We start from the raw sequence: 57671 nt of genomic DNA on the forward strand, positions 1-57671 counted from the left end.
ATGAACACATCGGAACAGGATCGCTGGTCACGCGTGAAGAGCCGGCTGCGCTCGAACGTAGGCGAAGACGTCTATACGAGCTGGTTCGCCCGCATGGATCTGGAAGGCGTGCAGGAGGAGAGCGTGCGGCTCTCGGTTCCGACGCGCTTCCTGAAGAGCTGGATTCAGGCGCATTATGCCGAGCGCGTGCTGTCGTGCTGGCAGGCCGAGGCGCCGGAAGTGCATCGCATCGATCTCACCGTTCGCTCCGCGGTGCGCCCGGTCGTGCAGCAGAAGGAAGCGCCTGCGCCGGTCGAAACACGCCGCGCGCCCGCGCCGGAACTGCGCTCGACGGCGACTGCGCCGGTCTCCGCAAATCATGACGCGCTCGGCGGCTCGCCGCTCGATCCGCGCCTGACCTTTGCAAGCTTCGTCGTCGGCCGTTCCAACACGCTGGCGCATGCGGCGGCTCGTCAGGTCGCCGAAGGGCGTCGCGGCGATCCCGTCATGTTCAACCCGCTTTACATCCATGCGGGCGTTGGCCTCGGCAAGACGCATCTGCTCCAGGCCGTGACCTGGGCCGGCAATTCCGGCAACGAGCGCAAGGTGCTGTATCTCACGGCCGAAAAATTCATGTACGGCTTCGTCGCCGCGCTGAAGACGCAGACGGCGCTCGCCTTCAAGGAAGCGCTGCGCGGCATCGACGTGCTCGTGATCGACGATCTCCAGTTTCTGCAGGGCAAGTCGACCCAGGCCGAGTTCTGTCACACGCTGAACGCGCTGATCGATGCCGGCCGCCAGGTCGTGATCGCGGCCGACCGTCCGCCGTCCGACCTCGAAAGCCTCGACGATCGCGTGCGCTCGCGTCTGGCCGGCGGTCTCGTGGTCGAGATGGGCTCGCTCGGCGAAGAGCTGCGGCATGGCATCCTGAAGTCGCGCGTCGCGGCGGCCCGCGCCCATCACGCCACCTTCGACGTGCCGGAGGAGGTGCTGCTCTATCTGGCGCGCACCATCACCCATAACGGCCGCGACCTCGAAGGCGCGATCAACCGGCTTCTCGCGCACTCGAAGCTGAACAACCAGCCGGTGACGCTGGAGATGGCCGAGCGCGAAGTACGCGATCTGGTCCGGCCGCAGGAGCCGAAGCGGATCAAGATCGAGGACATCCAGCGCGTGGTAGCGCGGCAGTACAACGTCAGCCGTTCCGACCTCCTGTCCTCGCGCCGCACCGCCAACGTGGTCCGTCCGCGCCAGGTGGCGATGTATCTCGCCAAGACGCTGACCCTGCGCTCGCTGCCCGAGATCGGCCGCCGCTTCGGCGGGCGCGACCACACCACGGTGCTGCACGCCGTGCGCAAGATCGAGGCGCTGGTCAACAAGGACACGGCACTGTCCGAGGAAGTCGAGTCGCTGAAGCGCCAGCTTCAGGAATAAACGCCTAGGGCTCCTGTCATTCTCCCGCCGCCCCGGCCATGCCTGGGCGGCGGTGTTCGTTTGCCGGGACGGCCGCCCTCCTTTTGGGCTGTAAATCGTGGGGAACCACCCCCCAATCCCTTGAAACGGATGGCTTTCCGCGCCACCTTGCGCGACCCTGACGGCTTTGGTCATATCGGCTGGATGATCCGGCTTTTCGGGGTCTTCGGTGCCGTGGCGCGCGTCCCGCCGCCCGGCTTTTCCAACGTTGTGTTTCCTTGGGGATCGGGCGAGTAGTGCAATGAAGGTTACGGTCGAACGCGCGCAACTCCTGAAATCGCTGGGTCATGTCCACCGCGTGGTCGAGCGCCGCAACACCATTCCGATCCTCGGCAACGTGCTGGTCCGTGCCGAGAACGCGAAATTGTCGCTGAAGGCGACCGACCTTGACCTCGAGGTGACGGAGACGCTCGCGGCCGAAACCGCGACCGCGGGCTCCACCACCGTGCCGGCGCACATGTTCTACGACATCGTGCGCAAGCTGCCTGATGGCTCGCAGATCGTGCTGGAGGCCGACGGCGACCGCGCCGTGCTGGCGATCCGCGCTGGCCGCTCGCGCTTCACGCTGCAGACCCTGCCGGAGAATGATTTCCCGGATCTCGCGGCCGGCGACATGTCGCACTCGTTCTCGCTCGCCGCCAAGGACGTCAAGCGGCTGATCGACCGCACCCAGTTCGCGATCTCGACCGAAGAGACGCGCTATTACCTCAACGGCATCTATCTGCACGCCGCGGGCACGGCCACGGCCGCCACCCTGCGCGGCGTTGCCACCGATGGCCACCGCCTCGCCCAGCTCGACCTGGTCCAGCCCAAGGGCGCCGACGGCATGCCCGGCGTGATCGTGCCGCGGAAAACCGTCGGCGAGGTGCAGCGCCTGATCGAGGACAACGAGGCAGAAGTCACGATCGAGCTGTCGCAGGCCAAGATCCGCTTCACCATCGGCAATGTGGTGCTGACCTCGAAGCTGATCGACGGCACCTTCCCCGACTATGGCCGCGTGATCCCGCAGGGCAACGACAAGGAACTCGTCGTCGACAAGAAGGATTTCGAGAACGCGGTCGACCGCGTCTCCACCATCTCCAGCGAGCGCGGCCGCGCCGTGAAGCTCTCGCTGTCACCGGGCAAGCTGGTGCTGTCGGTCACCAACCCGGATTCCGGCAGCGCGACCGAAGAGCTCGAAGTCGAATACGCCTCCGACGCCCTCGATATCGGCTTCAACTCGCGCTACCTCCTCGACATCGCCGCCCAGATCGAAGGCGACGTCGCCACGCTGAAGCTCGCCGACCCCGGCTCGCCGACGCTGGTGCAGGACAAGGACGACAAGAGCGCGCTTTACGTGCTGATGCCGATGCGGGTTTGAGGGACGTGTTCCCTCACCAGCGCACACTGCCTTTAGAGCCAGCGCGATGCACGTTACTGCGCCCTCTCCCCTTGTGGGAGAGGGCTGCACCGGTGTTTGACGCAAACTCACTTGGGTGAGGGGTTGGTGCCACGAGACCCGTCCCATCGACCGACCTCCCCGCCTCTCCGCCAATTTGCACGGAAGATGCGGCACGAGCCGACTGACGCCGAAAGGGCAATGTGGCGCTTGCTGAGGGATCGTCGGCTCTCCACATTCAAGTTTCGCCGACAGAAGCCGTTCAAGAACTACATTCTGTTTCGAGAAAAGACTCGTGATCGAGATTGACGGAAGCCAACATGCAGAATCAGAAAGCGACGCAGCTCGTGACGCGGCCTTGTCCGCCGAAGGTTTCGCCATAGCGCGTTACTGGAACAATGACGTGCTGCAGCAACCCACTTCGGTGTTGGAAGACATCCTTGCAAAGCTTGCCGGGCGGTAAGATACCCCTCACCCGTCGCCTCACTTCGTGAGGCGCCACCCTCTCCCACAAGGGGAGAGGGGAAGAATCGCGTCCATGACGAAGAACTGATGACCCCCTCCCGCATTCAACGCCTGACGCTGACGCATTTTCGCAATTACCGGGCGGCGGGGCTCGAGACGGCGGCTGACATGGTGGCGCTGGTCGGACCGAACGGGGCCGGCAAGACCAATTGCATCGAGGCGATCTCGTTCCTGTCGCCGGGCCGCGGCTTGCGGCGCGCGACGCTGGAAGATGTCGCCGACAACCAGGGCGACGGCTCCTGGGCGGTGTCCGCGCAGGTCGAGGGCGCGCTGGGGCTCGCCACGCTCGGCACCGGCATCGACGCGCCGCGCCCCGACAGCACGGTCAGCCGGCGCTGCCGCATCGACCGCGAGCCAGTGAATTCGGCGACCGCCTTCGGCGACCATATCCGCATGGTGTGGCTGACGCCGGCGATGGACGGGCTGTTCATGGGCGCGGCCTCCGAGCGGCGGCGCTTCTTCGACCGCCTGGTGCTGGCCATCGACAGCGAGCATTCGAGCCGCATCTCCGCGCTCGAACGCTCCCTGCGGTCGCGCAACCGCCTGCTCGAGACACGCAATTACGACGACCATTGGTGTGACGCAATCGAGCGCGAGACCGCAGAGCTTGCGGTCGCGGTCGCCGCAACGCGTGGCCAGACCGCAGCGCGCCTCACGGGCATGCTCAACGCCCGCGCGCAGGAATCCGCGTTTCCGTCCGCTCAAATCGCGCTCGACGGCTGGATGGAGAACGCGCTGCTCAACGAGACCGCGACGTCGGTCGAGGACCGCTACCGCCAGATCCTGCGCGACAACCGCCCGCGCGACGCCATCGCCGGCCGCACCACCGACGGCCCGCACCTCACCGATCTCCAGGTGATCTATGCGCCGAAAAGCATGCCGGCGCGCGATGCCTCGACCGGCGAGCAGAAGGCGCTGCTGATTGGCCTCGTGCTGGCGCATGCGAGCCTGGTCGCCGAGATGACCGGCATCGTGCCGCTGCTGCTGCTCGACGAGGTCGTCGCGCATCTCGATCCGAACCGGCGCGCGGCGCTGTTCGAGGAGCTACGCAAGCTCGGCGCGCAGGTGTGGCTGACCGGCGCCGACCCCGCCGCCTTTGCCGAGATCGGCGCCGGGGGCGAAGTCTTTGACGTCGAGAGCGGACGAGTCTCGGCCCGCCGATAGGCCTCGCCGTTGAACCCGGGCGTTTCCCTTCGCGACTAGCCTTTTGAGGCCGCGGCGATGCCTGTCACGGCCTTCGCCAGCGCGCAGCACGCGCGAACACCCTGGAGAATGAGATGCGGACGGTAAGGACCGGGGCGCGAGTCCCGGCTCAATGGCTGGCGTTTGCGTGCGGCCTCCTCTTGCTCGCGGTCTGCATGCTCGCGGCGAGCGCCAGCGCTTGGGTGCCGCATCTGTCGCCGCTGTTCGCGTCGGCACTCACGCCGGACCCCGCTGCCAAGCTGCCCGCGCCGACCCGTTACAGCTACCGAGGAACTCACACCACCGTCGTCAAGGGCGTTGAAACGCCGCTCCGCACAAGGCTGGAGGCCACCGTGCCCGCCGAGCTCCGCGACGTGCTCGCCTTCTACCGCACCGAGCTCAGCAAGCTCGGCTGGCAGGAGCAGCGCGATGGCGCGGTGGTCTCCGCCGATCACGTCCAGCTCGCCTTCGCCTCCCCGCTCGGACCTGGCATGCTGGCGCTCGACCGCAAAGACGCCAGCACCGCCGTCAATCTCGTGCAGAAGAATGCATCTGTCGCGGCCAATGCGAACGTCATGCCCGAGCCCGGCCAGGCGAAGCTGGTGTTCTCCAATATCAGCGAAACGGAAGCCACGCTCACGATCAACGACCGGACCATCAAGCACGCCGCCGGCGCCTACGCGGTTTCGCTGGATTTGCAGCCCGGCAAATATTCCTACGAGGTGAGCGTGCCGGGCCATCCAGCCACTACGAGCATCCTCAACTTCGCCGCCGGCGATACCTGGGAGCTTACGGTCGGGCGCAACGGAGAGGCATGGTCGCCGCTCCTATTGTATTGAACCTCCCGGGTTTCTGCCGCGACTTCTGGTCTGAGGCCGCGCCGACGGTGTCGCAGCCTGCACACGCGCGAGGGATGAATACCCGCGCGAAATCCAGGAGTTTTGACGATGTCGATGACCCCGCGCGGGATGCAAGTCCCGGCACGCTGGCGGCTGCTTGCCTGCGGCCTTGTCCTGATGGCGAGTTGCTCGATCGCGGCCGCCGCCGACGGAGGCATCGTCGACGTCCATGCGCTGCCGCAGCTCGAGGGCGCGGTGGAGGACACCTCGCGTCCCGATCCCTACCGCGTCGAATACCGCATGCCGACGCCGGAAGCCGTGACATCGCCGGCCGTGAAAAAACTCCTCAGCACTGACGGCTGGGTGCCCTATGTGAGGCCGCTGGAGGAGAAGAGCGCCACGCTGAACTTCAAGAAGGGACGGCAAGGCCTTTCGGTTCACTTCACGCAAGCCCTCGGCCGGCCCGATCAATCCGTGGTCTACTACACGACCGACCGGATCTACGGGAACGTGCCGTTTCCGGACGGCGCGAGCGACATCATGTTCGATGGGACCCGGCCCTATCTCGGCTGCATCGCGCCCAGCGCGCTCGATGCGACGTCGGATTTCTACGCCAGCCAGATGGCCGCGATCGGCTGGCAGAAGCTCACGCCGGAAACCGCCGCGCGCTGGACGACCAGCCTGGATGAGACCGTTCCCAATGGCTTTCGCGCGTTCTATGCGCACGCTGATAGCAAGGAAGGCGGCTTCTACCAGCAGAAGCCGGTCATGCTGACGCTGACGCGCCGCGACGACGGCCGCACCAATGTCGATATCCGCGTCGCGCCCTTCGCCCTGCCCAGCGAGCTCAAAGCCGATGGCGATCTGGCCGGCCTGCCGCGGCCGAACCCGACCAAGACGGCCAGGGGCCTCGGCAGCACAAGCTCCAATAAGCGCGAGATGTCGGCCGCCGCGATGGCCGAGCTGCCCGCCGTGCTGGCCTTCTATCACCGCGAGCTCGCCGCGCGCGGCTGGCAGGAGGACGGCAGCGCGCCGCTCGCGCCCGGCGACGAGGTCGCGATCAAGATCTCCACGGCCGAGGAAACCGGTGTGCTGCGGCTCGGCCGCAAATATGATTTCACCATGATCAGCCTGAACGTGCAGGTGAAAGAATCCGCGCTGGCCGCCCGCGCCAAGGCGAAGAAGGAAGCCGACGAGAAGTTCCTTGTGGATGCGCTGGGTACGGCCAAGCAACTCATCGCCGCCGATGAAGCAAGGCGCAAGACGCAGGCGGCCGCGCTGTCGGATGCGCCGCTCAATACGCTTGCCGACAGCAAGACGCCGGTACCGCTGCCCGAAAACGCCGAAGACGTTAAGTTCGAAGGCAGCGACGGGCGGCTCCAGTTCTCCTCCACATCCAGCGTCACAGCGCTCGGCACCTTCTACCGCGCATCGCTGAAGAACGCGGGCTGGAAGGAGCAGCCCTCCGTCATCAACCAACCCAACATGGCGGTGATGGAATTCTCCAAGGCCGGCAAGTCGATCTCGATGACCGTGATGCAGATGGGCCCGAAGGTGAATGTCAGCGCCAACGGCACCGGCCTGGTCGTGGCTGCGGCGAAGCCGGTTGAGTCCAAATCGGCAGAAGCAAAGCCGATCCAAGCCAAATCGACCGAGCCGCTCAAGCCCGATCCCGACGCGGCCCTGCCGGTACCGACGCAGCGTAGCTCGAGTGGCGTCAGCTCCACGAAATTCCCCGGCAGCGACCAGTCGTTCCGCAAGGAGCTCGAGGCCAGCATTCCAGCTGAGCTCTCGGATGTCCTCGCCTTCTATCGCGCGGAGCTCACCAAGCGCGGCTGGCAGGAAAAGACTGACGGCGCGACGGTCACCGCCGAGCGGGCGGAGCTAACGTTCACCTCGCCGGAGGGACCGGCTGTGCTGAAGCTCGGCCGCGCCAGGGACGAGACCACCGTCAGCCTGGTGCAGCGGAATCCGCAGGCCGCAGCCAAGGCCGACATCATGCCGAAGGCCGGACAAGCCAGGGTGATGCTCGGCAATATCGGGCCGAAGGAAGCCTCGCTGACGATCAACAAGCAGACCATCAAGATCGCGGCCGGCGCCGGCGGCCCGCAATCGCCGAAGGGCCCGATGCTCGATCTGCCGCCCGGCAAGTATCAGTACGCGCTGCGCATGCCCGGACAGCCCGCCCGCACCGAAACCCTGACCGTTGCCGCCGGCGACGCCTGGGGCCTCCTGGTGGGGCCGACCGGCGAGGTGCTTCCGCTCCAGATGTATTGATCCCGCCGCCTGTGCCCGTAAGGGCCACGTTGAACCTGTCCGGTTCGTGGGGCGACTAGTCGCTAACATCCCTGGAGAGTGGGCATGACGACGGTAAGGCGCGGGACGAAGGTCCCGGCACGATGGCGGCTGTTCGTGTGCGGCCTCGCTCTTCTCGCGGGCGGCCTGGTCGCCGCAAGCGCCGGCGGATGGATGCCGCACCCATCACTGCAAACTTCGGCCGTACTCACACCGGCGGATCCCAACGCCGACATGCCGGTGCCGAAGCAACACAGCTTCTCCAGCTCCAACACCACCCATGCGACCGGCATCGAAGTCCCGCTGCGGGTCGGACTCGAAACCCATGTGCAGGCCCAGCTCAGCGATGTGCTCGCCTTCTACCGCACGGAGCTCGCAAAGCGCGGCTGGGAGGAAAAGCCGGATGGCGCTGTGGTTGCCGCCGATCATGTGCAGCTCGCCTTCGCCTCACCCAAGGGGCCGGCTACACTGAAGCTTGGCCGCGCGAAGGACGAGACCATTGTCAGCCTGGTGCAGCGGAATACGGAGGCCGCGGCCAAGGCCAATTTCCTGCCGATAGCAGGACAGGCGCGGCTGATATTCGGCTATCTCGTAGCGGACGTGGCTTCGCTCATGATCAACGATCAGACCGTCAAGATCGCGGGCGGCGTCAATCACCCGCAAGCGCTGGATCTGCCGCCCGGCACGTATTCCTACAAGCTGGTCTTGTCGGGCTATCCGGTGCGGACCGATAGCATCACCGTGGCCTCAGGCGAGACCTGGTCCCTCACGCTGGACGACGATAAGAAGCCGGACCAGATCTACTGAACCCAGCGGCCTGTTCCGGGGCGCCACGGCGCCTGGGAACGCGCTTCTCCGCCCCGCAAAATCCACGCCTTCAAGAGCTAAAAACAGGGCCTCGAATCGCCCTTTTCGCAAGCCCCAGAATCGGCCTCCAGGAGCCTTGAAAACCGGCTAAAAATCCCTATTTCATCAAAGGGTTGCCGGAGGATACTTTGCGCTAGGCGCAAGCGGTCTTTCATGGCACAAATAGCCTGCAAATCAGCGCCTTTTGCGCGGCTGATTCGGGCGACATCTCGAAGGCCTCTCATGACAGAACCTGCTCGGCAGACGCCTGCCGAAAACGAGCCCTCAAATCCGAGCGATTACGGGGCGGAATCGATCCGCGTGCTCAAGGGTCTCGACGCCGTCCGCAAGCGCCCGGGCATGTATATCGGCGACACCGACGACGGCTCGGGCCTGCACCACATGGTCTACGAGGTCGTCGACAACGCGATCGACGAGGCGCTGGCGGGCCATGCCACGCGCGTCGATGTCGTGCTCAATGCCGACAATTCCGTCACGGTGCGCGACGACGGCCGCGGCATTCCCGTCGACATCCACAAGGGCGAAGGCATCTCCGCGGCCGAGGTCATCATGACCCAGCTCCATGCCGGCGGAAAGTTCGACCAGAATTCCTACAAGGTCTCCGGCGGTCTGCACGGCGTCGGCGTCTCCGTCGTCAACGCGCTGTCGAGCAAGCTCGGCTTGCGCATCTGGCGCGACGACAAGGAGCACTACATCGAGTTCGCCCATGGCGATGCGGTTGCGCCGCTGAAGGTGGTCGGCGACGCACCGGGCCGGCGCGGCACCGAGGTGACGTTCCTCGCCTCGAACGAGACCTTCAAGAACATCGAATATGATTTCGCGACGCTGGAGCACCGGCTGCGCGAGCTCGCCTTCCTCAATTCCGGCGTCAACATCGCCCTCTCCGACATGCGTCACGCGGTCGAGAAGCGCGAGGAGATGCACTATTCCGGCGGCGTCGAGGAATTCGTCAAATATCTCGACCGCAACAAGAAGGCGATCGTGCCGGCGCCGATCATGGTGCGCGCGGATGCCAACGGCATCGGCGTCGAGGCCGCACTGTGGTGGAACGACAGCTACCACGAGAACGTGCTGTGCTTCACCAACAACATCCCGCAGCGTGACGGCGGCACCCATCTGGCCGGTTTCCGCGGCGCGCTGACGCGCCAGGTCAACGGCTATGCCGAGGCCAATGCGAAGAAGGAAAAGATCGCGCTGACCGGCGACGACTGCCGTGAAGGCCTCACCGCCGTTCTCTCGGTGAAGGTGCCCGATCCGAAATTCTCGTCGCAGACCAAGGACAAGCTGGTGTCCTCGGAAGTGCGTCCCGTGGTCGAGAACGTCCTCAACGAGGCGCTCCAGGCCTGGTTCGAGGAGCATCCCTCGGAAGCCAAGATGATCGTCGGCAAGGTGATCCAGGCCGCTGCCGCGCGTGAAGCCGCGCGAAAAGCGCGCGAGCTGACGCGCAAGAGCCCGCTCTCGGTCTCCTCGCTGCCCGGCAAGCTCGCCGACTGCCAGGAAAAGGACCCGGCGAAATCCGAACTCTTCATCGTCGAGGGCGACTCGGCAGGCGGCAGCGCCAAGCAGGGCCGCAACCGCGAATTCCAGGCGGTGCTGCCGCTGCGCGGCAAGATCCTCAACGTCGAGCGCGTCCGCCCCGACAAGATGCTGGGGAGCGAGCAGATCGGCACGCTGATCACCGCGCTCGGCACCGGCATCAGCGACGAGTTCTCGATCGAGAAGCTGCGCTATCACAAGATCATCGTGATGACGGACGCCGACGTCGACGGCGCCCACATCCGCACGCTGCTGCTGACCTTCTTCTACCGGCAGATGCGCGACATCATCGACGGCGGCTACCTCTACATCGCCCAGCCGCCGCTCTATAAGGTCAGCCGCGGCAAGTCCGAGCAATATCTGAAGGACGAGCGGGCGCTCGAGGATTATCTGATCGACACAGGCCTCGACGACTGCGTCTTCATTCCCGGCGTCGGCGGCGATCGCACCGGCCGCGACTTGCGTTCGCTGGTCGATGATGCGCGCGTCGTTCGCAGCATCCTTCGCAATTTGCACAGCCGCTACAATCGCAAGGTGATCGAGCAGGCCGCGATCACCGGCGTGCTGAACAAGGCGATCTACGGCGATCCCGAGAAGGCTGCCGCGGCCGCGCAGTACATCGCCGGCCGCCTGGACAATCAGTCCGAGGAGGTCGAGCGCGGCTGGCTCGGCCAGTACGTGGAAGGTCAGGGTTTCCAGTTCGAGCGCACCGTGCGCGGCGTCAAGGAAGCCGCCGTCATTGACGCCGCCTTCCTGGGCTCGGTCGAGGCCCGCAAGCTCGACGAATACACCGTGAAGCTCCAGGACGTTTATGCCCGCCCTGGCAAGCTGCGGCGAAAGGACGTCGAGCACATGGTCTACGGCCCGGTCGACCTGTTCGAAGCGGTCACCGACGCCGGCCGCAAGGGTGTCACGCTGCAGCGCTACAAAGGTCTGGGCGAAATGAACCCGGAGCAGCTCTGGGAAACGACGCTGGACATCGATGCGCGCTCGCTGCTGCAGGTGAAGGTCAAGGAGGTCGACGAGGCCGACGACATCTTCACCAAGCTGATGGGCGACGTGGTCGAGCCGCGCCGCGATTTTATTCAGGAACATTCGCTCAGCGCGACGATCGATATTTGAGGGCTGGTTGACCTTCGGCGGTCGTCATGCCCGCGCTTGTCCCGCCTGCGCGGCCGAAGCCGCTTCGGCGAGGCGAAGGCCCGGGCATCCACGTTCGTCTGTACATGCGGCTAAGACGAGGATGGCCGGGACAAGCCCGGCCATGACGATGTGGATGCACACGGGCTGAACCTCGCCAGCCACCATCGCGACGAAGCATCATGACGAGCTCTGCGACCACCAGCCCTGCTCTCCCCTCCCGCCGTCTCGGCGTGATCGGCAGCATCATTGGCGTGCTGGCGCTGATTGCGGCCGTTCTGCCGCACTGGGTCATACCCGTGATCTATCCGCCGCCGCCGGCGGACAAGGTGATTGTCGACACCGGCCATCGCCTGAAAGATCGCCTGATCGCACGGGTCAAGGGCGTCGAATACCACGCACCGCCACGGGAGAAGTCGACGGGAAGCCAGCTCAGGGAGGCATCCTCGATTGGGGCGATCTCGCTCGGCCTGCTCGCCATCCTGTTCTCCGTCCTCGCGCTCGTGTTTCGCGAGGAGCGGCTCCTCGCCGGTGTCGCGGCCGCACTCGGGAGCGGCGCCATCGCCATCGAGATCTCCTTCCTGGCCATGGGCGTGCTGATGCTGATCGTCATCCTATATGTGGCGGCGAACATCATCGGTCTGTTCTGACCGGCGCACGCTACGAGCTCCCATCCTCATCCTGAGGAGCCCGCGATAGCGGGCGTCTCGAAGGATGGCGGCGGGCGAGCGCTGGGCCTCTATGCTTCGAGACGCGCGTTCCGCGCTCCTCGCCATGAGGGATTGGCAGCCTCTCCGAGGCTAACGGATCGGCAACGGCCGGTGGCCGCCGCAATTGCTCCCGCGCTCAATTCTCTGTAGTTTCCGCCCGAAACAGCCCCACCCAACAGGACAGCGAGAACCCCGTGGCGCCCATCCAGTACATTGTCGAGGGCGGTCACCGGCTCTCGGGCTCGATCGAGCCGTCCGGCAACAAGAATTCGGCGCTGCCGATCATCGCCGCCGCCCTGCTCACCGAGCATCCCGTGACGCTGGAGAACGTACCGCGGATCCGCGACACCGAGACGCTGGTCGAGCTGATCCGCTCGGTCGGCGCGGCGGCGGAATGGACCGCCGGCAACACGCTGCACATCCACGCCAAGAGCATCCGCGCCGCCGACCTCGACCCCGAGCTCTGCGTCCGCATCCGCGCCTCGATCCTGCTCGCAGGCCCCCTGCTCGCCCGCTGCGGCGAAGTGATGCTGCCGCCGCCCGGCGGCGACGTCATCGGCCGCCGCCGCCTGGACACCCATGTGCTCGCGCTCGAACAACTGGGCGCCAAGGTCACGGCGACCGATCGGCTCGAATTCCGCGCGGCAAAGCTCGCCGGTGCTGACGTGTTCCTGGACGAGCCGAGCGTCACCGCAACCGAGAACGCGCTGGTCGCGGCGGTCGCCGCCGACGGCGTCACCCATTTGCGCAACGCGGCCTCCGAGCCGCATGTGCAGGACCTCGCCAACTTCCTGGTCGCGCTCGGCGCGCGAATCGAGGGCATCGGCACCAACACCATGATCGTGCATGGACCGGCGACGCTGGGCGCTACGACCTACCGGATCCAGCCCGACCATATCGAGGTCGGCTCGCTGATCGGGCTTGCGGCCGTCACGCGCTCCCCGCTTCGCATCGTCCGCGCCGGCGTCGAGCATCTGCGTTCGATCCGCATGGGATTCGAGCGGCTCGGCATTGTCTGCCGCATCGAGGGTGACGATCTCATCGTGCCCTCGAACCAGACGCTGAAGATCCAGGACGATTTCGGCGGCCACGTGCCGAAGCTGGAAGACCAGCCCTGGCCGGCTTTCCCAGCCGATCTGATGTCGATCGCGATCGTCACCGCCACGCAATGCGACGGCGTGATCCTGATGTTCGAGAAGATGTTCGAATCGCGGATGTTCTTCGTCGACAAGCTGATCGCGATGGGCGCGCGAATTGTTCTCTGTGATCCTCATCGCGCCATCATCGCCGGCCCCAGCCGTCTGCGCGGGGCATCGATGATCTCGCCCGACATCCGCGCCGGCATGGCGATGCTGCTGGCCGCGGTCTGCGCCGAGGGCACCTCCACGATCAACAACGCCGACCAGATCGAGCGCGGCTACGAGCGCATCGACGAACGCCTGAACGCGCTCGGCGCGAAGATCAGGCGCGTGCCTGAAAGGAAGGGCTGAGGCGGTTTTCTTCCCTTCTCCCCTTGTGGGAGAAGGTGGCGCGAAGCGCCGGATGAGGAGTATTTCTCCGCGACCACAGTAACGTAGGGTGGGCAAAGCGAAGCGTGCCCACCGCTTCTGTTGCAGTGTTGGATCGATGGTGGGCACGGCGCAAGTGCGCCTTTGCCCACCCTACGATTCCGAGCTAGCGGAGAGAACCCCTTGTAAGTCGAAACGCCGCTGGTCTGCTATTGTAGACGTTGCGGTGACGGACGGGAGCCCGCAACCCCCCAGGTCGTTGCAGGCCGTGGGTGAGAGAGGTGCCCCGTCCGTTAGTCCATTGAACCCGAACAGTCGCCTGGGCCGCAAAGTGCGAAGCCCGATTAGGCAAGGAAGGGTGACCATGGATATCATCGCGGTTGGTATCGACGTATCGAAGGACCGTCTTGACGTTGCAGTTCATCCCGGTGGTGAGGCGTTCGTCGTAGAACGCAACGGTGCGGGGTTGGAGCAGCTGACCGCGCGGCTGAAACAGCTTGCGCCCAGTATTGTGGCGCTCGAGGCGACGGGCGGCTTCGAGACCATTGCGGCAGCGGCAGTTGGCGGCGCCGGCCTTCCTATCGTCGTTGTCAATCCGGCGCAGGTCCGTGCCTTTGCCAAGGCACTCGGACAACGCGCCAAGACCGATCCGATCGATGCTTCTGTAATCGCTCACTTTGCCGCAGCGACACGGCCCGAACCCCGGCCTTTGCCGGATGAGGCGACACGGTTTTTCTCGGATTTGGTGACGCGCCGGCGTCAAATCGTGGACATGATAGGTGCCGAGCGGCAACGGGAAAAGCGCGCAACCTCGCAGCATTTAAGAAAGAGCATCACACGGCTGATCAAGGCGCTGGAGAAGGAGCTCGTCAGCGTCGATACGGACATCGACGATGCAGTGCGATCTTCGCCGGCCTGGCGCGAAGCAGAGGATTTGCTGGCCTCCGTTCCCGGCGTTGGGCCCATCATTGCCCGGACCTTGATGGCCGAACTGCCAGAGCTCGGCCGCCTGAACCGCAAGCAGATTGCGGCACTGGCCGGCTTGGCGCCCTACACGCGCCAATCCGGCCAATGGCGCGGAAAAAGCTTCATTGGTGGCGGGCGACAAGCGGTGCGAACGGTATTGTTCATGGGAGCAATGACCGCCAGACGTCACAACCCCGTCCTCAAGGCCTTCTTTGAGCGCCTCGTGGCCAATGGAAAGCCGAAGCTCGTTGCCCTGATCGCCGTCGCCCGCAAGCTGCTCACCATCCTCAACGTCATGATCAGGACGAAAACACCATGGCGACCCGCTTGACAGCGAACACAGTCGCTCATCCGGCTCGCCGCTTCGCGGCGATCCACCCTCTCCACAAGGGGAGAGGGTAAAGAGACACGAGCCATGTTTTCGACGTGCGGCTGTGCTATTGCAACCGCCATGCTCGACACCGTCCAGCCTCGTCCGCAGCCGCAAGCCGGCGTGCCGCAAAACCATCTCGCCGAAGAGTTCGTCGAGACGCTGCGGCTGGCCGTGCCGATGATGCTGACGCAGCTCGGGCAGATCGCGATGATCACGACAGATCTCGCGCTGATTGGGCGGCTCGGCGAGGATGCGGTCGCGGCCGCCGCGCTGGCGCATACGGTTTATTTCGTCAGCTTCACCTTCGGGCTCGGATTGATGGCCGCGGTGTCGCCGCTGGCCGCGCAGGCGTTCGGCGCCGGCGACGTCAAGCGCATACGCCGCTCGCTGCGTGCCGGCCTGTGGGTCGCACTCCTGATCTCGCTGCCGATGATGGCCTCGCCGCTCTATGGCGAGCGCATCCTGCTGGCGCTCGGACAGGCGCCGCAATCGGCCGCGCTCGCGCAGCGCTATCTGAACGGGCTGGCCTGGGGCATCGCGCCGGCGCTCGGCTTCATCGCGTTGCGCAGCATGATGAGCGCGGTGAACCGGCCGCAGCCGCCACTGTGGATCACCATTGCAGCGATCCCCGCCAACGCGGCGCTGGTCTATTGCCTGATCCACGGCCTGTTCGGCCTGCCGGAGCTCGGCCTGTTCGGCGCGGGGCTTGCGACCACGCTCGTCAATCTCGGCACCTTCCTCGCCGTGCTCGCCATCGCCGCATGGCGAAAGCCGTTCGCGGACTACCGCCCGCTCGCCCATCTGTGGCGGATCGACTGGCCGCTGATGCGCCAGCTCATCGCGATCGGCGCGCCGATCTCGTTCTCGCTGCTGATGGAATATGGCCTGTTCTCCTCAGCCGCGCTGCTGATGGGGCTGATCTCGACCACGGCGATCGCCGCGCACCAGATCGCGCTCCAGGTCGCGGCCGTGCTGTTCATGGTCCCGCTTGGCATCGGCATGGCGGCGACGGTCCGCGTCGGCCATGCTTTCGGCCGCGACGACCCGGCCGCGGTGAGGCGCGCTGGCCTCGTCGCGGCGGTGCTTGGCGTAACGTTGGTCTCGGCCCTGACCGTTGCCATCATCCTCGGCCGCTACGAGCTCGGACGGCTGTTCTTCGGGAGCAGCGAGGCCAGCGCGGCCACTGTCGAGCTGACGGCGACCCTGCTGCTGGTCGGCGCGACCTTCTTCATCGCCGATGGCCTCCAGACCATCATGGGCGGCGCACTGCGCGGCATCAACGATACCAGGATGACGTTGCTGTTCGCGGCGATCGGCTATTGGTGCGTCGCCTTTCCCATCGCCTGGGTGCTGGCCTTCAATGCCGGGCTCGGCGCGGTCGGCGTCTGGATCGGGTTCTCGGTCGGGACATTCGTCTATGCCGGCCCCCTGATCTTGCGCTTCCGCATGCTGACGCGCAGACTGGCGGGATGATCGGGATCATGGAGCCGGTGCGATGACCCTGTCCGTGGACCTCTTCTACTCCTACCGCAGTCCCTTCAGCTATCTGGCGCTGCCGAAGACGCTCAAGCTCGTCGAAGAGTACGATCTCGCAGTGAATTTGCGGCCGGTCTATCCGCTCGCCGTCCGCGTGCCCGGCTTCTTCAAGAAGGCCAGTCCGAACTTCATTCGCTATGTGGTGCTCGACAGCACGCGCGTGGCGCAGCACGAGGGCATCCCGTTCCGCTTTCCGAGGCCCGATCCGATCGTTCAGGACAAGACGACGTTCGATGTTGCGGCCGAGCAGCCCTACATCCACCGCCTGACCCGGCTGGGTGCCATGGCCCAGCTCGAAGGCCGTTCGCTCGCATTCACTGACGCGATCGCGCGCGTGCTGTGGGACGGCTCGGTGGCGGGATGGAACGAAGGCGATCATCTCGCCCGCGCCGCCGAGAAGGCCGGGTTCGATCTCGCCGCGATGGATGAAGCGATCAGCGCCGACCCCGATCGCTACGAGCGGGTGATCACCGAGAACGAGAAGGACCATGCCGCCTCCGGTCATTGGGGCGTGCCGACCTTCGTGTTCGAGAATGAGCCGTTCTTCGGCCAGGACCGCATCGACCTGCTGCTCTGGCGCATGAAGGACAGGGGCCTGAAAAAGCGTTGATCGTTGCTTTAGGCGCGTTTTCTTCACGCGAACCGCTATCCGCTTCGCTTGAAAACGCTCTTGCCTGACGGCATGAACCGGTTTCCCTGAAACCGCGACTGAGACGTGGCGCCCCGATACCGGCGGCGCGCTCGGAGGTCGCATGTATCTGGCAAAGTTCTTCCACCGCGCGCCCGGCGACGACGATCGCGAATTGATGCTGGTCCCGGGCAGCGATCCCATGGTGATCGGCGTTCATATGAACTGGAAGGGCGCCCCCGACGCGAACGAATTTCTGCGCAAGGAATTTCCTGATATCGCCGGCGCCGCCGCGGCCTTCCGTCGCCATGTCGCCAAGCTGGTCGCGGCCGGCTATGTCGAGACGGATCACACCAACTACACGCTGCGCGACCTCGGGCCCAATCCGCAAGCCAAGCCGGACTGGCAGAAGGGCCTCGATGAGCTGATGATCCTGGCGCTCAGCGCGCCGATGGCCGAGCAGGCCGCGCAGCTCGACGCGCTCAAGGGCACGCGGGCCGAACATGAGCCGCTGTATCTCTGGCACGCCGCTCGCCGCGGCAAGGTCGCCGGTGAAGATCTCGCACAGGCGGTGCGTTCCGCCGAACAGGCGCGCGATACGCTCGTTGCGCGGCGCGCTGCCGGGCAGCCGCATTATGCGTGGTCGCTCTACGAGAACGATCTCGAAGGACGCATTCTCGAGTTGCTGAGCGACGTCTATCTTCAGGCCGACGATCCGGATGCCTCGCTGAAGACGATCGAACATCTTTGCAAGACCGCCCCGAACCACGCGCGCATCCTCAAGCGCGCCGAGCTGCTCTGCGGCTATTTTCCCGAGCGGCGCGAAGAAGCCTTTGACGACGCCTTTCAATGGTCGCGGTTCGGCGGCTATGAGGACATCATGTCGTTTCCCGGCTATGAGGACTACGCGGCCCAGCGCAAGGCGGGAACGTCCGCAAAAGGCTGGCGCTGGAAACCCGGTACGCTGGCGAGCGAAGCGGACGTGAGCAAAGCGGAGCAGGTGCTCGGCGTCCGGCTGCCCGATGACTATCGCAAGTTCCTGCTGACGCGCGGCGAGACCGAATTGCTGGTGCGGCTGCCTGAATCATCGTCCGAGCTTCGCTTCTATGCGCCTGATGAACTCGCCACGCAGCTTCGCAATGTCCTGGACTTCATTGCCCATTCCGAGGACGAGCTCGAAGAGGCCTGCGCCTATTTCCGGAAGGAATACGGCGTGTCACTCAAGCATTTGGTGCCGGTTGCCGAGCCGTCGCAGCTCAGCCGCTGCCTGCTGCTCCATGTCGAGCCCGGCGAGCGCTATGGCCAGTGCTTTCAGTGGGACCATGACGGCGCGTGGGAGCTGGAGCAGCCGCAGCCGGGTTTTGACGTTGCGCTGAAGGCGCTGACCGATGGCATCGAGAAGCGCGACACGACGCAGCTGGCGTTCTTCGATCTGTAACCCGACTCACTCCGCCACGCGCGCGGACTTGTCGGTCGAGGCTTCCGACCATTCGCCGACGACGCGATCGAGATCGCAGAGGTTCTGGTGCATCTGCTCCAGCGAGAAGCCGATCGCGAAGAAGCGCTCGGCGGTGTCGCCGGGCTGGCCGCGGATCAGGCCGTCATGACGGACGGCGGCAACGGCCTCGGCATAATGCTGGAGCGCGACGTGGACCGGATGGATCGCCGGCGCGCCGGCGCCCTCGCGCAAGGCCGCAGCGGCGGAGCGAAGGAATCGCGCGATCACGGTCGAGACTTCCGTCAGCGGAGCCGCAAGCCGCATCTGTACCTCGGCAGGCAGCGGCACCACCGTGGCACGGCCGATCATCACGACGTCATGGCGCAGCCGCAGCACGGTGCGCAGCAGCGGGCCGGTGTCGGGCCCGCTCGACAGTCGCGCGGAGCGCTCACGCTCGGCTTCGGCGCCGATGGCATTCATGCCCACCATTGCCGTGCCGATGCCGTCCTGGATCCGGTGCAGCGCATCGTTGTCGCGGCCGCGCGTGAGCCCCGCGAGCAGTTCGGTGAAGGCATCCGCGATCAGTTCGAGCAGCGTGGCCGCGCTGGCGCGGATCTGCCGCACGGCGCGCGACGGCAGCACCAGGAATGAGACCAGCAGGCCAGTGATGGCGCCGACCCCGACCTCGCTGACGCGGTCGATCGCAGACGCCAAGGGATCGGAATGATGCATGGTCGGAACCAGCAGCACGATGATGGCGGTCACCGTCGCGGCGTTGAGGCTTGGGTTGATCGCCGCCACGAAGGCGAGTGGCGCGACCGCCAGCACCAGCAGCCCCAACAGGCCCGCCTCGGTGGAATAAGGGATCAGGATCGCGATGGCGCCGCCATAGAGGGCGCCGCCGATGGTGCCGAGCACGTAGTCCCGCGTCGCCTTCAACGAGCGGCCGACGCTCATCTGGGTCACGATCAGCGAGGTCAGCACGGCCCAGAGCGGCAATAGCAGATGCAGCGCGGTGGCGATCGCATAGGCCGCCACTGCGGCCACCGTGACCCGGATCGCCAAACCGAGTTGCGTCCGCCGTGATCGGATCCGGTCGAACAACTGTTTTGCAAATGCCATCGTCAGACGTCCCGATCCCTTTGAAGCCAGGCAAAAGCATGGCTGATGCCCGCGGCCCCAAGGCCGCTTGAAAGGCCAAATCAGCCCGCCTAACTTGCGCGCCAAAACGAGGAAACACGATGGCTCACGAAACCGCAACGCTCGCCGCCTATGTCGTCAATCTGAAATACCAGGATATTCCGGCGGAGGTGCTGGATCGCGCCAAAGTGCTGACGCTGGACTTCCTCGGCAGCGCCATCCGGGCCCGCAGCGAGTCGGAATCCACCCCCTCGATCCTGAAGATGCTCGAAGCGCTTGCGCTCGACACCAAAGGCGAGTCCACCGTGTTCGGCGACAGCAAGACCTGGACGCCGGCGGTCGCCGCCCTCCTCAATGGTGCGCTCGGCCACTCCCTCGACTTCGACGACACCCACGCCGATTCCTCGCTGCATCCGAGTGCGCCGGTGGTTCCGGCCGCGTTCGCCGTCGGCGAGATGGTCGGCGCCTCCGGGCGCGACGTGCTGACCGCGATCGTCGCGGGCTATGAGGTCTGCTGCCGGCTCGGCAACGCGCTCGACCCGACCTCGCATTATGCGCGCGGCTTCCATCCGACCGCGACCGCCGGCACCTATGGCGCGGCAGCCGCGGCCGGCAAATTGTTCGGCCTGTCCGAGCAGCAGATCATCGCCGCGTTCGGCGTCTCCGGCAGCCAGGCCGCGGGCTCGCTGCAATTCCTGGTCAACGGCGCCTGGAACAAGCGCTACCAGGTCGGCGCCGCCGCGATGAATGGCGTGATCGCCGCGACGCTGGCGCGCAACGATTTCGTCGGCGCGACGGAATCGGTCGAGGGCAAGCACGGCCTGCTCGCCGGCTACACCGACGATGCGCATCCCGACAAGGCGGTGGCCGAGCTCGGCAAGACCTACGAGACGATGAAGATCGGCGTAAAACCGTATCCGAGCTGCCGTTACACCCATGCCGCGATCGACGCGCTGATCGCGATGCGGCGCGAGCACAATCTGACGCCCGACCAGGTCAAGCGCGTCGAGATCGGTTTGCATCGGAACGGCATCACCCTGACCGGCGATGCCGCGACCAAGCGGCATCCGACCTCGATCGTCGGCGGCCAGTTCTCGATGTTCTTCACCGGCGCGCTCGCTCTCGACCAGGGTTCCTTCGGCTGGGACGACTATAACCGCCTTGGCGATGCCGCCATCGACGCGCTCGCCGACAAGTTCGACGTGGTGCAGGACGACCGGCTTGAGGTCGGCCGCACCCATCCCTTTGGCGCGCGCGTCAGCATCACCACCGATGACGGCGTGCACGAGCGGCTCTACGCCGATCCCTCCGGCGAGCCGAATTCTTTCCCCGATGCGCAGGCGATGCAGCAGAAGTTTCTGACGCTGGCGCGCCCGGTGCTGAACGCGCGCGCGGAGAAGTTTGCGGACGCGATCATGACACTGGAGCGGTTCGACCGCGTGGCGAAGGCCACGGAGCTGGGGAGGTAGTGGGCGTGAGCTAACGCCACGCAGACGGTGCACCCTCGCCCCTTGTGGGAGAGGGTGGATCGCCGCGAAGCGGCGAGCCGGGTGAGGGGTTCTCTCCGCGAGTCCCACTCCCTTTGAATGCGCGGATGGAGACCCCTCATCCGGCGCTTCGCGCCACCTTCTCCCACAAGGGGAGAAGGGAAGAGGAGCTCGCAGCTCAATCCACCCCCGCCATTTTCCCCTTCTCGCGCGTGGCTGCCACCACATCCCGCACTAGGTCGAACACGCCATCCGCTTCCGGCGGCCAGTTCGGCGAGCGGCCGAGCCGCACGATCACAAGCCGCTCCGAGGGAATGACGATCGTGTACTGCCCGATCGTGCCCTTGGCGAAGAAGGCATCGCGCGGCCAGCCGTGCTCGACGCGAAAATTCGCGCCAAAACTGTCGCCCCGGTTGGTCCAGAAGCCGGCGCCGATGCCGACCCAGGCATTCGGCGTGGCCGTGGCGGAGTAGCTCACCCAGCCTTCCGGCAAGATACGCTTGCCGCCGGCGACGCCGTCATTGAGATAGAGCTGGCCGAAGCGCGCCCAGTCGCGCGCGGAGGCCAGCATCTCGCTCGATCCCTCGATCGTGCCGGCGCCGTCGAGCTGGAGCGTGACGTGGCGCATGCCGAGCGGCGCGAACAGTTCACGACGCGCGAAGCACAGCGCGTCCGCGGGGTTGCCGCCGGCAGCGTTGCGGATCAGGTGCGCGAGCATGATGGTGTTGCCGTCGTGATAATTCCACACCGTGCCCGGCGCGGTCGCAGGCGGCATGCTCGCGGCATAGGCGGCCATATCGTCCTCGATGAATTTCATGCGATTGACCGGTTCGAAGGCGGAGCCGAGCGAAGCCTGCAGCGAGCCGCCGAGCGCGAGGCCCGCGGTGTGCCGCAGCAGCTGGTCGACGGTGATGGCGTGGCGGGGATCGTCCGGGTTCTTCCAGGCGGCGACCGGCGCGGGCCCGTCGAGCTTGAGCTTGCCCTGGCGCACGAGAATGCCTGTTAGCGCCGAGATCACCGACTTCGTCATGGAGAAGCCGAGCAGCGGCGTCTCCGGTCCGACGCCATCCGCATAACGCTCGGCGATGACGCGGCCTGACTTCATGACGACGATGGCGCGGGTGCGGCGGGTGGGCGGCTGCGGAGGTTCGGTGAAGGCGCGATCGAGTGCGGCTGATAGCCCCTCGCTTTGCGGCGGCACGATCGAAGGTCCCGCGGTCTCGGGGAGCAATGCGGGTTGCTTATCATCCGCCGGCGGCGCGACGTCGGCGATATCAGCGCCGTGCTCGAGCGTACAGCCCAGCCCCTCGCGATAGACGGCATGGCTGCGGCCGAGGCCGAACAGGGTCACGGTGACATCCTTGCGCACCCGGTCGATCTGGTAGTCCATCGCCCAGGTGATCAGGCCCGTGCCGGGCATCGCGTCCGTGGTCTCGGTGAAGGTGCGCTGCGGATCGAGGCCGGAGACGAATGTCTCGGCGCAGAGGATGTCGGCGAGGAAGCCGGTGGCGACCTGCGGCGCGTTGCGCGCGCGAGCCGCGCCGAATGCGAGGCCGATACAGGCGACGGCGGTGGTAAGGAGGATGATCTTGCGGCGGCGGGTCACGGGCTTTCTCCGGCTTCGGGGAACGTGCCGGGAGAAAGCCGGAGCGGTCGGAGGAGTGCTCGCCGGATTTGGAAAATGGACTGGCTGAAACTGAACCGGACTGGTCGATTCTGGAATTTCGGCGCGATTATAAAGGCTTAGAACTTACGCCGCGCTCACCTTCAGCCGCCGGTATTCCGTCGGCGTCACGCCCGTGACCGCCTTGAAGGCCCGGTTGAAGGGGCCGAGCGACTGAAAGCCGGCGTCCATCGCGATGGTGATGACGGGGACCTCGGCCTGCGCGGGATCGGCGAGCGCGGCCTTGGCTTCCTCGATCCGGTGGTTGTTCAGGAACACATTGAAATTGCGGTAGCCGAGCCGCTGGTTGATCAGCCGGCGCAGCCTGTATTCGGGAATTTTCAGCCGGCCCGCCAGCACGCCGATGGTGATGTTCTCCTGGCGATAGATCCGCTCGTCCGCCATCAGCCGCATCAGGGCATCGATCAGCTTCTGGTCGGCGGATTCATCGGTGGCTGCCGGATGGCTCAGAATGACCGCCGGCGTGATTCCAGCCGTCGCCGGAAACAGGTCGGCACCATCGACGCGCATCATCGCGTAGGCGATGGCCGCGACGACGCAGGCCAGCACGCCGGCATTGATGGTGTTGGCGGCATCGCCGACGTCGCTGCCGGCGACGGCAATCTGGAGCAGCGCGTTCAGTCCGCCATAGAGCGCGGCGGCGCAGACGATGAAGACGCGGGCACGCCGCCGGCGCTCGACCAGGTCGGCCGGCCACGAGGCGATCGTCTGCCCCACCGCGAGCGCGATGAAGCCGAGCACGATCAGGTTCACCACGGTGACGGAGAACCGCACGTGGCCGCCCGGCGCAATCCAGACGCAGCCAGCGAAGCTGAAGGCCGTCACCAGTCCCCAGGCAAGCCCGTGCCACCAGCGCAGGCGAAAATCGTCGTCGAACAGCGCGCGCGTGAACAGCCAGAACACCACGATATTGCCGGTCGACAGTGCGATCAGCGGCGCATGCCAGGCCGGCACCAGCGACGTCACGCCGACCGAATAGCTCACCGCATGCGCGGCCGAGCCGAGCGCGAAGGCTGCGCCGAGGCGAGCCGCCAGCACGTTGCGGAAGTCCGAGAACAACGATGCCGCCAACACCAACAGCAGCGCTACGGCGCCGGCGCGAAAGGCAAGTTCGAGACTGGCAAGCAGCATCCGGTCGACCCGATCGCGCACGCACGCGCGTGACGCGAACCTAGTTCAGATCAAAGACCGATTCAATTTCGCCGGGTCCACGCGGCGCGCGACGTGATCCAGGCGTCGGCCGGCTTGCCGAACAGATCGATCTCGCGCTCCTTCCGGGCTCCCAGGCTGCGCGCGACGCCCTGCGACGGCGTATTCGTGCTCTCGATACAGTGCATGATCTCGTCGATCTCAAAGCTGTCGAACACCCAGTCGATCGACGCGCTGGCCGCTTCCACCGCATAACCTTTGCCGCGGAATTCGCTGGCGATGCCCCAACCGACCTCGAAGCCGGGCCAGCCCGGCGGGCACCACGGACCAACCCGCCCGATGTAGCTGCCGCTCGATTTCTCCTCGACAGCAAACATGCCGAAGCCGTGGAGCGCCCAATGCCCGGAGATCACGGCTGCGTTACGCCAGCCGGCAATCGCGGTCGTGACCGGCTTGCCGTCGGCGGCGATGAAGCGGGCGGTGCCGGGATCGGACAGCATCGCGGCGTTCGGCGCAATGTCGCTGGCGCGCCATGGCCGCAGGATCAAATGTTCCGTCTCGATTTGGGGGCCTGTGACCTCGAGCAGCCTGGCGCCTGGCTTGAGCGGTGGGATCATCGGTCTTCTCCCGTTCCCGACATTGTTCTGTTACGATCATACCAGCAAGAAACAGGAGACCAAGATGAGCTGGCAACCCTCGAACGATCCCGTGCTCGGCGATCCCATGTCCTGCGACGCGCTCGATCTCGTCATCGTGCCGCGCACCCGCGACCTCGGCGACGGATTCGTGGTGCGGCGCGCGCTGCCGCATGGCAGGCGGCAGATGGTCGGGCCCTTCATCTTCTTCGATCATTTCGGCCCGGTGCAGTTCGTCTCCGGCAAGGGCATGGACGTGCGGCCGCATCCGCATATCGGGCTTGCCACCGTCACCTATCTGTTCGACGGCTCGATCATGCATCGCGACAGCGAGGGCAACGTCCAGGAGATCGCGCCCGGCGCGATGAATCTGATGACCGCCGGCCGCGGCATCGCCCATTCCGAGCGCACCCCGGACGCGCAGCGCGCCTCGGGCCAGCAGATGCTGGGCCTGCAAAGCTGGATCGCGCTGCCGGCCGGATCCGAAGAGATCGCGCCGTCGTTCCAGCATTACGGCGCGGGCGATCTGCCGATGATTTCCGAGCGCGATTTTACCGCGCGGGTGATCGCGGGCTCCGCCTTCGGCATCACCTCGCCGGTTACGATGGTGTCGCCCTGGTTCTACACCGAGGTCACGGCGGTCGCGGGCGCCAGCGTGCCGCTCGACCCCGACCACGAGGAGCGCGCGATCTATGTCGTCGACGGCGAGGTCGAGATCGCGAACGAGCGTTATGAGGGGCCGCGGCTGCTGATCTTCCGGCCCGGCGACCGCATCACCGTGAAGGCGCTGAAGGCAACGCGCATGATGTTTCTCGGTGGCGATGCATTGGAAGGCCCGCGCCACATCTGGTGGAATTTCGTCTCCTCCAGCAAGGAGCGGATCGAGCAGGCCAAGCAGGACTGGAAAACCGGCCGCTTCGCCGGGGTTCCGCAGGAACATGAGTTCATTCCGCTGCCGGAATAGGCTATCCCGATTTAGGCCGTACCATCCAGTGCGGCCTGAATCTCCTGTCCGAAGGCCAAGTCTACGAAAGCTTTGCGATGACCACCATGCTCTCCAGCGACCTGCCCCTGACCAAGATCGGACGCGGCAAGGTGCGCGATATCTACGCCGTCGACGACGACCGCCTGCTGCTTGTCACCACCGACCGCATCAGCGCCTTCGACGTCGTGATGGGCGAGACCATCCCGATGAAGGGCGCGGTGCTGACCCAGATCAGCGCATTCTGGTTCAACGAGCTCGAAGGCGTGGTGCCGCATCACATGATCAGCGCCGACGCCGACGAGATCATTGCCGCCGTGCCGGCCTTGAAGCCGCATCGCGCCGAGATCCTCGGCCGTGCCATGCTGTCGCGCCGCACCACCGTCTTCCCGATCGAATGCGTGATCCGCGGTTATCTCTCGGGATCGGCCTGGAAGGAATATGCCGCCAGCGGCACGCTGGCCGGCGAGAAGCTGAAGGCGGGCCTCGTCGAGAGCGAGAAGCTCGCGCCGTCGATCTTCAGCCCGGCGACCAAGGCCGAGACCGGCCATGACGAGAACATCACCATCGCGAAGATGCGCGAAGTCGTCGGCGACGAGGTGGCCTACACGCTCGAGAGCATGACGCGCGCGGTCTATACGCTCGGCGAGGAGCTCGCCCGCGAGCAGGGCATCATCATCGCCGACACCAAGTTCGAGTTCGGCCGCGACAAGGACGGCCGCATCATCCTGATCGACGAAGTCATGACGCCGGATTCTTCGCGCTTCTGGGCCGTCGATGCCTACAAGCCCGGCCAGCCGCAGGCGAGCTTCGACAAGCAGCCTTTGCGCGATTATCTCGACGTCGAGCGCCACGCGGGGCGCTGGAACGGCGACGCGCCGCCGCCCCCGCTGCCCGCCAGCGTCGTCGATGCGACCAGCAAGCGCTATCTCGAAGCTTACAGGCGCGTGACGGGGAAAGAGCTGAAGATCTAGCTTCGTCGCCACCTCTCGCTCCGTCATTGCGAGGAGCCCTTGCGACGAAGCAATCCAGACTGCTTCTGCGGAAAGATCCTGGATTGCTTCGCTGCGCTTGCAATGACGTGGTCGGGGAGGCTGTCCGCTACACCCCTCAACTGTCATCGCCCGGCTTGACCGGGCGATCCAGTATTCCAGAGACGGCGATGGGATACGGAGAGGCTGCGGCGTACTGGATTCCCCGCTTTCGCGGGGAATGACAGCGGTGGGTGCGCAGGCTTCGTTTTTTCTGTCCACCATATGGTTGACCATTCACACGTCGTGAATGGAGATCCTCACCCCAAAGACTGTCGGATATTTCACAGTTACAAGAATCCAGTTGCGCTAAACCCGTACTCGTCTACGTCTCGGGACGGGACTTTTCAGGGCGAGCGCAACGGCGTGACCGATCCAGCAATCATTTTCAGCCCGGCTTCGCGATTCAATCCGGCCCTCAAGCGTGCGTTGAATGATATATTGGGCGGCACGGCGGCCAGCGTCCTGACCGTCACCTTCGGGCTGTCCTATTCGCTGCTGATCTTCGCCGGGCCGCTCTCGCCTTACCTGTCCTACGGAATCACGGCGACGTTCGTCAGTTCCGCGGTGCTTGCGGTCGTCATCGGGCTCGGCAGCTCCCTGCCCTTCGCAATTGGCGCTCCCGACAGCTCGACCGCGGCGGTGACGGGAATCCTGGCGGCCTCGGTGGTCGAACGCCTCGAGACGGCGAACCTGTCGGGACCGCTGCTCTCGCCGGTTCTGATCACGCTCGGCCTGTCGACGGTGCTGACAGGATTGGTGCTGTGCGGATTGGGCCTGACGCGGCTGGGCCGCGCCATCCGATACGTGCCCTATCCCGTCGTCGGCGGATTCCTCGGCGCCACCGGACTTCTCATCGCCCTGGGCGCGGTGCGGGTGATCACCAACCACCCGCTTCAGTTCACGACGCTGCCGCAGTTCACCAACGGCACCACATTGCTGGAACTGGGCGCCGCCTGCGCGATGGCGCTGGTGCTGTACCTGACCTGGCATCGCTCGCGCAGCCCGTTCGGACTGCCGATCATCCTGGTCGGCGGCGTGCTCACGGCGCATCTGGCGTTCTGGATCACCGGTGTTTCATTCGATCACGCCCGCGCCCTGGGCTGGACGTTTCAGCCGCCGCCTCAGGCGGTCTTCGTGCTGCCCTGGCACACCGACGATCTCGCCCGCTATCCCTGGTTTGCCGTGCCGGACCTGCTCGGCAACGTGGTTGCCGTCATCTTCGTCACGGCCTCCAGCACGCTGTTCAACACCACCGGCATCGAGGTTGCCGTGCATCGCGAGGCCAATCTGGAGCGCGAGCTGAACGTCACCGGCGCCGCCAATATCCTGACCGGCATGCTGGGCGGCTACGCCGGCTGCAGCTCGATCAGCCGCTCGATCCTCAATTTCTCCAGCGGCGGCCGCGGGCGCTTGTCAGGCCTTACGGTCGCGGCGCTGTCCCTGCTGATGCTTGCCATCGCGCCCGATCTGCTCGGCTTCATCCCGAAATTCGTCATCGGTGGCCTCCTGCTCTATCTCGGCGCCGACCAGCTCCACAAATGGATCATCGAGTCGCGCAAGCGGCTGTCGAAGCTCGAATATCTCTCGCTGATCGCCATCATCGCGATCATCGTCACCTGGGGCTTCGTGCCGGGCATCCTGATCGGCGTGATCATCGGCTGCGCGACGTTTGCGTTCAGCGCCGCGCGGGTGGAGTCGATCAAGTACAGTTTCGACGGCTCGGAATATCGTTCCTCGCTCGACCGCTCGCGCGACGACCAGGACGTGCTGCTGGCCCATGGCGGCAACATCCAGGGCCTGAACTTGCAGAGCTATCTGTTCTTCGGCTCCGCCAACCGGCTCTACCAGCACGTCAAGCAGCTTCTCCAAGAGCGCCCGGAGTGCCGCTATCTGCTGTTCGACTTCAAGCTCGTCACCGGCGTCGACTCCTCGGCCGCCTACAGCTTCGCCCAGATCAAGCGCAGCGCGCATGACCTCGGCGTCGTGTTGATCCTGGTGCATCTGTCGGCGGCGGCCGAGAAGGTGCTGCGCGCCAGCGACTTCGTCGGCGAGGGCGTCACCATCATCGGCGAGCTCGATCATGCGCTGGAATGGTGCGAGAACGAGATCATCGCGCAGCATCAGGGGCGGGTGCAGGAAGAAGCCAGCCTGCGCGACTGGTTCACAGGGATACTCGACAGCGAGGCCGACGCCGACGCGCTGATCCACCGCTGCCAGCGCCTCGAGGTCGAGGCCGGCGACATCATCGTGCAGGCCGGCGACCCCGCCGATTCCATGCATTTCATCCTCGACGGCCGCGTCGGCATCATGGTCCCCGCGGACGACCGCACCACGCGCGTGCGCAGCCTGGGGCGCTACACCACGATCGGCGAGATGGGACTGGTGTCGAACACGCCGCGTAGCGCGACGATCCAGGCCGAGGTCGCCAGCGTGCTCTACGTGCTCAACTCGCTCCAGTTCGACGCCATCAGGAACGAAGATCCCGCGCTCAGCCACAAGCTGCTGACCTATTTCGTGTCGGTCATGGCCGAGCGGCTGACGTTTGCAAACCGGACGATCGCGGTGCTGCGGCGGTGAGAGCTGCGTAGCCCGCATGAGCGAAGCGATATGCGGGAGTTGAGGCCCCGAATGTCGCTGCGCTCATCCGGGCTACGAAGCTAGCATCGTCATTGCGAGGAGCTCTTGCGACGAAGCAATCCAGGCTGTCTCCGTGGAGAAATTCTGGATTGCTTCGCTGCGCTCGCAATGACGTGGAGGGGCTGATGTGAGCCTCACACCCCCGCCATCATCACGTATTTGATCTCGACATATTCTTCCATGCCGTGACGCGAGCCTTCGCGGCCCAGGCCGCTTTCCTTGACGCCGCCGAAGGGCGCGACTTCGGTCGTGATCAGGCCGGTGTTGACGCCGACCATGCCGGACTCAAGCGCTTCGGCGACGCGCCAGACGCGGCCGAGATCGCGGGAGTAGAAGTACGAAGCCAGGCCAAACGGCGAGGCGTTGCACATCGCAATGACATCGGCCTCGTCCTTGAAGCGGATCACCGGCGCGAGCGGGCCAAAGGTTTCTTCCTGCGCCACCAGCGAGTCCGGCTTGACGTCGGCGAGCACCGTCGGCTCGAAGAAGGAGCGGCCGAGCTCGCTGCGCTTGCCGCCGGTCACGACCTTGGCGCCGCGCTTGACGGCGTCGGCGATGTGGCGCTCGACCTTGTCGACCGCTTTCAAATTGATCAGCGGGCCCTGCGTGACCCCGCTCTCGGTGCCATCGCCGATCTTCATCGCCGCGACCTTCTTCGAGAGCTTCTGCACGAACTCGTCGTAGATCTTGTCCTGGGCGTAGATGCGGTTGGCGCAGACGCAGGTCTGACCCATGTTGCGGTATTTCGAGACGATCGCGCCTTCGACAGCGGCATCGATATCGGCATCGTCGAACACCACGAACGGCGCATTGCCGCCGAGCTCGAGGCCGAGCCGCTTCACGCCGACGGAGGCCTGCTGGTAGAGGATCTTGCCGACCGCGGTCGAGCCGGTGAAGCCGACGAAGCGCACCGCCGGATGCTCGCACAGCACCTTGCCGATCGGCGGCGCGTCACCGGTGATGATGTTGAGCACGCCCCTGGGCACGCCGGCCTTCTCGGCGAGCACGGCCAGCGCCAGCGCCGACAGCGGCGTCTCGTTGGCGGGCTTCAGCACCACGGTGCAGCCGGCCGCCAGCGCCGGCGAAACCTTGCGGGTAATCATCGAGTTCGGGAAATTCCACGGCGTGATCGCGCCGCAGACGCCGATCGGCTGCTTGATCGCGAGCAGGCGCGCATCGGGCCGCTGCGTCGGGATGGTCTCGCCATAGACGCGACGGGCTTCCTCGGCGAAGAACTCGATATAGGCGGCACCGATATCGACCTCGCCGAGCGCCTCGGAGAGCGGCTTGCCCTGCTCGGAGGTGAGGATCAGCGCGAGATCCTCGCGGTTGGCGATGATCAGCTCGAACCATTTGCGCAGGATGTTGGAGCGCTGCTTGGCGGTGTGCTTGGCCCAGGCCGGAAAGGCGCGCTCGGCGGCTTCGACCGCCTTGGTCGTATCGTCCGCACCGAGCTGCGGAACTTTCGCGAGCTCGATGCCGGTCGCGGGATTGTTCACCGCGAAGACCGGCGAGCCGACCCAGGCGCCGTCGATGTAGCACGCCTCCTTCAGCAACGACGGATCCTTCAACCGGTCGCGCAGATTGGACGTGGCTTGCGGGGCGCGTGCGGCGGCAGTCGGGGTCATGGCGTTACTCCTCGGGGCGCGATCGGATCGGCCCTGAATATAGGGACAGACGGCGCGCAATGCACCGTCCCGCAACGCACATCTGCTGGGAGTTAAAGTGGCAACGGCGCGGTTATGCCGCGCCACTCATATAGGTCTCGCGCCGGCCGATCATGCGCTCGGCGGCTGCCTTGGCGTCGGCCTTCGATGACGTCGCGCACGTCCGGTATTCGAGATCGGGAACGTCGGAGGTGTCGCGGCGGCCGAACCAGGATTTCGAGCCCACCGGCAGCAGCGCCAGCGCCTGTGCCAGATTGTCGACGGCGCCGAACGAATAGAGCGCGCCGGTGCCGGCGATCCGGACCTCGTAGATGCCGGGCGAAATCGGCGCCTCGAGATTGTCGCCCCGTCCGGGACGGGGATAGCGCTTCCATTCGCTCCAGGTCGAAATCATCTGAGGTCCCCCGCGGTCATGACCGACCGCCAATATTTGCATCAAGTCTTATCGTTGGCCGTCGATTGGCCGCGTGCGGAAACGCCGCAACGCACAAAATGTTTCAAGTGCTTCAAACACGTGAAACATATCGCCAGAGCCGATCCACGGTCACGCTGAGTTGCGGCCATCCACCGCAGATTGTGACGGAGTGTTGCAGTTCAGTCCTCTGTCGTCCTGCGCACACCGCGGACCGTCAAGTCACGACATCGCGACCAGTGCGGGCATCTGGACGCGCTTGCCGCGCGGACCGTGCCGGAGGACAATCATTCGCTTCCAACAATAATCAAACCGGAGGAAAACGCGTATGCAAAGCAAAGCCCAGATCGACGAGATCCTGCGCCAGAAGAGCGACGCCAAGGAGATTCCCGGCGTCGTCGCGATCGCCGCCAGCGGCAACGACGTGATCTATCAAGGTGCGTTCGGCAAGCGCGACCTGTCCAAGTCCGATGCGATGACTGACGACAGCGTGTTCTGGATCGCCTCGATGACGAAGGCGGTGACTTCAGCGGGCGCGATGCAGCTCGTCGAGCAGGGCAAGCTGTCGCTGGATGCGCCGATCGGTTCGGTGCTGCCCGACCTCGCCAAGCCGCAGGTGCTCGAAGGTTTTGATGCCAAGGGCGAACCAAAACTGCGACCGGCGAAGGGCGCGATCACGCTACGCCAGCTCATGACCCACACCGCCGGCTTTTGCTACGACATGTGGAATGCCGATTTCGGCACCTACATGGAGAAAACCGGAACGCCCGGGATTATCACCTGCCAGAACGCCGCACTGAAGACGCCGATCATGACCGATCCCGGCACACGCTGGGAATACGGCACCAACATCGATTTCGTCGGCAAGGCCGTGGAAGCGGTCAGCGGCAAGCGGCTTGACACATATCTGCGCGACAATCTGTTCGCCCCGCTCGGCATGAGCAACACCGGCTTCAAGATCACCGACGACATGCGCAAGCGGCTGGTCGGCATGCATGCGCGCGGCGAGGACGGCCAGCTTGCCGCGATTCCGTTCGAGCTCGAACAGACCCCCGAATTCCACATGGGTGGCGGCGGCCTCTATTCGACCGCGGCGGACTACATCAAGTTCACCCAGATGATCTTGAACAAGGGCCGCGGCAACGGCAACCAGGTGCTGAAGGCCGAGACGATCGCCATGATGGGCCAGAACCAGATGGGCGATCTCAACATGACCAAGCTGGCAACGGCGGCGCCGATCTACACCAACGACGTCGATCTATACCCGGAGCAGGCGAAGAAATGGGGCCTCAGCTTCATGATCAACACCGCCAGGACGGCGGAAGGCCGCAGCGCAGGCAGCCTCGCCTGGGCGGGCCTCGCCAACACCTATTACTGGATCGATCCGGCGCGCGACGTCACCGGCGTGATCCTGATGCAGCTGTTGCCGTTCGCGGATGGAAAGTGCCTGGAGACGTTCGCGGGCTTCGAGCGTGGCGTCTATGCCGGGCTCGATGCGGGCAGCGGGAAGAGGGCGGCCTGAGGACGAGCCGAGTTCTCCCCACACGTCATGGCCGGGCTTGTCCCGGCCATGACGACCGAAAAAGATCGCACTGACTATCTCTGACGAGAGGATTTCGAATTGTCAGACAAAGCCGACAGCTATGTTTGCGGCATCTCGGACATGCCGTTGCTCGGCGAAACCATCGGTCGCAGCCTCGACCGTGCTGTGCGGCGCTGGGGCCATCGCGAGGCGCTGGTCTCGCCAAGCCACGGCGTCAGGTGGACCTGGACGGAATTCGCCGAACGGGTCGACGCGCTCGCCGCCGGCTTTCTCGCGCTCGGCCTCGAGCGGGGGCAGCGGGTCGGCATCTGGTCGCTGAACCGGCCGGAATGGACGCTGACCCAGTTCGCCGCCGCCAAGGCCGGCCTGATCCTGGTGACGATCAATCCCGCCTACCGCTTGAGCGAGCTGGAGTTCGCGCTGCGCAAGGTCGGCTGCAAGGCGATCGTCACGGCGACCGTGTTCAAGACCAGTCATTACATTGAGATGCTCAACACGCTGCTGCCGGAACTGGCCGGCGCCAAGCCGGGAAAACTAAACGCAGCGCGACTGCCGGACTTGCGGATGGTGATCCAGATCGGTGGCCCCGCGGCACCAGGCACGATCCCGTTCGAAGAGGTCGCCCGCATGGGCGGAGCGCAGCATCGCGAGCAGCTCATTGCACTCGGCGCTGCCTTGCAATTCGACGATCCCGTCAACATCCAGTTCACCAGCGGCACCACGGGATCGCCCAAGGGCGTGACGCTGACGCACCACAATATCCTCAACAACGGCTATTTCACCGGACGTGCGATGCACCTGACCGAGCAGGATCGCATCTGCATTCCGGTGCCGCTCTATCACTGCTTCGGCATGGTGATGGGCAACCTCGCCTCCGTCACGCTCGGCACGACGATGGTTTATCCCGGCGAGGGTTTCGATCCGCTCGCGACGCTGCGCGCGGTCGAACAGGAAAAGTGCACGGCGCTGTACGGCGTGCCGACGATGTTCATCGCGGAGCTCGATCACCCCGAATTCCCAAAGTTCGACCTGACATCGTTGCGCACCGGCATCATGGCGGGCGCGCCCTGCCCGATCGAGGTGATGAAGCGCGTCAACACCGAGATGAACATGCGCGAGGTCACCATCGCCTACGGCATGACCGAGACCAGTCCGGTCAGCTTCCAGAGCGCGACGAACGACCCGCTCGAACGGCGCGTCTCGACCGTCGGGCGGATTCATCCGCATGTCGAGGTCAAGGTCGTCGATCTCGAGGGCAGGATCGTCAAGCGCGGCGAACGCGGCGAGCTCTGCACCCGCGGCTACAGCATCATGCTGGGCTATTGGGAGGAGAAGGAAAAGACGGCGGACGTGCTTGATGCCAATGGCTGGATGCACACTGGCGATCTCGCCACCATCGACGACGAGGGCTATTGCAATATCGTCGGCCGCATCAAGGATCTGGTGATCCGCGGCGGCGAGAACCTCTATCCGCGCGAGATCGAGGAATTCCTGTATCGCCACCCCAAGATTCAGGACGTGCAGATTTTTGGCGTGGCAGACACCCGCTATGGCGAGGAGCTCTGCGCCTGGATCCGCGTCAGGCCGGGCGAGACGCTGACGGCCGAAGAGGTTCGCGCGTTCTGCGACGGCCAGATCGCCCACAACAAGATCCCGCGCTATGTGGAGTTCGTCGACGAGTTTCCGATGACCGTGACCGGCAAGATCCAGAAATTCGTGATGCGCGATGCGGTGGAGCAGCGACTGGGATTGAAGGCGGCGAAGACGGCATGAGCCTCTTCATCCTCCCCTGGAGGGGGAGGATCGGTTCGCATGCAGCGAAGCGGAATGCGAACCGAGGTGGGGTGAAGCCACGTGAGAGGTCTCACAGAGAGACCCTTCACCGCCGCCCAACGTTAAAGCAGAAGCAGAGAAGACGCGGAGGGACTGTCACCTCACCCCGCTCGCGCTTTGCGCGAGCGACCCTCCCCCTCCAGGGGAGGGTCGGAGTTAAACCGTCAGCCCGCGCTGCTGGGCGAGCTCCTTCAGCGACACCTGCGGACGCGCGCCGATGTGCTGGATCACTTCGGCAGCCGCGAGCGCGCCGAGCTCGCCGCACTGCTTGTGCGCAAGGTTACGCGCGAGACCGTACAGGAAGCCGGCGGCGAAGAGATCACCGGCGCCGGTGGTGTCCACCAGCTTCGCGATCGGCGAAGCCGGCGCTGCGACGGCCTCGGTCGGCGTCACCACCACGCAGCCCTTCTCGCTGCGGGTGACCACGCCGAGACTGACGTCGTTGCGCAGCTGCTTCAGCGCGGTGTCGAAGTCCGAGGTCGTGTAGAGCGAATGCAGCTCGGACTCGTTGGCGAACACGATGTCGACGGTGCCGTTGCGCATCAGCCCGAGGAACTCGTCACGATAGCGGTCGACGCAGAACGAATCCGACAGCGTCAGCGCCACCTTGCGCTTGGCATCATGGGCAATCTGCGCCGCCTTGACGAAGGCGTCCTTGGCGTTCTTGGGGTCCCAGAGATAGCCCTCGAGATAAACGATGCCGGCGGCAGCGATCTGGACCGGGTCGATGTCGGCGGGCGACAAATCCTGCGCGGCACCGAGATAGGTGTTCATGGTGCGCTCGCCGTCATCGGTGACCAGGATGTAGGAGCAGCCGGTGGCCGGGCCAGCCTTCGCGGCGGGCGTGTTGAAGGCGACGCCGGCGGCGCGGATGTCGTGGACATAGAGTTTGCCGATCTGGTCGTCCTTGACCTTGCCGACATAGGCCGCGCGTGCGCCGAGGCTGCCGATGCCGACGATGGTGTTGGCGGCAGATCCCCCCGAGACTTCGGTCGCCGGGCCCATGTCCTTATAGATGGCGGCGGCCCGCGCCTCGTCGATCAGCGACATGCTGCCCTTGGTCATGCCGTGCTTGCCCAAAAAGGCCTCGTCGGTCTTGACCAGCACGTCGAACAGCGCGTTGCCGATGCCGAGAACGTCATATTTCACGTCAGCCATTCACCTTGATCCTGTTTGGCGGATTGCGAACCCTGAGGAAATCCGCTTCCTGTCGGTCTGAAATCTGGCTTGCGGCCTATCACGACCGGCCCTGCCCGGGCAAGCAACGGTATTATGACTCCCGATGATCCGCTCCTTCCTGACAGTCTCGACGGGAACATTGGCCTCGCGGCTGCTGGGCTTTGCGCGCGATTCCATGATTGCCGCTCTGTTGGGCACCGGCGCGGTGGCGGATGCGTTTCTGGCGGCGTTCCAGCTCGTCAATGTGGTGCGGCGGTTGCTCAGCGAGGGGGCGCTGAACGCGGCGCTGATCCCGGCCTGGCTGCGCGTCCGTGACCGCGACGGCGAAGAGGCCGCATCAGCGTTCGCCGGGCGCGTGCTCGGCACGGTCAGCGCGGCGCTGATCGCGATCTCGATCGTCATCGCGCTGCTGATGCCACTGATCATCACAGTGATCGCGCCCGGATTTCTGGGTAGCGGCACGCGCGATCTCGCCGTCGAGAATGCGCGGCTGATGCTGCCTTATCTCGCCTTTGCCGGCCCCGTCACGGTGCTGATGGGACTGCTCAACGCGCAAGGCCGCTTCGCTCTCACGGCGTTCTCGCCGCTGCTGTTCAATGTCGCGCTCATCGCCGCGATCGCGGCATTGCTCGCCTGGCATGCTGATGCGGGTTCCGCCGCGTGGATGCTCGCCGCCACGGTCGGCGTCGCCGGCCTGCTGCAATTGCTGATGCTGCTGTCGCAGCGAAGCGCGCGACTGGCGACGCCGCTGCGGATCAGCTTTGACAAGGAGATGCGCGGCTTTTTCGCCAAAGCAATCCCCGGCATGATCGCAAGCTCGGGCCCGCAATGGCTGATGGTTGCCGGCGCGATCATCGCCTCCGCGACGCCCTCCGCGGTGTCCTGGCTCTATTTCGCCAACCGCCTGATCGAGCTGCCGCTCGGCATCGTCGGTGTCGCCATGGGCACCGTGCTGGTGCCGGAGCTGACGCGCGCGGTGCGTAGCGGCGACCGTGACGCCGCGGCGCATGCGGAATCGCGGGCGCTGGAGCTTGCGACCGGGCTGGCGCTGCCGGCGACGCTCGGCCTGATCGTGCTGGCCGAGCCGATCGTGCGGCTGTTGTTCGAGCATGGCGCGTTCGGCGCGGACGACAGCACGGCGACCGCGCATGCGCTGATGTGGCTGGCGCTGGGCCTGCCGGCGCATGTGCTGATCAAGGCGCTGTCGCCGGCTTACTATGCCCGCAGCGACACGATGACGCCGCTGCTGGCGACTGCCAAGGGCTTTGTGGTCGCGATCGCCCTCGCTGTCGTGCTCGGACACTTCCTTGGCGCGAGCGGAATCGCTGCCAGCATCGCGGCCGGCGCCTGGGGCAGTGCGATCTCGCTGCTGCGGAAAGGCACCAGCGAGTTCGGCTTCTCGGTCGATGCGGCCGCCCGCAACCGGCTGCCGCGGATCGTGCTCGCCGCTGCTGCCATGGGCGCCCTGCTCTGGCTGACGACCGGCCTGTCGCCCGCCGAGGCGCACGGGCTGATCCGCTTCATCGTCCTGGGCGTGCAGATCGCAGCCGGAATCGCCGTCTATGGCGTGCTCCTGCAGGTCCTCGGCGCGGCCTCATGGCGCGAGGCGGCTAGTGTGCTGAAGCGCCCGGCCCGGACCGAGTCCGAGGCGTGACGCCATCGAATTACCCTTGACGGGGCAGCGCCGCTGTTGGAAACGACGGCCCAATATCTTCAGGAAGGCTTGCCAGGAAGACTAACCATGCCATTCGTTGAACGGGTTTTTTCGGGCGTCCAGCCGACGGGCAATCTGCATCTCGGCAATTACCTCGGCGCGATCGTCAACTTCGTGAAGATGCAGGAAACCCACAACTGCATCTATTGCGTGGTCGACATGCACGCGATCACGCAAGGCGTGGACGTCTGGGGCGGGCCGGTCGAGCTCGCGCGCAACACCCGCGAGGTGACCGCGGCGTTCATCGCGAGCGGCATCGATCCGAAGAAGCACATCGTGTTCAACCAGAGCCAGGTCTCGGGCCACGCCGAGCTCGCCTGGATCTTCAACTGCGTCGCGCGCATGGGCTGGCTCGGCCGCATGACCCAGTTCAAGGAGAAGGCCGGCAAGGACCGCGAAAACGCGTCCGTGGGCCTGTTCGACTATCCCGTGCTGATGGCGGCCGACATTCTGCTGTACCGCGCCACCCACGTTCCGGTCGGCGAGGACCAGAAGCAGCATCTCGAGCTCTCGCGCGACATCGCGCAGAAGTTCAACAACGACTTTGGTGACTCGATCCGCAGCCTCGGCGCCAATGACGGCCTGTTCTTCCCGCTGCCGGAACCGCTGATCACGGGACCGGCGACCCGCGTGATGAGCTTGCGCGACGGCACCAAGAAGATGTCGAAGTCGGACGCATCCGACAATTCGCGCATCAATTTGACCGACGACGCCGACACCATCGCGCAGAAGGTGCGCAAGGCGAAGACCGATCCGGAGCCGCTGCCGTCAGAGGAAAAGGGCCTGGAAGCGCGCCCCGAGGCCGCCAATCTCGTCGGCATCTTCGCCGCGCTCTCCGGCCGCTCCAAGGCCGACGTGCTCAGAGAATTCGGCGGCGGCCAGTTCTCCAGCTTCAAGAATTCGCTGGTGGATCTGTGCGTGACGAAACTCTCGCCGATCGCCGGCGAGATGAAGCGCCTCGTCGCCGACCCCGGCCATATCGACGCAATCCTGAACGATGGCGCCGACCGGGCCCGCGCCATCGCCGACGAGACCATGAAGCTCTCGAAGGACATCGTCGGCTTCATCCGCCGGCGCTGATTTCCCGCATTTGCGAGACCCGGCCGGCGCGCACTGCGCCGGCCGCTTCTCCTCTCCCCAAGCGTGAGGGAGTGTGGCAGCATGCCATCCGTGCACATTCCGGGACATGCATGACCAGCAAGCGACTTTGCTTCGAGCCGGGTCACAAGCCCAAATGCCTCGTGATCGTCGATGACACCGCCGAATGGGATCGCGCGGTCTACTATGCCAGCCGCTGGGCGATCCGCGCCGGCGGCGGCGTGGTGATGCTGCGCATCATCGAGCCCGAGCAGCAGAGTCAGGAATGGCTAGGGGTGGCCGAGATCATGCGCGCCGAGGCGCAGGAGGCGGCGGAAGCTGCGCTCGACCGCGCCGCCGGCCGCGCCAACGGCATCGCCGCGATCACGCCGGAGCGGGTGATCCGCGAAGGCGATGCAATGGAACATCTGCTCGCCGTGATCGACGAGGACCCTGACATCGCTATGCTGGTGCTCGCCGCCAATCCCGGCGCGGAGGGTCCGGGACCGCTGGTCTCGCTGCTCGCGCATGCGCTGGGCACGTTCCCGGTGCCGGTGACGATCATCTCGGGCGCGCTGAGCGACGGAAGTGTGGATTCGCTGTCGTAGCTCGCTTCTTACCCTCCCCCTCCAGGTAGGGGAATCGCATATGGCTGCGGAGGGCTGTTGCCAAGCGGTTGGAACTGGATTCTTTGGGTCTCTCTCGCTTCCCGAGGGAGACCAGAATGCGCCAGCTCAAGCGCCTGCTTCGACCGCTCAAGGATCCTCGCGCCAGCAACGTTCGACACGATCTGGTGGAGATCATCGTCATTGCCCTGGCGGCAACACTGGCCGGCGCCAAGAATTGCACGGAGTTCGAGTTCTTCGGCAAAGGTCGAGAGGAGTTGTTGCGTCAATTCTTGCAGCTCAGATACGGCATTCCCAGCCACGATACGTTCAGTAACGTCTTCCGCGCTCTGGACCCTAAAGGGCTGGAGGCGGTTTTGCGCAAGTTCAGCAAGAGCTTCGGCGTCAAGGGCGTGGTCAGTATCGATGGCAAGGCGTTACGCGGCGCCTTCGCGCGGGGCCGGCAGGCCACGCCGCTGCATATGGTCAATGTCTGGGCGGCAGGCACACGCATGGCGTTGGCTCAGAGGAAGGCTCCCAATCGCAACGAGGTTGCCGGGGTTCTCGAAGTCCTGGCTTTGCTTGATCTGGATGGCGCTCTTGTCACAGCTGACGCCCTGCATTGCCGCCCCGACATTGCCCAGGCCATTCGCGACCGCAACGGGCATTATGTATTGGCGATCAAGAGCAATCGTGGTCGGCTCTTCAAGGCCGCCAAGGCGCTGCTGGACACTGCTCGGAAGCCAGCACGCGCGTCCCAGCCCAAGGCGTCGGCTCACGGCCGCATCGAACGTCGGCAAGCCGTCGTCGCGCCGGCACCGGATTTGGCAAAGCAATACGCCTTCCCCGCGATCGCTGCCGTCGGCCGCATCGACAGTTGGCGCTCCAGCACGGGCAAGACGGCCAAGCACACAGCTCGATACTTTCTGGCCTCACGCCTGCTGCCGGCCAAGAAGCTGCTGGAGGCCGTCCGCGCCCACTGGAGCATCGAGAACAACCTGCACTGGGTCCTTGACGTCCTGTTCGACGAGGATGCCTGCCGCAGCCGCAGGGACCACGCCCCCGAAAATCTTGCCGTCATCCGCAAGCTGGCCATCAATGCCCTGCAAGCCACGCCGGGTCCGGCACGAACGAGCCATAAAATGCTTCAGGCGAGGTGGAACAACGACTTCCTCCTCACTGTCCTTGCTCATATGCGATAGCCCTACCCTGGAGGGGGAGGGTCGGCTCGCATTGAGCGCAGCGAAATGTGAGACGGGGTAGGGTGACGGTCTCTCCACCTCGCACACTGCCCGTATGGAGAGATCACCCCACCCCGCTCGCGCTTCGCGCGATCGTCCCTCCCCCTCCAGGGGAGGGTAAGCGGAGTCCAACCCTCTGAAAATCTTGGACTAATATCCCACGCCCCCTTGACCGTGCGTTCGCAGTCGCCATCTGCTAGGGAATAGGCCACGCGCCGGCCTTGAACCGGCGACGTCTGGAGAAAACCATGTTCATTCAAACCGAAGCCACCCCCAATCCCGCCACGCTGAAGTTCATTCCAGGCCGCGTCGTCGTCGACGGCAGCCCGATGGAATTTTCGAGCCGCGAATCGGCCACACGCTCGCCGCTCGCCGAAAAGCTGTTCGACGTGCCCGGCGTCACCGGCGTGTTCTATGGATCGGATTTCATCACCGTGACCAAGGCGAACGGTGAATGGCAGCAGCTCAAGCCCGCGATCCTCGGCGCCATCATGGAGCACTACATGTCCGGCGCGCCGCTGCTCGCCGACGGTGCCGCCCAGAGCGATGCCGAACTCGACGACGAGGACGAGTTCTTCGACGAGGCCGATGCCGAGACCGTCGACATGATCAAGGATCTGATCGAGACCCGCGTGCGGCCGGCGGTCGCCAATGACGGCGGCGACATCACCTTCCGCGGCTTCAAGGACGGGATCGTCTATCTCAACATGAAGGGTGCCTGCTCCGGCTGCCCGTCATCGACCGCGACGCTCCAGCACGGCATCCAGAATTTGCTCAAGCATTTCGTGCCTGACGTGGTCGAAGTCCGGCCGATGTAGGCGAAGTGCCGTAGGGTGGGCAAAGGCGCGCTTGCGCCGTGCCCACCATGCAATCATCGCGAAAAGAAGAGGTGGGCACGCTTCGCTTTGCCCACCCTGTGAAATCTCTCCTACGCGGCCTGGCCGATGCTCGCCGCCTCTTCCGCGGCCTTGCGCATGCTCGCCGACATTTCGCTGGTGACGGTGCTCTGCTCCTCGACGGCGACAGCCGTTGACGACACATATTCGCTGACGCCTTCGATCGCGCCCCGGATCGCCCCCAGCGCGGCGACCACGTCGACCGAGATGCCGTTCAGATTGCCGATCTCCTGCTCGATCCGGTCGGCGGCCTGCTTGGCCTGATTGGCGAGGTTCTTCACTTCAGATGCCACCACGGCAAAGCCGCGACCGGCCTCGCCGGCGCGCGCGGATTCGATGGTGGCGTTCAGCGCCAGCAGATTGATCTGACCGGTGATGCTGCCGATCAGCTGCACGATCATGCTCATCGACTCCGCCGCCTGAGTCAGCCGCTGCGCCTGATGGTCCGCCGCCTCGACCCGATCGACCGCGGTCGATGCGGTCTCGCGCGAGCGCGTCATGGCTTCGGCAATCTCGCGCACCGAGGCATTGAGCTCCTCGGCACCGGCGGCAACCGATTCCATCATGTCGCGCACCTTCTCGCTGCGCTTGCGCGCGATCACCTGGGCGGTGGTGTCGGAGGCGTATTTCACGACCTTGAACGGATTGCCGTTGAGGTCGCGGATCGGATTGTAGGAGGCCTGGATCCAGACCTGCCGGCCACCCTTGCCGACACGCTGATATTCACCGGACTGGAATTCACCGGCGTTCAGCCTGGCCCAGAAGGCCCGATAGGCTTCGCTTTCGCGCTCGTCAGTGCCCATAAACATGCTGTGATGCTTGCCGACGATCTCGGACAGCGTATAGCCGAGCGCGCCGAGGAAGTTTTCATTGGCCGTCAAAACCTTGCCGTCCATGCTGAACTCGATCACGGCTTGCGACTTGCCGATCGCCTCGATCTGCCCGGCAAAATTCGCATTCGACAGCTTCTGCGCACTGACGTCGGTGGCGAACTTCACCACCTTGAACGGCTTGCCGGCCTCATCGAGGATCGGATTGTAGGAAGCGAGAATCCAGACCTCCTTGTCGCCCTTGCCGAAGCGCTTGTACTCGCCGGACTGGAATTCGCCGCGGCCGAGCTTGGCCCAGAAATCGCGATAGGCCGCGCTATCGCGCTCACCTGCCCCCACGAATATGCCGTGATGCTGCCCCTGGATCTCGTCGAGCCGATAGCCCACCGTGCTCAGGAAATTCGCGTTGGCGGTGATGATGGTGCCGTCGAGATTAAACTCGATCACCGCCTGGGCGCGGCCGATCGCAGAAATCTTGCCGGCATCTTCGAGGCTGCGGATCTTGCGCGCGGTGATGTCAGTCGCGAACTTGACGACCTTCACCGGTTTGCCGGCTTCGTTGATGATCGGATTATAGGACGCCTGGATCCAGATCTCGCGACCGCCCTTGCCGAGCCGCTTGTATTCAGCTGATTGATATTCGCCGCGGCCGAGCTGCGCCCAAAACTCGCGATAGGCCGCGCTGCCCCGCTCCTCCGGCATCACGAACATGCTGTGGTGCTTGCCGGCGATCTCGTCGAGCCGGTAGCCCATCGCGTCCAGGAAATTCTGGTTGGCCGTGATAATGGTGCCGTCGAGATTAAATTCGATGACCGCCTGCGACTTGCCGAGTGCAATGACCTGAGCCAAAGCCTCCCTAGCCGAAGAACCGCTTCGCCAAAAAGACATAAATGAACCCTTCCAAATGACCGAACGGGCGCGGCTTGATCTGCCAAAGCGCCCCGTCTGAGTCGTCGTTGACTCGCTCTCCCGCCCGTTGACGGTGTCATTGGTTTGCTAATGATTAATTAAAATGCCAACATTTCAAGTACTTAGCTATCTCTAAGGTTGCAAATTGATGCATCCGCATCGAAAATGGGGAGCGAAAATTTTGTCGCCTTCGCGTCCACGTAGAATTACGGGGCCGATCGTGCGCCTGTCGAGAAATCAAACTTGGACTGGTTCGACCGCGGCTCGACCGACTAAGCTGATTCGATGCTGATCCTTGCCATCGATACCGCGCTGGAAGCGTGCGCGGCCGCCGTTCTCGACACCGACGCCGGCCAGCTGCTCGCGCAGGAATCGCTTCTGATGAAGCGCGGCCACGCCGAAGCGCTGATGCCGATGATCGCGCGCGTGATGCAATCGGCCGATCTTGCCTTCACCTCGCTCGACCGCATCGCCGTCACCGTCGGCCCCGGAAGCTTCACGGGCCTGAGGGTCGGCATTTCGGCGGCGCGCGGCCTTGCGCTTGGGGCGAAGCGGCCCGCCGTCGGGCTGACGACGCTTTCGGCCTATGCCGCCACCGTCGTCGGCCAGAGCGGAACGGCGCCGGTGATCTCGGCGATCGATGCGCGGCACGACCACGTCTACTTCCAGATCGTGGCCGGCGACGGCAGCCAACTGGTGCGGCCGAGCGTCGCTCCGATTGACGCGGCGATTGCGGCCTCGCAATTCGGTGCGCCGCATTTGGTCGGCAATGCGGCAAAGATCCTCGCCGATCGCTGGCCGAAAGATGGTCCGCAACCCGTTGCGGTCGACGCCCAGCCCGCGCCCGACATCGGCTGGGTCGCCTGGCTCGGCGCCGCGGCTGATCCCGAAACCACGCCGGCGCGGCCGTTCTATCTGAAGGCGCCCGACGCAAAGCCGGCCGCGCAGCCACCGCTGGCAGCACAAGCCGCGACCTCATGATGAGATGGCTTTCGGAATGGTGGCGCGGCGGCACGGCCGCCGTCGAGCCGGCGACCACGCGCGACGCCGCGCGGCTGGCGCAGCTGCACGGACAATCCTTTGCCCGCGGCTGGGGCGAAGCCGAGTTCGAGGGCATGATCGGCGAGCGCAACACGCTCGTGCACCGGTTGCGGCTCGGCCGCAAGACAATCGGATTCGCGGTCTCGCGGATCGGCGCGGACGAAGCGGAAATCCTCTCCATCGCGGTCGACCAGGCTCACCGCGGCCGCGGGCTGTCCGGCACGCTGCTGATGACGCATCTCGGCCACCTCGCGGGGCGCGGCGTGCGCACAATATTTCTCGAAGTCGAAGAAAATAACCAGCCGGCGCGGCGGCTCTACGATCGGGCCGGATTCATGGTGGTCGGGCGCCGCGAACGCTACTATAAGCAGCCCAACGGGGAACAATTGAACGCACTTCTGATGCGACGTGACTTGTCGTAACATTGATGGCAGAAAGCGCCCCCCGTCAGGCAGACACCCTATGACTGGACTTAAACCTTCCTCCGCCTCCAAGGCGACCGGCATCGAAGCACGCTGCGCCGCCACCGGCATGCGCATGACCGAGCAGCGCCGTGTCATCGCCCGCGTGCTGGCGGAATCGGTCGACCACCCCGACGTCGAGGAACTGTACCGGCGCTGCGTCGCCGTCGACGATAAGATCTCGATCTCGACGGTCTATCGCACCGTCAAGCTGTTCGAGGATGCCGGCATCATCGAGCGCCATGATTTCCGCGAGGGCCGCGCGCGCTACGAGACGATGCGCGACAGCCATCACGACCACCTCATCAATCTGCGCGACGGCAAGGTGATCGAGTTCACCTCCGAGGAGATCGAGAAGCTCCAGGCGGAGATCGCGCGCAAGCTCGGCTACAAGCTGGTCGATCACCGACTCGAGCTCTATTGCGTTCCGCTCGACGACGACAAGCCGACGTCTTGATTCAGTGTCGGTAGATCTCATCATCTTCGATTGCGACGGCGTGCTCGTGGACAGCGAGGTCATTTCCTGTCGCGCACATGCGGACGTACTGACCCGGCACGGCTATCCGATCACGCCCGAGCAGGTGTCCGCGCGCTTTCTCGGTCGCTCGACGCGGCAGGCGAATCTCGAGATCGAGACCGAGCTCGGCCGCAAGCTGACCGAGGCCTATCACGGCGATCTGCAGGACCAACTGTTCCGCTCGTTCGAGGCCGACCTCGAAGCAATTCGCGGCATCCACGATGTGCTCGATGTGGTCACGCAAGCCGTCTGCGTCGCCTCCAGTGGCTCGCATGAGCGCATGCGCGTGAGCTTGGGGCGCACCTCGCTTTACCAGCGGTTGGCACCAAACATCTTCTCGTCCTCGCAGGTGAAGAACGGCAAGCCGGCGCCGGACCTGTTCCTGTTCGCGGCCAAGGAAATGGGCGTGGCGCCCGAGCGCTGCGTCGTGATCGAGGACAGCCTGGCCGGTATCGCCGGGGCGCGAGCGGCCGGCATGACCGTGTTCGGCTTTTGCGGCGGCAGCCATTGCGGGGGCGGCCATGCCGAGACCCTGCGCGAGGCCGGCGCCGACCTGACCTTTGCCGATATGCATCAGCTGCCGGACCTGGTCCGGCGGGTCGCGGCGAACGCGCTGGCGGGCTGATTTCGGCCTCGTCGTCATTCCGGGACACGCGCAACGCGTGTGAACCCGGAATCTCGCGCCAAAACCTCTGGATTCCGGGTTCTCCCGCTTTGCGGGCACCCCGGAACGACCCCGCCGGGTGTCAATCGCTGGATTTTCGCCCCTCCAGCCTATATCTGAGGGGCGTCCTCCACCTCAATTCCGAGTTCCATGACGCCGCCGCGCAAGCTGCACATCAAATCATATGGCTGCCAGATGAACGTCTACGATGCCCAGCGCATGGTGGACACGCTGGCTCCGGAAGGATTCGTGGAGACGGCCAACGCGGAGGATGCCGACCTCGTCATCCTCAACACCTGCCATATCCGCGAGAAGGCCTCCGAAAAGGTCTATTCCGAGCTTGGCCGGCTGCGGGTCGCCAAGGACGAGGCCGCGCGCGCGGGCCGGGCAATGCAGATCGCGGTCGCAGGCTGCGTGGCGCAGGCCGAGGGTGGGGAGATCACGCGCCGTGCGCCGGTGGTTGACGTCGTGGTCGGCCCGCAGAGCTATCATCACCTTCCCGAGCTTTTGAAGCGCGCGCGCGACGAAGGCCGTGCGATCGAGACCGAGTTTCCCGCAGCCGACAAGTTCGGCTTCCTGGCCCAGCCAAAACCCGATGCGATCCGCGCGCGCGGCATTTCCGCTTTCGTCACGGTGCAGGAAGGCTGCGACAAGTTCTGCACCTTCTGCGTCGTGCCCTATACGCGCGGCGCCGAAGTCTCGCGCCCCGTGGCGAAGATCGTCGACGACGTGAAGCGGCTCGCGGACAACGGCGTGCGCGAGCTCACGCTGATCGGGCAGAATGTCAACGCCTATCACGGCGAGGGGCCGGACGGAAAAGCCTGGCCGCTCGGCCGGTTGCTCGAGCACCTGGCGAAGATTCCGGGCATCGCGCGGCTGCGCTATTCGACCAGCCATCCCCGCGATGTCGATGACAGTTTGATTGCAGCCCATCGCGACCTCGGTGAGCTGATGCCGTTCGTGCACCTGCCGGTGCAGTCGGGTTCGGACCGGATTCTCGCCGCCATGAACCGGAAACATACCGCCGATGATTATCGGCGCGTCATCGACCGTTTCCGGTCTGCGCGCCAAGATATTGCTTTTTCATCAGATTTTATCGTGGGCTTCCCCGGCGAAAGCGAGCAAGATTTTCTCGCCACCCTCGCGCTTGTCACGCAAATCGGCTACGCTGCCGCATATTCGTTCAAATACTCCGCCCGGCCGGGAACGCCGGCCGCGGATATGCAGGAGACGGTGTCCCCCGCCGAGATGGACCAGCGATTGGAGCGGCTCCAGGAACTGATCGACAGCCAGCAATCGGCCTTCAACAAGGCCGCGATTGGCTCAACGGTCGATGTGCTGTTCGAGCGTCCGGCCCGCAAGGAGGGCCAGATCGTCGGCCGCACTGCCTTCCTCCAGCCTGCCCATGTGATGGCCTCGCCCGACATCATCGGACAGATCCTGCCGGTCCGGATCGACAGCCTCGAACGCTATAGTTTCCTCGGTGAGCTCGTGACGCCGCGTAACGCGCGCGAGCCCGCTTTATCGCAAGCCATTGGAGCCTGAACCCTTGCCAAAAAGCGCATCGGATTCGTCTTCGCTCGCTCCCAGCCGCAAATTTGACCGCGACATGCAAGTTCCGCCCGAGACCCAGGTCGTCATCGACTTCGACGACAACCGCGCTGCTTCCGCGCTGGTCGGCCCCTACGGCCAGCATCTCGCCCAGATCGAGCGGCGGCTCGGCGTCGTGGTCGACTCCAAGGGCAACCACATCACCATCGGCGGCACGCGCGACGGCTGCGACGCCGCGCGCCGCGTGCTGGAGACACTCTACGCGCAGGCCGTGAAGGGGCAGGATCTCGACCAGGGCGAAGTCGAAGGCGCGATCCGCGCCGTGATCGCACAGGGCTCGCTGTTCGAATTCGACGCCAAATCGGCCAAATCCACCTTCGACAGCATCAATTTGCGCAAGCGCCCGGTGCGCGCGCGCACCGCCGCGCAGGATTCCTACATCCGCGCGCTGAAGCGCCACGAGCTAGTCTTCGGCATCGGCCCCGCCGGCACCGGCAAGACCTGGCTTGCGGTCGCGCATGCCGCGCAGCTGTTCGAGCGCAAGGAAGTCGACAAGATCATCCTGTCGCGTCCGGCGGTCGAGGCCGGCGAGCGGCTCGGCTTTTTGCCCGGCGATCTCCGCGAGAAGGTCGATCCGTACCTCCGTCCGATCTACGACGCGCTTTACGACCTCATGGACGCGCGCATCGTCGAGCGAGCGCTCCAGACCGGCGAGATCGAGATCGCGCCGCTCGCCTTCATGCGCGGCCGCACGCTGACCAACGCCGCGATCATCCTGGACGAGGCGCAGAACACCACGTCGATGCAGATGAAGATGTTCCTGACCCGTCTCGGCGAGAACAGCCGCATGATCGTGACCGGCGATCCCTCGCAGATCGACCTGCCGAACGGCCAGACTTCGGGCCTGGCGGAAGCGACGCGCCTGCTGGGCGGCGTCGAAGGCATTGCACAAGTTCATTTCAAAGCCGAGGACGTGATCCGCCACGAGCTCGTGGCGCGGATCGTCGCCGCCTACGAAGGTTCGCCGCAGCGGCCGGCCACCGGTAAATCCTAGCGAGACAACAACCGGACCATACGGGCGCGGACAGGGCGTCCTTTGGTTCCGAACAAACAAGATGTCACATCCAAACCTTCCCATGACCGAGGTCCTCGTCGTCGCCGATTGCTGGCAGCGCGAGCCCGATTCCGAAGCGGTGATCCAGCGTGCGGTGGCAGCCGCCGCCGAGAGTGTCGACGAGGACGTTGCCGACGCCGAAGTGGCTGTGATGCTGACCGATGATGCCGGCATCCGCACGCTCAACAGCAACTGGCGCGGCATCGACAAGCCGACCAACGTGCTGTCGTTTCCCGCGCTCCAGCCGGAGGGCGAGTGGAAGGAAGGCGATGCGCCGCGCATGCTCGGCGACATCGCGATCGCCTACGAGACCATGCGTCGCGAGGCGGACGAGGAACAGAAGCCGTTCGATCATCATTTGAGCCATCTCGCCGTGCATGGTTTCCTGCACCTGATCGGCTACGACCACGAGAACGATGGCGACGCGGAGGAGATGGAAGCGCTCGAACGAGAGATCCTGTCTCATCTCGGCATACCCGATCCCTATGCAGACCGCCCGGGGACGCATTGAGATGCCCGATTCCGACCCTATTCACGACAATCCGCGCAATACCGCGAATTTGCCGGTCGTGGTGACATCAGGCGAGGTGATGCGGCCGACCGCGGAAGGCTGGCTGCTGCGTGCCATTCGCACCCTGTTCGGCTGGAAGGCGGGATCGGTGCGCGACGATCTCCAGGTCGTGCTCGACGCCACGACGCCTGACGACACCGGCTTCTCGACCGTCGAGCGCACGATGCTGCGCAACATCCTCGGTCTGCACGAGCGCCGCATCGCCGACGTCATGGTGCATCGTGCCGACATCATCGCGGTGAAGCGCGACATCCCGCTCGGCGAGTTGATGGACCGCTTCGAGAGCGCCGGCCATTCGCGCCTTGTCGTCTACAACGAGACGCTGGACGATCCCGTCGGCATCGTCCACATCCGCGATCTGCTCGCTTTCATGACCGCGCGTGCACGGGTGTCGGAGGCCACGAAAACCAAGCGCAAGAAGCCGCTGCCGGCCGGCCTCGACCTGCGTACGGTCGACCTGGCGTTGCCGCTGCAGGATGCGCGCATCATCCGCAAGCTGCTCTACGTGCCGCCGTCGATGCGGGCGATCGACCTGCTGGCGCAGATGCAGGCCACGCGCATTCATCTGGCGCTGGTGGTCGACGAATATGGCGGCAGCGACGGGCTGGTCTCGCTCGAGGACATCGTCGAGCAGATCGTCGGCGAGATCGACGACGAGCACGACAGCGACGAGCCGCCCTCGATCGTCCGGCTGCCCGACAACGCCTTCATTGCAGACGCCCGCGCCAGCCTCGACGACGTCCGCACGGTGATCGGCGAGGATTTCGTCACCGGCGAGGCCGGTGAGGAAGTCGAGACGCTCGGCGGCTATCTCGTCAGCTTCGTCGGGCGCCTGCCCGTGCGCGGCGAGGTGATCTCGGGCCCCGGCAATTACGAGATCGAGGTGCTCGATGCCGATCCGCGCCGCGTCAAGCGGCTGCGCATCTCGACACGGAAGGAGCGTCCCGCGCCGCGTACCCAGCGCGAGAGCCGCCGCCGCGAGGCCACGCCGGAGAGCGGTCAACCGCCTTCCAGCGACACGCCCGTCCCGCCGCCAAGCGACGGGACCGGTCCGCAGTGACCCTGTTCCAGCGGCTTCGGCAGATTGCGCTTGCCATCATCCTCACCTGGGGATGGAAGCGCGCGCTCATCGCGATGGGATGCGGCGCGCTGTCGGTGCTGGCGCTGGCGCCGTTCAATGTCTTTCCGGTGCTGTTCATTACATTCCCGGTGCTGGTCTGGCTGATCGACGGCGCGGGCGCCGGACGATATCGCGGCGTCCCCGCCGCGGCACTGACCGGCTATTGGTTCGGGCTCGGCTATTTCGTCCCCGGCCTCTACTGGATCGGCTACGCCTTCTTCGTCGACGCCGATGTGTTCGCGTGGCTGACACCGTTCGCCGTGCTTGGCCTGCCGGCCTATCTCTCCATCTTCACCGCGATCGGATTCGCGCTGGCCCGCCTGCTCTGGACCAAGGATGCCACGCGCATCCTCGCGCTCGCCGCAAGCCTCACCGTCGCCGAATGGCTGCGTGGTCACGCATTGACCGGCTTCCCCTGGAACGCGTTCGGCTATGCCCTGTCCGAGCCGCTGCCGCTGGCGCAGACGGCGTCGCTGATCGGCCTGTGGGGCATGACGTTCCTTAGCGTCGCGATCTTCGCAAGCCCGGCGGCGCTGATCGACCGCACGCCCGATCGCCGCCCGGCATGGCGCGCGCCGGCTGCTGCGATTGCCCTTCTGATTGTCATGAGCATCTTCGGCGCGATCCGCCTGTCGCTGCATCCGACCACGATGGTCGCGGGTGTGAAGCTGCGCCTGATGCAGCCGGACCTCCAGCAGGACGCGAAATTCAACTACGCCGCCAAGGCGGAGGTGATGAAGAAATACCTGGCGCTGTCGGACCGCGCCTCGGGACCGCAATCCACCGGCGTGCGCGATGCCACCATCCTGATCTGGCCGGAATCGGCCTTTCCGTTCTTCCTGACCCGCGAAGCCGACGCGATGGCGCAGATCGCCGAGCTGCTGCCGAAGGGCACGGTGCTGATCACGGGCTCGGTCCGCGCCCCCGACCTGCCGCGGGGCACGCCGATCACGCGCGCCTACAATTCGATCTACGTGATCGATCACGACGGCAGCGTGCTCTCGGTCTACGACAAGCTGCACCTCGTGCCGTTCGGCGAATTCCTGCCCTACCAGAACCTGATGGAGAAGCTCGGCTTCGAGCAACTCACGCGCGTGCGCGGCGGCTTCATTCCCGGCAGCGTGCGACATGCGCTATCGGTGCCCGGCGCGCCGCCCGCGCTGCCGCTGATCTGTTACGAAGCAATTTTTCCAGGCGAGGTCGCCGGCCGCAATGAGCGTCCGGGCTGGATCGTGAACCTCACCAATGACGGCTGGTTCGGCATGTCGACCGGTCCCTATCAGCATCTCGAGCAGGCCCGGATGCGCGCGATCGAGCTTGGATTGCCGCTGGTCCGGTCCGCCAATACCGGCGTGTCAGCGGTGATCGATCCGGTGGGGCGAACCGTTGCCAGCCTCGGCCTCGGCGTCGAAGGCATTTTGGATGCAAACCTGCCCGCCGCAATTCCGCCGACCGTCTATGCGCGGGTGGGCGACGTGCCCGCAGCCATGCTCGTTGCGCTGGCCGTGATTCTGGTGGTCCGCCGACGTGTTGCCAAACGGCACCCCTGATCACGCCCTCGCCGCCGCAGCGGCCGGAATCCTTTGACAACCGTAGTCCCACGGTTGACAGACTGCACACGGGTTCCTCATTCTGCACCCGCTGCGAAAGACAGTGGGTGTTGCTAAATTTCTCCGCAATGTTTCCCAATAACAGGGTTTGATTTTGACGATGCTGGCACCGGAGGCATTCTTGTGATTGCGCCGAAGGTGATGTTTGGAGGCTGAGGAAATGTCGAAAGCGCCCAACCCTGTTGACAAATATGTCGGCAGCCGCGTGCGTATGCGCCGCATCATGTTGGGCATGAGCCAGGAAAAGCTCGGTGAAGCTTTGGGCCTGACTTTCCAGCAGATTCAGAAGTACGAGAAGGGCACGAATCGCGTCGGCGCGAGCCGCATCCAGCAGATCGCCGAGATTCTGCAGGTGCCGGTGTCGTTCCTGTTCGAGGGTGGACCGAGCGGCGTGGCTGGCCCGGACGGCTTCGCCGAAGGCGCCTCGCCTTCCTATGTCTCGGACTTCCTCGCGACCTCCGAAGGTCTCGCTCTGACCAAGGCGTTCACCCGAATCACTGATTCGAAGATGCGCCGCTCGATCGTCGATCTCGTCGAGCAGATCGCCGCCCGCGAAGGTCCCGACAAACGGTGACGCGACGGCTCAATCCGATTTGAGACTGCGTCAAATCTGGCCTATGTCGTCATTTGCGGGCGCGTTTTTGGTGCGCGCCCTCTTCGATGATGCGGTTCAAAGGCACAGATGCGTTCATGACCAAGTCCAATTGGTTCGATTCACAAACTATTCTCGATGGCATCCGCCGCTGGGTGGAGATCGAGACGCCGACGGACACACCTGAACAGGTCAACAAGCTGATCTCCGTGGTCGCGGAGCAATACCGCGATCTGCCGGTTACGCTCGAGCGCGTCGCCGGCGTCGATGGCTGCGGCGATCATCTCGCTGCACGCTCGACCTGGGGCCAGGACCGGCCGGGCATTTTGGTGCTGAGCCACCTCGATACCGTTCATCCCATGGGATTCATCGAGCGCCTGCCGTTCAAGGTCGAAGGCGACAGCGTGTTCGGTCCCGGCATCTACGACATGAAGGGCGGCGCCTATATCGCCCATCACGCCTTTCGCGCGCTCTGCGCCGCTGGCGATCGCTCGCCGCTCGGCGTCACCCATTTGTTCACCTCCGACGAGGAGATCGGCAGCCCGACCTCGCGCGCGCTGATCGAGGCGGAAGGGCGCAAGGCCAAATACGTGCTGGTGACGGAGCCCGCGCGCGACGGCGGCAAGATCGTCACCGGACGCAAGGGCGTCGGACGATTCGAAGTATTCATCAAGGGTGTGCCCGCACATGCCGGCACGAGGCCCCAGGATGGCCGCAGCGCGATCCGCGAGCTTGCCAACGTCATCCTGGCGCTGGAAGCGATGAATGATCTGGCACGCGGCGTTACGGTGAATGTCGGCGTGGCGCGCGGCGGCACGCGCCCCAACGTCACGCCGGAAGAGGCCTATGCCGAAGTCGACCTGCGCGTGCCGAGCTTTACCGACGCGGAAGAGTTCGTCGGCAAGATCCTCGGGCTGACATCGAAGACGGATGGCGTCACCGTCAAGGTCACGGGCGGGCTCAACCGTCCACCCTACGAGAAGAGCAATGCAGGCGCCTCGCTGTACGAGCATGCGAAGTCGCTTGCCACCGAGATCGGCTTCGAGCTGATCGACACCCACACCGGCGGCGGCTCGGATGGCAATTTCACCGCGGCCCACACCGCAACGCTCGACGGACTCGGCGTCGACGGCAAGGGCGCACACACCCATTATGAGCAGATCTACGTCTCGTCGCTCGAACCCCGCGCGCGGCTGCTCCATCGCCTGTATCAGACGCTGCGATGAGCGAACGAAAATCAGATCCCGATCGCGATGACGAGCGCGCTTTCTTCGGGCGGCGTAAGGGCCACAAGCTCAGGCAGCACCAGGCCGAGCTGATCGGTCAGCTGCTGCCGCATCTTTCGCTCGACATCGAGGGCGAGAAGCCGGCGAATGCCAACGAGATCTTCGATCCCGCGGCCGACGATGTGCGGCTCGAGATCGGCTTCGGCGGCGGCGAGCATCTTGCGGCCGAGGCCCAGAACTTCGCCGCGACCGGCTTCATCGGCTGCGAACCCTACGTCAACGGCATGGCAAAGATCCTCGCGCAGATCGAGGCTGCCAACATCGGCAACATCCGTCTGTTCGCGGGCGATGCCGCCGAGCTCCTGGCCTGGCTGCCGCAGGCATCGCTGTCGCGGATCGATCTGATCCATCCCGATCCCTGGCCGAAGCGGCGGCACTGGAAGCGGCGCTTCGTCCAGGACCGGACCATTGCCGCGATGGCGCGCGTGCTGAAGGCGGGCGGCGAATTCCGCTTCGTCTGCGACATCGACGATTACTGCGGCTGGACGCTGTCGCATCTGGCGCGCTCGCAGGATTTCGTCTGGCTCGCCGAACGCGCCGACGATTTCCGGCTACCGTGGGCGGGCTACACCATGACGCGCTACGGCCGGAAGGCCACGCGCGAAGGGCGCAAGACCACGTATCTGCGGTTCAGGCGGCGCTAGATCGTCTGGCGGTTGCGCCAGAATTTCACGACGCGCTCGGCCGTTGACGGCATCAGGCGCGTGAAGTTCACGCGCGCCTGCTCGAGATCGGCATCGGCCGGCGTGCGATGCGGGCCGTACCACATCAGGATCAGCGCGCGCACGGTGGGCCAGCCGAGATTGAGCATGCGGCCCAGGATCAGGATCGGATCGTAGCGGTCGCCCGCGACCAGGCGATCGAGGATCGAGAGGCGGACGCCGGACATCGCCGCGAGCGAGGCGATCGATTCCTCGTATTTGAGCGCCTTGGCGAAGCCGAGCAGCGCGCTCTCGCCGAGATGACCCTCGCGATGCAAGGTCAGCACCGTGCGCTGTGCAGCCGAGAAATCGCGGCGCGGCCCCGGCGGCAGCGCGGCCTCCTCGATCGCCGCCATGGCGCGCTTGATCTCGACCTGACGCACGGGATTGACCACGCTCGAGAGGCGGCGGCGGATGACGTCGAGCGTGCCGTCGAGCAGCTGTTTCAGGTGCTCGCCCGAGAGATCGTTGCGTTGGCCGATCCTGAGCGTCAGCACGCCGTCCTGCGACGCACGCTTGATCAGCTCGGAATAGCTGCCTTGCGAGAACACCGCACCGGCATTGCCCGCGGCGCGACGCACCACGTCGCGATCGCCGCGCTCGACCAGCACGTCGGTGATGGCAGCCGACAGCGCGGGGCGCTCGGTCATCGCCAGCAGATGGCCCTGGCCCTTCAGCCGCGCGATCTCGACGAGCGCGGCGTCGTCGAGCACCGGCGAGCGGCGCAGCACGGGGCCCGCCACCATGATCTCGTTTTCGCGTGCGAGCTGGCTCACCAGATGCGGCGGCGCATTGTTCAGGCGCGAGAAGCGCTCGGCGAGGTCGACCCGCGAGGCAAGCTCGGCATGCGGAACGAGATCGATCAGCAGATTGTCGAAGAGATCGACGAGATCGGGACGGAGCTTCTCGGCGTCCTGGAAGAACAGTTGGGCGATGGCGCGTGCGATCTCGCCGCGACGCCGGGGGTCGCCGCGTTTGACGATCTCGTCGAGTCCGGGAATGAGCGACGTGGCAGCGGTCATGAAAACGCAACTCGTACAGGGCACGCCGCGGGTGCGCCCTTGGTCCAAGTCGCCCCACAATCAGGGAATTTAGGCCTCCTAGATGAAGGAAGCGTTGCGCGGGGGGCCACAGGCCGGGCGCAAAAAGCCTCGTCTTTCCCGCGATGGGCCTTGTCCGGGAGGACGGAAAGGGCTATATCAGCGCCAATTCATCTTCTCATACGATCCGCGTAGTGAGAGTGGGCCCGAAAGGACCCGCTCTTTTTTATTACCTGAACGCGGCTTGGTGGAAGATATGCGGCCCGGCGAGCTGCCGGGATAAAGAGTTCCGAAACAGGCTCTGCAAATTCTAACCTGTTCAAGTCTTAACCAAGCCTTAACCATCGAGCGCCTTGACCCCTGATATGACCGAACCGAACACTGGTTCCACGGATGCCGAGTTGCTGGCCGAGCCGAGGCTCGTGGTCGAGCCGGGCGTGGCGGCACGTGTGTCTGCGGTCGCAGGTCCGGTGCTCGAGGGCATGGGTTACCGCTTGGTGCGGATCCGCATCTCCGGCGAGGCCGGCTGCACGGTGCAGATCATGGCCGAGCGGCCGGACGGATCGATGCAGCTCGAGGATTGCGAAGCGATCTCGCGGGCGCTGTCGCCGGTGCTCGATGTCGCCGACCCCATCGATCGCGCCTATCGGCTGGAAATCTCCTCGCCGGGGATCGACCGTCCGCTGGTGCGCCGCTCCGATTTCGAACGCTATTCCGGCCATCTGGTGAAGATCGACATGGCGGTCGCCCATGAGGGACGCAAGCGGTTCCGCGGCACGCTCGGTGCCGTCGAGGGCGACCGCGTGCACCTGCGTCGCGACGACGCCAAGGCGAGCGATAATCCCGACGTTCTCCTGACGATGGAAGACATCGGTGAGGCGCGCTTGGTGCTGACCGACGAGCTGATCGCGGAATCCATGCGCCGCGGCAAGGCCGAAGAGCGCCAGATGCGCCGCGATCTCGGCATCGAGCCGCCGGCTGCACCGCACGCGGAAATTAGTGCGAAGATTACCAAGAATACCAAGCCGCAAAAAAAGAAGCCGGCACCGACCAATACGAAGAAGCACCGCCTGGCCGCCGAACGCGCGCGGCGGGGCGAGATCGAGCCTGACGAAGGAGACTAGCCATGGCAGTCAGCGCCAATCGACTTGAATTGCTCCAGATCGCCGATGCCGTTGCGCGCGAGAAATCGATCGACCGCGGCATCGTCATCGCGGCGATGGAAGACGCCATCGCCAAGGCAGCACGGGCACGTTACGGCAGCGAGACTGACGTTCATGCCGAGATCGACCCGAAGAAGGGCGAGCTGCGGCTGTCGCGCCACATGCTGGTGGTCGAGAAGGTCGAAAATCATTCCAACCAGATCTCGCTGGTGGATGCGCAGCGCGCCAATCCCGGCGCCCAGGTCGGCGACACCATCGCCGATACGCTGCCGCCGCTGGAATATGGCCGCATCGCCGCGCAGTCGGCCAAGCAGGTGATCGTGCAGAAGGTGCGCGAGGCCGAGCGCGACCGGCAGTATCAGGAATTCAAGGACCGCATCGGCGACATCGTCAACGGCGTCGTCAAGCGCGTCGAATATGGCAGCGTGATCGTCGACCTCGGCCGCGGTGAAGCCATCATCCGCCGCGACGAGATGCTGCCGCGCGAAGTGTTCCGCAACGGCGACCGCGTCCGCGCCTACATCTTCGACGTCCGCCGCGAGACCCGCGGCCCGCAGATCTTCCTCTCCCGCACCCATCCGCAGTTCATGGCGAAGCTGTTCGCGCAGGAAGTGCCTGAGATCTATGACGGCATCGTCGAGATCAAGGCGGTGGCCCGCGATCCCGGCTCGCGCGCGAAAATCGGCGTGATTTCCCGCGATTCCTCGGTCGATCCGGTCGGTGCCTGCGTCGGTATGCGCGGCTCGCGCGTGCAGGCGGTGGTGAACGAGCTGCAGGGCGAGAAGATCGACATCATTCCGTGGTCGCCCGACATCGCGACCTTCGTGGTCAACGCGCTGGCGCCGGCCGAAGTCTCCAAGGTCGTCATCGACGAAGACCGCGAGCGCATCGAGGTCGTCGTGCCCGACACCAACAACCAGCTCTCGCTGGCGATCGGCCGCCGCGGCCAGAACGTGCGTCTGGCCTCGCAGCTCACCGGCTGGGACATCGACATCCTGACCGAGCAGGAGGAATCGGAGCGCCGCCAGGCCGACTTCGAGAACTCCACCCGCGTCTTCATGGAATCGCTCAATGTCGACGAAGTGGTCGGCCAGCTGCTGGCGTCCGAAGGCTTCACCTCGGTCGAGGAACTCGCGATGGTGGACCTCAAGGAACTCGCCGGCATCGAAGGCTTCGACGAGGAGACCGCGCAGGAGCTCCAGAACCGTGCCCG

General features: G+C 65.1%; 47 protein-coding genes and 1 pseudogene (1 of these 48 running past the window's edge). 39 read left to right on the top strand and 9 right to left on the bottom strand.

The window, feature by feature from the left end:
• The 14 genes and pseudogenes from dnaA to ACKWRH_RS00070 all read left to right on the top strand — a co-directional run bounded on the left by dnaA (position 1) and on the right by ACKWRH_RS00070 (position 18373).
• Complete coding sequence (dnaA, locus tag ACKWRH_RS00005) at positions 1-1413, top strand: chromosomal replication initiator protein DnaA (protein ID WP_028151114.1); 1413 nt, start codon at positions 1-3, stop codon at positions 1411-1413.
• A 280-nt stretch (positions 1414-1693) separates the two neighbouring features.
• Positions 1694-2812, top strand: coding sequence for a DNA polymerase III subunit beta (gene dnaN / locus ACKWRH_RS00010; protein WP_445218812.1), 1119 nt, complete (start codon positions 1694-1696; stop codon positions 2810-2812).
• A gap of 126 nt (positions 2813-2938) precedes the next feature.
• A pseudogene (locus ACKWRH_RS00015) lies at positions 2939-3293 on the top strand (DUF559 domain-containing protein).
• An 89-nt stretch (positions 3294-3382) separates the two neighbouring features.
• Positions 3383-4519, top strand: coding sequence for a DNA replication/repair protein RecF (recF, locus tag ACKWRH_RS00020; RefSeq protein WP_445218813.1), 1137 nt, complete (start codon positions 3383-3385; stop codon positions 4517-4519).
• Positions 4520-4632: 113 nt separating this feature from the next.
• Positions 4633-5376 (top strand): hypothetical protein, encoded by a 744-nt coding sequence (locus tag ACKWRH_RS00025; RefSeq protein WP_445218814.1) that lies wholly within the window; start codon positions 4633-4635, stop codon positions 5374-5376.
• A gap of 108 nt (positions 5377-5484) precedes the next feature.
• The gene (locus tag ACKWRH_RS00030; protein WP_445218815.1) at positions 5485-7653 is read left to right on the top strand and encodes a hypothetical protein; all 2169 of its coding nucleotides are present in this window, start codon (positions 5485-5487) and stop codon (positions 7651-7653) included.
• An 84-nt stretch (positions 7654-7737) separates the two neighbouring features.
• Entirely contained in the window at positions 7738-8478 is a 741-nt protein-coding gene (locus ACKWRH_RS00035) for a hypothetical protein (protein WP_445218816.1), read from the top strand.
• 282 nt (positions 8479-8760) lie between these two features.
• Positions 8761-11196 carry a DNA topoisomerase (ATP-hydrolyzing) subunit B gene (gene gyrB, locus ACKWRH_RS00040; protein ID WP_445218817.1) on the top strand — a complete coding sequence of 812 codons (2436 nt, stop codon included), beginning with the start codon at positions 8761-8763 and terminating at the stop codon, positions 11194-11196.
• Between the two features lie 200 nt (positions 11197-11396).
• On the top strand, positions 11397-11864 hold the full coding sequence (locus ACKWRH_RS00045) for a hypothetical protein (protein ID WP_445218818.1): 468 nt from the start codon (positions 11397-11399) through the stop codon (positions 11862-11864).
• A 254-nt stretch (positions 11865-12118) separates the two neighbouring features.
• Positions 12119-13414 carry a UDP-N-acetylglucosamine 1-carboxyvinyltransferase gene (murA, locus tag ACKWRH_RS00050; protein WP_445218819.1) on the top strand — a complete coding sequence of 432 codons (1296 nt, stop codon included), beginning with the start codon at positions 12119-12121 and terminating at the stop codon, positions 13412-13414.
• Between the two features lie 382 nt (positions 13415-13796).
• Entirely contained in the window at positions 13797-14729 is a 933-nt protein-coding gene (locus ACKWRH_RS00055; protein WP_445218820.1) for an IS110 family transposase, read from the top strand.
• Between the two features lie 120 nt (positions 14730-14849).
• Positions 14850-16244 (top strand): MATE family efflux transporter, encoded by a 1395-nt coding sequence (locus ACKWRH_RS00060; RefSeq protein ID WP_445218821.1) that lies wholly within the window; start codon positions 14850-14852, stop codon positions 16242-16244.
• A 22-nt stretch (positions 16245-16266) separates the two neighbouring features.
• A complete protein-coding gene (locus ACKWRH_RS00065) occupies positions 16267-16917 on the top strand; it encodes a 2-hydroxychromene-2-carboxylate isomerase (RefSeq protein WP_445218822.1) in 651 nt (216 codons plus the stop codon).
• 142 nt (positions 16918-17059) lie between these two features.
• A complete protein-coding gene (locus tag ACKWRH_RS00070; protein WP_445218823.1) occupies positions 17060-18373 on the top strand; it encodes an SMI1/KNR4 family protein in 1314 nt (437 codons plus the stop codon).
• Positions 18374-18379: 6 nt separating this feature from the next.
• Here the strand turns inward: ACKWRH_RS00070 and ACKWRH_RS00075 are convergent, their stop codons facing one another.
• Positions 18380-19495, bottom strand: a complete 1116-nt coding sequence (locus tag ACKWRH_RS00075) for an FUSC family protein (RefSeq protein WP_445218824.1) — start codon at positions 19493-19495, stop codon at positions 18380-18382.
• Between the two features lie 119 nt (positions 19496-19614).
• On the opposite strand from ACKWRH_RS00075, the gene ACKWRH_RS00080 reads away from it, so the two are divergent.
• Positions 19615-20982 (top strand): MmgE/PrpD family protein, encoded by a 1368-nt coding sequence (locus ACKWRH_RS00080; RefSeq protein ID WP_445218825.1) that lies wholly within the window; start codon positions 19615-19617, stop codon positions 20980-20982.
• A gap of 196 nt (positions 20983-21178) precedes the next feature.
• Here ACKWRH_RS00080 and ACKWRH_RS00085 read toward each other — a convergent pair whose 3' ends face one another.
• The 3 genes from ACKWRH_RS00085 to ACKWRH_RS00095 form a co-directional block, all read right to left on the bottom strand.
• Entirely contained in the window at positions 21179-22606 is a 1428-nt protein-coding gene (locus ACKWRH_RS00085) for a serine hydrolase domain-containing protein (protein WP_445218826.1), read from the bottom strand.
• Between the two features lie 144 nt (positions 22607-22750).
• A complete protein-coding gene (locus ACKWRH_RS00090) occupies positions 22751-23815 on the bottom strand; it encodes a helix-turn-helix domain-containing protein (RefSeq protein ID WP_445218827.1) in 1065 nt (354 codons plus the stop codon).
• A gap of 62 nt (positions 23816-23877) precedes the next feature.
• Positions 23878-24450: a GNAT family N-acetyltransferase gene (locus ACKWRH_RS00095; RefSeq protein WP_445218828.1), complete on the bottom strand. Its 573-nt coding sequence runs from the start codon at positions 24448-24450 to the stop codon at positions 23878-23880.
• A gap of 64 nt (positions 24451-24514) precedes the next feature.
• Here ACKWRH_RS00095 and ACKWRH_RS00100 point away from each other — a divergent pair, with 64 nt between their 5' ends.
• From ACKWRH_RS00100 to ACKWRH_RS00110, 3 genes are all read left to right on the top strand, one after another.
• A complete protein-coding gene (locus ACKWRH_RS00100; RefSeq protein WP_445218829.1) occupies positions 24515-25432 on the top strand; it encodes a pirin family protein in 918 nt (305 codons plus the stop codon).
• Positions 25433-25509: 77 nt separating this feature from the next.
• Positions 25510-26424, top strand: coding sequence for a phosphoribosylaminoimidazolesuccinocarboxamide synthase (locus ACKWRH_RS00105; RefSeq protein WP_445218830.1), 915 nt, complete (start codon positions 25510-25512; stop codon positions 26422-26424).
• A gap of 423 nt (positions 26425-26847) precedes the next feature.
• A complete protein-coding gene (locus ACKWRH_RS00110) occupies positions 26848-29061 on the top strand; it encodes a SulP family inorganic anion transporter (protein WP_445218831.1) in 2214 nt (737 codons plus the stop codon).
• A 194-nt stretch (positions 29062-29255) separates the two neighbouring features.
• Here ACKWRH_RS00110 and ACKWRH_RS00115 read toward each other — a convergent pair whose 3' ends face one another.
• Together ACKWRH_RS00115 and ACKWRH_RS00120 are read right to left on the bottom strand one after the other, a co-directional pair.
• Positions 29256-30749, bottom strand: coding sequence for an NAD-dependent succinate-semialdehyde dehydrogenase (locus ACKWRH_RS00115; protein ID WP_445218832.1), 1494 nt, complete (start codon positions 30747-30749; stop codon positions 29256-29258).
• 112 nt (positions 30750-30861) lie between these two features.
• A complete protein-coding gene (locus ACKWRH_RS00120) occupies positions 30862-31182 on the bottom strand; it encodes a hypothetical protein (protein ID WP_028150598.1) in 321 nt (106 codons plus the stop codon).
• A 346-nt stretch (positions 31183-31528) separates the two neighbouring features.
• On the opposite strand from ACKWRH_RS00120, the gene ACKWRH_RS00125 reads away from it, so the two are divergent.
• Both ACKWRH_RS00125 and ACKWRH_RS00130 read left to right on the top strand, forming a co-directional pair.
• Positions 31529-32722, top strand: a complete 1194-nt coding sequence (locus tag ACKWRH_RS00125) for a serine hydrolase domain-containing protein (protein ID WP_445218833.1) — start codon at positions 31529-31531, stop codon at positions 32720-32722.
• A gap of 99 nt (positions 32723-32821) precedes the next feature.
• On the top strand, positions 32822-34516 hold the full coding sequence (locus tag ACKWRH_RS00130; RefSeq protein WP_445218834.1) for an AMP-binding protein: 1695 nt from the start codon (positions 32822-32824) through the stop codon (positions 34514-34516).
• Between the two features lie 216 nt (positions 34517-34732).
• Here the strand turns inward: ACKWRH_RS00130 and ACKWRH_RS00135 are convergent, their stop codons facing one another.
• A complete protein-coding gene (locus tag ACKWRH_RS00135; RefSeq protein ID WP_445218835.1) occupies positions 34733-35734 on the bottom strand; it encodes an adenosine kinase in 1002 nt (333 codons plus the stop codon).
• Positions 35735-35858: 124 nt separating this feature from the next.
• Between ACKWRH_RS00135 and murJ the strand changes: the two genes are divergently transcribed.
• The 5 genes from murJ (at position 35859) to ACKWRH_RS00160 (ending at position 41210) form a co-directional block, all read left to right on the top strand.
• Entirely contained in the window at positions 35859-37409 is a 1551-nt protein-coding gene (gene murJ, locus ACKWRH_RS00140) for a murein biosynthesis integral membrane protein MurJ (RefSeq protein WP_445218836.1), read from the top strand.
• 87 nt (positions 37410-37496) lie between these two features.
• Complete coding sequence (gene trpS / locus ACKWRH_RS00145; RefSeq protein WP_445218837.1) at positions 37497-38549, top strand: tryptophan--tRNA ligase; 1053 nt, start codon at positions 37497-37499, stop codon at positions 38547-38549.
• Positions 38550-38659: 110 nt separating this feature from the next.
• Positions 38660-39154: a universal stress protein gene (locus ACKWRH_RS00150; RefSeq protein ID WP_445218838.1), complete on the top strand. Its 495-nt coding sequence runs from the start codon at positions 38660-38662 to the stop codon at positions 39152-39154.
• 116 nt (positions 39155-39270) lie between these two features.
• Positions 39271-40353, top strand: coding sequence for an ISAs1 family transposase (locus ACKWRH_RS00155; RefSeq protein WP_445215716.1), 1083 nt, complete (start codon positions 39271-39273; stop codon positions 40351-40353).
• 287 nt (positions 40354-40640) lie between these two features.
• A complete protein-coding gene (locus ACKWRH_RS00160) occupies positions 40641-41210 on the top strand; it encodes a NifU family protein (RefSeq protein ID WP_445218839.1) in 570 nt (189 codons plus the stop codon).
• Between the two features lie 110 nt (positions 41211-41320).
• On the opposite strand, the gene ACKWRH_RS00165 is transcribed toward ACKWRH_RS00160, so the two are convergent.
• Positions 41321-43006: a methyl-accepting chemotaxis protein gene (locus tag ACKWRH_RS00165; RefSeq protein ID WP_445218840.1), complete on the bottom strand. Its 1686-nt coding sequence runs from the start codon at positions 43004-43006 to the stop codon at positions 41321-41323.
• A gap of 306 nt (positions 43007-43312) precedes the next feature.
• Here ACKWRH_RS00165 and tsaB point away from each other — a divergent pair, with 306 nt between their 5' ends.
• The 12 genes from tsaB to ACKWRH_RS00225 all read left to right on the top strand — a co-directional run bounded on the left by tsaB (position 43313) and on the right by ACKWRH_RS00225 (position 54198).
• Positions 43313-44008, top strand: a complete 696-nt coding sequence (gene tsaB, locus ACKWRH_RS00170) for a tRNA (adenosine(37)-N6)-threonylcarbamoyltransferase complex dimerization subunit type 1 TsaB (protein ID WP_445218841.1) — start codon at positions 43313-43315, stop codon at positions 44006-44008.
• Entirely contained in the window at positions 44005-44490 is a 486-nt protein-coding gene (gene rimI / locus ACKWRH_RS00175; protein ID WP_445218842.1) for a ribosomal protein S18-alanine N-acetyltransferase, read from the top strand. Before tsaB ends, rimI begins: the two co-directional genes overlap by 4 nt.
• Before the next feature lie 40 nt (positions 44491-44530).
• A complete protein-coding gene (locus tag ACKWRH_RS00180) occupies positions 44531-44986 on the top strand; it encodes a Fur family transcriptional regulator (protein WP_028150589.1) in 456 nt (151 codons plus the stop codon).
• 4 nt (positions 44987-44990) lie between these two features.
• Complete coding sequence (locus ACKWRH_RS00185) at positions 44991-45671, top strand: HAD family hydrolase (protein WP_445218843.1); 681 nt, start codon at positions 44991-44993, stop codon at positions 45669-45671.
• Between the two features lie 189 nt (positions 45672-45860).
• Positions 45861-47255 (top strand): tRNA (N6-isopentenyl adenosine(37)-C2)-methylthiotransferase MiaB, encoded by a 1395-nt coding sequence (gene miaB / locus ACKWRH_RS00190; protein ID WP_445218844.1) that lies wholly within the window; start codon positions 45861-45863, stop codon positions 47253-47255.
• Between the two features lie 64 nt (positions 47256-47319).
• Positions 47320-48315: a PhoH family protein gene (locus ACKWRH_RS00195; protein ID WP_028150586.1), complete on the top strand. Its 996-nt coding sequence runs from the start codon at positions 47320-47322 to the stop codon at positions 48313-48315.
• A gap of 82 nt (positions 48316-48397) precedes the next feature.
• Entirely contained in the window at positions 48398-48886 is a 489-nt protein-coding gene (gene ybeY, locus ACKWRH_RS00200) for an rRNA maturation RNase YbeY (RefSeq protein WP_232208404.1), read from the top strand.
• 1 nt (position 48887) lies between these two features.
• Entirely contained in the window at positions 48888-50006 is a 1119-nt protein-coding gene (locus ACKWRH_RS00205) for a hemolysin family protein (RefSeq protein WP_445218845.1), read from the top strand.
• Positions 50003-51616 carry an apolipoprotein N-acyltransferase gene (gene lnt, locus ACKWRH_RS00210; RefSeq protein WP_445218846.1) on the top strand — a complete coding sequence of 538 codons (1614 nt, stop codon included), beginning with the start codon at positions 50003-50005 and terminating at the stop codon, positions 51614-51616. Before ACKWRH_RS00205 ends, lnt begins: the two co-directional genes overlap by 4 nt.
• 220 nt (positions 51617-51836) lie before the next feature.
• On the top strand, positions 51837-52250 hold the full coding sequence (locus ACKWRH_RS00215; protein WP_008131807.1) for a helix-turn-helix domain-containing protein: 414 nt from the start codon (positions 51837-51839) through the stop codon (positions 52248-52250).
• An 86-nt stretch (positions 52251-52336) separates the two neighbouring features.
• Positions 52337-53494 carry a M20 family metallopeptidase gene (locus ACKWRH_RS00220; protein ID WP_445218847.1) on the top strand — a complete coding sequence of 386 codons (1158 nt, stop codon included), beginning with the start codon at positions 52337-52339 and terminating at the stop codon, positions 53492-53494.
• Positions 53491-54198: a tRNA (guanine(46)-N(7))-methyltransferase TrmB gene (locus tag ACKWRH_RS00225; RefSeq protein WP_445218848.1), complete on the top strand. Its 708-nt coding sequence runs from the start codon at positions 53491-53493 to the stop codon at positions 54196-54198. The genes ACKWRH_RS00220 and ACKWRH_RS00225 overlap by 4 nt, the downstream gene beginning before the upstream one ends.
• Here the strand turns inward: ACKWRH_RS00225 and ACKWRH_RS00230 are convergent.
• The gene (locus ACKWRH_RS00230; protein ID WP_445218849.1) at positions 54195-55277 is read right to left on the bottom strand and encodes a DUF2336 domain-containing protein; all 1083 of its coding nucleotides are present in this window, start codon (positions 55275-55277) and stop codon (positions 54195-54197) included. The two genes, ACKWRH_RS00225 and ACKWRH_RS00230, sit on opposite strands and share 4 nt — an antisense overlap.
• A gap of 383 nt (positions 55278-55660) precedes the next feature.
• Here ACKWRH_RS00230 and rimP point away from each other — a divergent pair, with 383 nt between their 5' ends.
• Both rimP and nusA read left to right on the top strand, forming a co-directional pair.
• Positions 55661-56419 carry a ribosome maturation factor RimP gene (rimP, locus tag ACKWRH_RS00235; RefSeq protein ID WP_445218850.1) on the top strand — a complete coding sequence of 253 codons (759 nt, stop codon included), beginning with the start codon at positions 55661-55663 and terminating at the stop codon, positions 56417-56419.
• A 2-nt stretch (positions 56420-56421) separates the two neighbouring features.
• Positions 56422-57671: the 5' portion of a transcription termination factor NusA gene (gene nusA / locus ACKWRH_RS00240; protein WP_071908929.1), read on the top strand. Its footprint extends 361 nt past the window's final position; 1250 of the gene's 1611 nt are visible here — the first part of the coding sequence; its start codon is at positions 56422-56424; the stop codon falls past the right edge of the window.

The sequence above is a fragment of the Bradyrhizobium sp. Pa8 genome (genome assembly GCF_052588265.1).

Excerpts from the sequence above, each read along its gene's own strand:
- ACKWRH_RS00115 (WP_445218832.1), bottom strand. The coding sequence starts at position 30,749 with ATGACCCCGACTGCCGCCGCACGCGCCCCGCAAGCCACGTCCAATCTG.
- trpS (WP_445218837.1), top strand. The coding sequence starts at position 37,497 with ATGCCATTCGTTGAACGGGTTTTTTCGGGCGTCCAGCCGACGGGCAAT.
- ACKWRH_RS00030 (WP_445218815.1), top strand. The coding sequence starts at position 5,485 with ATGTCGATGACCCCGCGCGGGATGCAAGTCCCGGCACGCTGGCGGCTG.
- ACKWRH_RS00135 (WP_445218835.1), bottom strand. The coding sequence starts at position 35,734 with ATGGCTGACGTGAAATATGACGTTCTCGGCATCGGCAACGCGCTGTTC.
- ACKWRH_RS00090 (WP_445218827.1), bottom strand. The coding sequence starts at position 23,815 with ATGCTGCTTGCCAGTCTCGAACTTGCCTTTCGCGCCGGCGCCGTAGCG.
- tsaB (WP_445218841.1), top strand. The coding sequence starts at position 43,313 with ATGCTGATCCTTGCCATCGATACCGCGCTGGAAGCGTGCGCGGCCGCC.
- recF (WP_445218813.1), top strand. The coding sequence starts at position 3,383 with ATGACCCCCTCCCGCATTCAACGCCTGACGCTGACGCATTTTCGCAAT.
- ACKWRH_RS00075 (WP_445218824.1), bottom strand. The coding sequence starts at position 19,495 with ATGGCATTTGCAAAACAGTTGTTCGACCGGATCCGATCACGGCGGACG.
- ACKWRH_RS00220 (WP_445218847.1), top strand. The coding sequence starts at position 52,337 with ATGATGCGGTTCAAAGGCACAGATGCGTTCATGACCAAGTCCAATTGG.
- dnaN (WP_445218812.1), top strand. The coding sequence starts at position 1,694 with ATGAAGGTTACGGTCGAACGCGCGCAACTCCTGAAATCGCTGGGTCAT.
- ACKWRH_RS00215 (WP_008131807.1), top strand. The coding sequence starts at position 51,837 with ATGTCGAAAGCGCCCAACCCTGTTGACAAATATGTCGGCAGCCGCGTG.
- ybeY (WP_232208404.1), top strand. The coding sequence starts at position 48,398 with ATGACCGAGGTCCTCGTCGTCGCCGATTGCTGGCAGCGCGAGCCCGAT.
- ACKWRH_RS00205 (WP_445218845.1), top strand. The coding sequence starts at position 48,888 with ATGCCCGATTCCGACCCTATTCACGACAATCCGCGCAATACCGCGAAT.
- rimI (WP_445218842.1), top strand. The coding sequence starts at position 44,005 with ATGATGAGATGGCTTTCGGAATGGTGGCGCGGCGGCACGGCCGCCGTC.
- ACKWRH_RS00070 (WP_445218823.1), top strand. The coding sequence starts at position 17,060 with ATGTATCTGGCAAAGTTCTTCCACCGCGCGCCCGGCGACGACGATCGC.
- murJ (WP_445218836.1), top strand. The coding sequence starts at position 35,859 with ATGATCCGCTCCTTCCTGACAGTCTCGACGGGAACATTGGCCTCGCGG.
- ACKWRH_RS00180 (WP_028150589.1), top strand. The coding sequence starts at position 44,531 with ATGACTGGACTTAAACCTTCCTCCGCCTCCAAGGCGACCGGCATCGAA.
- dnaA (WP_028151114.1), top strand. The coding sequence starts at position 1 with ATGAACACATCGGAACAGGATCGCTGGTCACGCGTGAAGAGCCGGCTG.
- ACKWRH_RS00060 (WP_445218821.1), top strand. The coding sequence starts at position 14,850 with ATGCTCGACACCGTCCAGCCTCGTCCGCAGCCGCAAGCCGGCGTGCCG.
- ACKWRH_RS00095 (WP_445218828.1), bottom strand. The coding sequence starts at position 24,450 with ATGATCCCACCGCTCAAGCCAGGCGCCAGGCTGCTCGAGGTCACAGGC.
- ACKWRH_RS00105 (WP_445218830.1), top strand. The coding sequence starts at position 25,510 with ATGACCACCATGCTCTCCAGCGACCTGCCCCTGACCAAGATCGGACGC.
- ACKWRH_RS00025 (WP_445218814.1), top strand. The coding sequence starts at position 4,633 with ATGCGGACGGTAAGGACCGGGGCGCGAGTCCCGGCTCAATGGCTGGCG.
- ACKWRH_RS00035 (WP_445218816.1), top strand. The coding sequence starts at position 7,738 with ATGACGACGGTAAGGCGCGGGACGAAGGTCCCGGCACGATGGCGGCTG.
- gyrB (WP_445218817.1), top strand. The coding sequence starts at position 8,761 with ATGACAGAACCTGCTCGGCAGACGCCTGCCGAAAACGAGCCCTCAAAT.
- ACKWRH_RS00055 (WP_445218820.1), top strand. The coding sequence starts at position 13,797 with ATGGATATCATCGCGGTTGGTATCGACGTATCGAAGGACCGTCTTGAC.
- ACKWRH_RS00120 (WP_028150598.1), bottom strand. The coding sequence starts at position 31,182 with ATGATTTCGACCTGGAGCGAATGGAAGCGCTATCCCCGTCCCGGACGG.
- ACKWRH_RS00065 (WP_445218822.1), top strand. The coding sequence starts at position 16,267 with ATGACCCTGTCCGTGGACCTCTTCTACTCCTACCGCAGTCCCTTCAGC.
- ACKWRH_RS00125 (WP_445218833.1), top strand. The coding sequence starts at position 31,529 with ATGCAAAGCAAAGCCCAGATCGACGAGATCCTGCGCCAGAAGAGCGAC.
- ACKWRH_RS00045 (WP_445218818.1), top strand. The coding sequence starts at position 11,397 with ATGACGAGCTCTGCGACCACCAGCCCTGCTCTCCCCTCCCGCCGTCTC.
- ACKWRH_RS00150 (WP_445218838.1), top strand. The coding sequence starts at position 38,660 with ATGACCAGCAAGCGACTTTGCTTCGAGCCGGGTCACAAGCCCAAATGC.
- miaB (WP_445218844.1), top strand. The coding sequence starts at position 45,861 with ATGACGCCGCCGCGCAAGCTGCACATCAAATCATATGGCTGCCAGATG.
- ACKWRH_RS00100 (WP_445218829.1), top strand. The coding sequence starts at position 24,515 with ATGAGCTGGCAACCCTCGAACGATCCCGTGCTCGGCGATCCCATGTCC.
- ACKWRH_RS00230 (WP_445218849.1), bottom strand. The coding sequence starts at position 55,277 with ATGACCGCTGCCACGTCGCTCATTCCCGGACTCGACGAGATCGTCAAA.
- ACKWRH_RS00080 (WP_445218825.1), top strand. The coding sequence starts at position 19,615 with ATGGCTCACGAAACCGCAACGCTCGCCGCCTATGTCGTCAATCTGAAA.
- ACKWRH_RS00195 (WP_028150586.1), top strand. The coding sequence starts at position 47,320 with ATGCAAGTTCCGCCCGAGACCCAGGTCGTCATCGACTTCGACGACAAC.
- ACKWRH_RS00165 (WP_445218840.1), bottom strand. The coding sequence starts at position 43,006 with ATGTCTTTTTGGCGAAGCGGTTCTTCGGCTAGGGAGGCTTTGGCTCAG.
- ACKWRH_RS00160 (WP_445218839.1), top strand. The coding sequence starts at position 40,641 with ATGTTCATTCAAACCGAAGCCACCCCCAATCCCGCCACGCTGAAGTTC.
- rimP (WP_445218850.1), top strand. The coding sequence starts at position 55,661 with ATGACCGAACCGAACACTGGTTCCACGGATGCCGAGTTGCTGGCCGAG.
- ACKWRH_RS00225 (WP_445218848.1), top strand. The coding sequence starts at position 53,491 with ATGAGCGAACGAAAATCAGATCCCGATCGCGATGACGAGCGCGCTTTC.
- ACKWRH_RS00155 (WP_445215716.1), top strand. The coding sequence starts at position 39,271 with ATGCGCCAGCTCAAGCGCCTGCTTCGACCGCTCAAGGATCCTCGCGCC.